The organism is Streptomyces monashensis, from assembly GCF_001866665.1.
GTDB classification, from domain to species: Bacteria; Actinomycetota; Actinomycetes; order Streptomycetales; family Streptomycetaceae; genus Streptomyces; species Streptomyces monashensis.
Map to the genome: position 1 here is coordinate 115,059 of NZ_MLYO01000013.1, position 53,806 is coordinate 168,864.

The following is a 53,806-nucleotide window of genomic DNA, read 5'->3' on the forward strand; positions in this document are numbered from 1 at the left end:
CAGAATCATGAGCAACAGCACCACTGAGATGGAAACGGCCATCGGGAACCTCCTCCGCCACGCCCCTTGAGTGGCGTTTCGGCCGCAAGTGTGGCGTAGCGGAGGGTTGGTCCGGGCGGCTGACATGTCCCCCGATCGAGTGGTGTTACGCCGTGGGACGGGCGTCGAGGAAGGCCTCCAGGCCGGCGAGGTCGTCGGTGTTGAGGTAGTCGACACCGGCGGCCGGCAGTGCGGTCCACAGCGCGTCGCGGCGAGTGGGTCGAGGCAGCGGGATTCGAGGGTGCGGGTCGGGTCCGGCTCGGAGCTGTCGGGACCGATGAGGAGCCGGTCGCCGACGAGGAGGATGTCGGCCTCGACGCCGTTGAAGCGGTGGCCGAGCGCGTCGAAAAGCGGGTGCGGGTGCTCTCCGGAGCAGCCACGCGAAAGAAGCCCGCCCCGGTGGGGCGGGCTTCAGCCGGGTGACGTCAGGGTGCCTGGAGGTCGACCAGCCCGGCCAGCGCCGAGCGATGCGCGCCCGCCGTGCCGTACGCGATCGAGTCCGTCTTGGCCCGCTTGAGGTACAGGTGGATCGGGTGCTCCCAGGTCATCCCGATCCCGGCGTGCAGCTGCAGCGCCTCCTCGGCGGCGTGGACGGCGACGGGGGCGGCGTACGCCTGCGCGACCGCGACCGCGATGTCCGTGTCCTCACCGGAGGCCAGCGCGTCGGCGGCGGCGCGGGCCGCGGCCCGGAGGTTGACCGTCTCCAGCCACAGCTGGGCGAGCCGGTGCTTGAGCGCCTGGAAGCCGCCGACCGGCCGGTTGAACTGCTTGCGCTCCTTGAGATAGCGGACCGTCTCGGTCAACAGCCAGTCGGCGACGCCCAGTTGCTCGGAGGCGAGCAGTCCGGCGGCAGCGCGCAGGGCACGCCGTACGGCGGGTTCCGCGTCGCCGACACGGCGGCCGGGGGCGGCGTCGAGGGTCACCGTGGCGAGCGGCCGGGTCAGGTCCAGGGCGACCTGCGGGGTGACGGTCACGGCGTCGGCGGGCACGGCGTACAGGCCGCCGTCGTCGGCCGGGACCAGCAGCACATCGGCCGCGGCCGCGTCGGCGATGCCGGTCAACTCGCCGTACAGGGTGCCGTTCTCGACGCGTACGGCCTTGGTGGCGGCGCCCGGAGCCGTGTGCAGGGCGACCGCGAGGGCGCCGATGGTGCGGCCGGAGGCCAGCCGCTCCAGCAGGTCCCCGTCGCCGCAGGCGAGCAGGGCCTCGGTGGCCACGACCGCGCTGGCGAGGTAGGGAACGGGCGCCACGGCCCGGCCCAACTCCTCGAGCACGACGGCCACTTCGCGGTGCGAGGCGCCCTGGCCGCCCTGCGCCTCGGGCACCAGGAGGCCGGCCAGGCCCATGCCGTCGGCGAGCAGCTTCCACAGGGCGAGGTCGTGCGGGGCGTCCGACTCGGTGCGGGCGATGACGCCGGCCGGGGCGCAGTGGTCGGTGAGCAGGTCCCGTACGGCGGCCCGCAGCGCCTCTTCCTCCTCGGAGTAGAGGAGATCCTGCTGTGTGCGCTGTGTCGGCTGCGTTGTCATCGGGACAGGTCCTTCCACGCGACGTCCTTGTCGGTGCGCGGCTCGGCGGGCAGGCCGAGGACGCGCTCGGCGACGATGTTCAGCAGGACCTCGCTGGTCCCGCCCTCGATGCTGTTGCCCTTGGCGCGCAGATAGCGGTAGCCGGCGTCGCGGCCGGTGAAGTCGACGAGTTCGGGGCGGCGCATGGTCCAGTCGTCGTACAACAGGCCCTCCTCACCGCGGAGTTCGACCTCCAGGCCGCTGATCTCCTGGTTGAGGCGGGCGAAGCCGAGCTTCATGCCGGCGCCCTCGGGGCCGGGCTGACCGGCGACGAGCTGCTGGCGCAGCCGCTCGGCGGTGAGGCGGGAGACCTCGGCCTCGACCCACAGTTTCAGCAGCCGCTGGTGGAGGTCGTGGGTGCGCAGTTCGGGGCGCTCGCGCCAGGTCTTCGCGACCGGGCCGATCATGCCGCCCTCGCGGGGCAGCTGCATGCCGCCGATGGCCACACGCTCGTTGTTGAGCGTGGTCTGCGCGACCCGCCAGCCGTCACCGACCTCGCCGAGGCGGCGGGAGTCGGGGATGCGGACGTCGGTGAGGAAGACCTCGTTGAACTCGGCCTCGCCGGTGATCTGGCGCAGCGGCCGGACGTCGACGCCCGGGTCGGTCATGTCGCACAGGAAGTAGGTGATGCCCGCGTGCTTGGGCACGTCCGGGTCGGTGCGGGCGATGAGGATGGCCCAGCGGGCGTTGTGCGCGCCGGACGTCCACACCTTCTGCCCGTTGACGACCCAGTCTCCCCCGCTCTCGGCTTCGCTCGAGCGGGAGGTGCCCCCACCTTCCCGTACGGCCCGGGTGCCGAGCGCGGCGAGGTCGGAGCCGGCACCGGGCTCGCTGAACAGCTGGCACCAGACCTCCTCGCCGGTCCACAGCGGCCGCAGATAGCGCTGCTTCTGCTCGTCCGTGCCGTACTTGAGGATGGTCGGCGCGGCCATGCCGAGCCCGATGCCGTTGCGGCGCGCGTCGTTGTCGGGGGCGCCGGCGGCCTCCAGCTCGGCGTCCACGGCGGCCTGGAGATGGCGGGGCGCGCCCAGTCCGCCGAGGCCCTCCGGGTAGTGCACCCAGGCGAGGCCGGCGTCGAAGCGGGCTCGCAGGAACTCCAGCCGGTCGGTGCTCGCGACCGGATACCGGTCCAGCAACTCCCGTGTGCGGCGCACCAGTTCATCGGCGTCGGTCATGCTGCTCCCTCCATCACCACGGCGATCCGGCCGATGGAGCGGCCGTCCGCCACCTTCTGCACGGCCGTGGCGGCCCCGCTCAGCGGCACCCGCTCGCTCACCAGCGGTTTGATCGCGCCGCGGGCGGCCAGCGCGGTCAGTTCCTTGTGGCAGTGCCCGATGAGCCCCGGGTTCTTGGTGGCGTACAGGCCCCAGTGCAGGCCGAGGATCGAGTAGTTCTTCACCAGGGCGTGGTTGAGGGCCGGGCTCGGGATGCCGCCACTGGCGAAGCCGACGACGACGATCCGGCCCTCGAAGGCGACGAGCTTGGCGGACTGGGCGTAGGCCTCGCCGCCGACGGGGTCGTAGATCACGTCGGCGCCCCGGCCGCCGGTGGCCTCCTTCACGGCGGCGATCACGTCCTCGCTGCGGCGGTCGACGACCACGTCACAGCCCAGCTCACGGGCGACGGCGGCCTTGTCCGCGCCGCCGACGACACCGATCACGGTGGCGCCGGCCGCCTTGCCGAGCTGGACGGCGGCGCTGCCGACACCGCCGGCGGCGGCGTGCACGAGCAGGGTCTCGCCCGCCTCCAGGTGCGCCCGGCGGTGCAGGCCGAACCAGCCCGTCTGGTAGCCGATGTGCAGCGCGGCCGCCTCGGCGTCGTCCAGCGCGTCGGGGGCGGGCAGCAGCGCGCGGGCGTCGGCGACGGCGTACTCGGCGAAACCGCCGTACGGCAGCACGGGGTTGGCGATCACCCGGCGGCCGTCCTCGGTCTCGGCGCAGATCTCCACGCCGGGCGTGAACGGCAGCGGCGGCCGTACCTGGTACTGGCCCCGGCACAGCAGGGCGTCCGGGAAGTTGATGTCGGCGGCGCGCACCCGCAGCAGCACCTGGCCGTCGCCGGGCGTGGGCGGCTCCACCTCCGCGAGGCGCATCACCTCGCTCGGCTCGCCGTTCTCGTGCACTTGCCATGCCTGCATGCGGGGCCTCCACGGGACTGCTTCGTCTGACCGGGTCCGAGGGCATACTAAGCGGTCGCTTGCCGATCAGGGAACAGCCGGCCGCCGGGAAGCCGCGTCACCTACATGTCGACCGGATCACTTCCGCGTCGGCCGCGCCCGTACGTGCATCCGCTCCCCCTGTGGCCCGAACAGACTCAGGAACTCCACCGGCCCCTCCCCCGTCGAGCCGAACCAGTGCGGCACCCGGGTGTCGAACTCGGCGGCCTCCCCGGCCGACAGCACCACGTCGTGCTCGCCGAGGACCAGCCGGAGCCGGCCCGACAGAACGTACAGCCACTCGTACCCCTCGTGGGTGCGCGGATCCGGCTCCTGCTTCCGCCGCGGTTCGAGGACCTTGAAGGCCTGGAGCCCGCCGGGCTGGCGGGTCAGCGGCCAGTGCGTGCGCCCGCCCCGGACGATCGGCTCGGCCCGCACCCGCGGATCCCCCACCGGGGGCGCGCCGACCAGTTCGTCCAGCGGCACCTGATGGGCCTGGGCGATCGGCAGCAGCAGTTCCAGGCTGGGCTTGCGCAGGCCGGACTCCAGCCGGGACAGGGTGCTCACGGAGATCCCGGTCGCCTCCGACAGCCCGGCCAGGGTCACCTCGCGCTCCTTGCGCAGGCGCCGCAGCCGGGGGCCCACCCCGGAGAGAACGTCGTCGGTACTCATGCTCGTATTGCAGAATCGGCAAAGGCATTTGTCAATACGGCAGGCCCCGGGTCACGGTCGTGCCATGACCGACAACAGCAGGTACGAAGTGGTCGTCGTCGGAGGCGGGGCCGCCGGGCTGTCCGCCGCGCTGGTCCTCGGCCGGGCCCGGCGCCGCACGCTGGTCGTCGACGCGGGCGAGCCGCGCAACGCGCCGAGCGCGCACATGCAGGGCTATCTGTCCCGCGACGGCATGTCCCCGGCCAACTTCCTGGCGGTGGGGCGCGAGGAGATCGCCCGGTACGGCGTGGAACTGGTCCGGGACCGGGCGACGGACGCCTGCCGGGACGGCGAGGGCTTCACCGTCCGGCTCGCGCGGGGCCGGACGGTGCACGCCCGGCACCTGGTGATCGCCGCCGGCCTGCGGGACGAACTGCCCGGGGTGCCGGGGCTGGCGGAGCGGTTCGGCCGGGACGTGGTGCACTGCCCGTACTGCCACGGCTGGGAGGTCCGCGACCGGCCGACCGGGGTGCTCGCGACCTCCCCGCTGAGCGTGCACCAGGCGCTGATGGTCACCCAGTGGTCCGACGACGTGCGGCTCTTCCTGCACGAGGTCGCCGAGCCGGAGCTGACCGACGTCGACCTGCGCCGGCTGGCCGCCGCCCGGGTGGCGGTCGTCCCCGGCCGGGTGACCGGGCTGGTCGTCGACGACGACCGGCTCACCGGGGTCCGGCTCGTGGACGGCACGGTCCACGACCGTGCGGTGCTCTACGCCGCCCCGCGCGCCGTCCCCCGCAACGACCTGCTGATCACGCTGGGCGCCGAACTGCGCGAGACCCCGTTCGGCAGCTACCCCGTGATCGACGAACGCGGCCTGACCACCGTCCCCGGCCTCTGGGCGGCGGGCAACGCGAGCGGCTTCGCCGAGCAGGTGGTCAACGCGGCGAGCCGGGGGTACCGGGCGGGGGCCGCGATCAACGGGGAACTGCTGATGGCGGACCTGGACGCGACAGTGCGGACGTAGTCGACGCAACGGTGCGGGTGTGGTCGGCGGGTCTCTGCGCCACCATGGCTGCATGCTGCTGGCCCGGCTCGCCCAGGTGTCCCGGGACGTCGCCGCGACGACGGCGCGGTCCCGCAAGACCGAGCTGCTCGCGGAGCTGTTCCGGGAGACAGCGGCGGACGACGTGCCGATCGTCATCCCGTATCTTGCCGGACGGCTGCCGCAGGGCCGGCTCGGCGTCGGCTGGAAGGTGCTGGGCCACCCGGTGCCGCCCGCCGCCGCTCCCACGCTCACGGTCCGCGAGACCGACGCCCGCCTCACCGAGCTGGGCAAGGTCTCCGGGCCGGGCGCGCAGGCGGAACGGGCCCGGATCGTCGGCGCGCTGATGGGCGCGGCCACGGCGGACGAGCAGGGATTCCTGCGCGGGCTGCTCACCGGCGAGGTCCGGCAGGGCGCACTGGACGCGGTCGCGACGGAGGGGCTGGCCCGGGCGACCGGCGCGGATCCGGCCGACGTACGGCGGGCGGTGATGCTGGCGGGGTCCTTGCAGACGGTCGCCCGGGCGTTGCTCGCGGAGGGGCCCGGGGCGCTGGAACGGTTCCGGCTCACCGTCGGCCGGCCGGTGCTGCCGATGCTGGCGCGGAGCGCGTCGTCGGTCGCGGAGGCGGTGCGGGGGCTCGGCGCCTGCGCGGTGGAGGAGAAGCTGGACGGCATCCGGGTGCAGGTCCACCGGGACGGCGACACGGTCCGCGTGCACACCCGCACCCTGGACGACATCACCGACCGGCTGCCCGAAGTGACTTCTGCTGCACGGGAGTTGGCGGGTGAGCGGTTCGTCCTGGACGGCGAGGTGATCTCGTTCGGCCGCGACGGCCGCCCGCGTTCGTTCCAGGAGACCGCGGGGCGCGTCGGCTCCCGGACGGACGTGGCGAAGGCGGCCGGGGCGGTCCCGGTCTCGCCCGTCTGCTTCGACGTCCTGTCGGTCGACGGCCGTGATCTGCTCGATCTGCCGTTCGCCGAGCGGCACGCGGAGCTGGCACGGCTGGTGCCCGAGCCGATGCGGGTGCGCCGCACCCTCGCCGCCGGCCCCGAGGACATCCCGGCGGCGGAACGCTTCCTCGCCGACACCCTGGCCCGGGGACACGAGGGCGTGGTGGTGAAGGCGCTGGACGCGCCGTACAGCGCGGGCCGGCGCGGCGCCGCCTGGCTGAAGGTCAAGCCCGTGCACACCCTCGACCTGGTGGTGCTGGCCGCCGAGTGGGGCCACGGCCGTCGCACCGGCAGACTCTCGAACCTGCACCTGGGCGCGCGCACCGCCGACGGCGGCTTCGCGATGCTGGGCAAGACGTTCAAGGGCATGACGGACGTGATGCTCGCCTGGCAGACGAAGCGGCTGCGCGAACTGGCGGTCGACGACGCCGACGACGGCTGGGTGGTCCGCGTCCGCCCCGAACTCGTCGTGGAGATCGCCTACGACGGCCTCCAGCGCTCCTCCCGCTACCCGGCCGGCGTCACCCTGCGCTTCGCCCGCGTGGTCCGCTACCGCGAGGACAAACGCCCCGAGGAGGCCGATACGGTGGAGGCCCTGCTGGCGGCCCACCCGGAGGTCACACCGTGACGGTGCGTGCGACGAAGCGGAGCGCGGGACTGCTGTTGTTCCGGCACACCGATGAGGGACTTCAGGTGTTGCTCGGCCATATGGGCGGCCCCCTGTGGGCGAAGAAGGACGCGGGAGCGTGGACCGTCCCCAAGGGCGAGTACGAAGGCGACGAGCCCGCGTGGGAGGCGGCCCGGCGCGAGTTCCGGGAGGAGCTGGGGATCGCGCCGCCCGACGGCGAGGCCCTGGCGCTCGGCGAGGTGGTGCAGAGGAACGGCAAGATCGTCACGGCGTGGGCGGTGGCGGCGGACCCGGATCTGTCGGGGTTCAGCCCCGGCAGCTTCGCCCTGGAGTGGCCGCCGAGGTCCGGCCGGGTGCAGGAGTTCCCCGAGCTGGACCGGGTGGAGTGGGTGGGCGTGGACCGCGCCCGCGAGGTGCTCGTCACGGCGCAGGCCGCGTTCCTCGACCGCTTGGCCGAACACACGGGCTGAACCGGACCGTACGCGTTGCGGACGCCGCGCCCGCGCGCGAAGGTCGAGACAAGCCCGCTCCCAGGGAGGTCAGCCATGCCCATCGCCACGGTGAACCCGGCGAACGGCGAGACGCTCAAGGCGTACGAGCCCATGGGCGAGGAGGAGCTGGAACGCCGGCTCCAGCTCGCCGAGGCCACGTTCCGCACGTACCGGACGACCACGTTCGCCGAGCGCGCCCGCCTGCTGCAGCAGGCCGCCGACCTGCTGGACGAGGACCAGCCGGAGATCGGCCGGGTCATGACCCTGGAGATGGGCAAACCCCTCAAGCAGGCGCGCGCGGAGGCCGCGAAGTGCGCGAAGGCGATGCGCTGGTACGCCGAGCGTGCCGAGGCGCTGCTGGCCGACGAGGAGCCCGCCGCGTCGGACGTGACGGACTCGGGGGCGTCGCGGGTGCGGGTGCGCTACCGGCCGCTCGGCCCGGTGCTCGCGGTCATGCCGTGGAACTTCCCCCTGTGGCAGGTCGTGCGGTTCGCCGCGCCCGCGCTGATGGCCGGCAACGTGGGCCTGCTCAAACACGCCTCCAACGTCCCCCAGACGGCCCTGTACCTGGAGGACCTGTTCCACCGGGCGGGATTCAAGGAGGGCTGTTTCCAGACGCTGCTGATCGGGGCGGGCGCGGTGGACGGCGTCCTGCGCGACGAGCGGGTGAAGGCGGCCACGCTGACGGGCAGCGAGCCGGCGGGCCGGGCCGTCGCCGCCACCGCCGGCGAGATGATCAAGAAGACGGTGCTGGAACTGGGCGGCAGCGACCCGTACGTGGTGCTGCCGTCCGCCGACCTCGACCGCGCGGCCGAGGTCGCGGTGACCGCGCGCGTGCAGAACAACGGGCAGTCCTGTATCGCCGCGAAGCGGTTCATCGTGCACGGCGACGTCTACGACGCCTTCGCCGGGAAGTTCGTCGCGGGCATGGAGGCGCTCAGGATCGGCGACCCGATGGCGGAGGACACCGACGTCGGCCCCCTCGCCACCGAGCAGGGTCGCGCCGATCTGGAGGAACTGGTCGACGACGCGCGGCGCAGCGGCGCCGAGGTGCTGTGCGGCGGGCAGCGGCCGGACGGGCCGGGCTGGTACTACCCGCCGACCGTGCTCGCCGGGATCCACCGGGACATGCGCATCCACCGCGAGGAGGCGTTCGGCCCGGTGGCCACGCTGTACCGGGCCGGTGACCTGGACGAGGCACTGCTCATCGCCAACGACTCGCCGTTCGGGCTGAGTTCCAACGTGTGGACGCGGGACGCGGACGAGGTGGAGCGGTGCGCCCGCGATCTGGAGGCCGGTTCCGTGTTCGTCAACGGGATGACCGCCTCTCACCCCGCATTCCCGTTCGGCGGGGAGAAACGCTCGGGGTACGGGCGTGAGCTGTCCGGGCACGGAATCCGGGAGTTCTGCAACATCACCACGGTTTGGCAGGGGGCGTGACGACGGCGGGGCTACCATCCCGTTTGTGAACCGCGAAGTGACTCTGCCGCTGATCGTCGACGACCGCGGGACCCTGCAGGTGGCTGCCGCCGATGTGAGCAAGCTCTTGCGGACCGTGGGCGGGCGCTGGCTGCGACTGGTCGAGGCCGGGGAGCAGTTGGACGAGGACACAGTGGCGGCGCTGACCATCGAGCTGGCGAAACTCGCGGACCGTATCGACGTCGCGTGCATCGCGCACAGCAGCGGGGCGCCGTAGGGATTCTCAGGCAGGTCGCCCGAGCGATTCCCAGAACATGCTCTCGTACGTTTGCAACAGCGTTCCGTACGTGTGCGCGTCGGCCGTGCTCAACGCGCCCTGGTCCAGGCCCGCCTGCACCGCGGCCCTCGCCTGTCCGTCCAGGTCCGGCGCCGGTGCCGCGAAGAAGTCGAAGAAGGCGCAGGCGTCGTCCGTGAAGCCGTAGCGCGTGCGCAGGCCCTCGGCGATGCGGGCGCAGTAGCCGCCCCAGGCCGAGAAGTTGGCGGTCAGGGCGAGGACCGTGTCCGTGGGGGACGCGTTGAGTGCCAGCCAGGAGACGTAGGCGGGGTAGGCCTGGCAGCCCGGCAGCGGGACGTACGCGCGTGCGCGCTCCTGTGTCACGCCGCAGGCCCGGGTGAAGGCCGTCAGATGCGCCGCGGCCAGTTCCTCGCCCGTCGCGAGGGTGGTGAAGTAGGCCGCGGCCGCCGGGTCCGCGCGCTCGGCCAGGTGCTGGAAGGCGCGGCGGTCGGCCGGGATCACCCACCGCTGTTCCAGGGCGAGGCGGGCCAGGGCCTCGCGGGGTGCAGCGCCGCGCTCCACGAGCGGCACGAAGCGGTTGGCCGCCGGGTCCGGGGCCAGTGCCCGGGTGGCCGTCCGGAGCAGCTCTGCGGCCGTGTCCGTCATGGTCTTTCCTCCCTCGCGCGACGTGCGGCTTCGTCTCAGACCCTGACACGGTGTCCCCGGTCTGGAGTAGTCCGGCGCGAGATCGCCGCCCTCACGGGTGATCGTGGGTGGACCACCTCCTGAGGTGAACCACCTTCTGACCGGCGGGCGAAGGCCTTCCGGAAGGCTGAAAGCAGGCGCGGTTCATGGCGACTTTGTGCAGACCGGCAGTGTCGGTTCCGGAACACGTGATCACGATGGAGGAGACGCTGGAGCTGGCGCGCTCCCGTCACGCGGACCACCCACAACTCCCGCTCGCCCTGCGGCTGATCGAGAACACGGGCGTCAAGACCCGGCACATCGTGCAGCCCATCGAGGAGACCCTGAAGCACCCCGGCTTCGAGGAGCGCAACAAGCTCTACGAGGCCGAGGCCAAGGCCAGGGTCCCCGCGGTGATCCAGCGGGCGCTCGACGACGCGGAACTCCTCACCACCGACATCGACGTGATCATCTACGTCTCGTGCACGGGCTTCATGATGCCCTCGCTCACGGCGTGGCTGATCAACGAGATGGACTTCGACCCCACGACGCGGCAGCTCCCCATAGCCCAGCTGGGCTGCGCGGCCGGTGGTGCCGCGATCAACCGGGCCCACGACTTCTGCTCGGCCTACCCCAAGGCCAACGCGCTGATCGTGGCCTGCGAGTTCTGCTCGCTGTGCTACCAGCCCACCGACCTCGGCGTCGGCTCGCTGCTCTCCAACGGCCTGTTCGGCGACGGCATAGCCGCCGCCGTGGTGCGCGGCAGGGGTGGCACCGGCATCGAACTGGAGCGCAACGGCTCGTACCTGATCCCGAAGACCGAAGAGTGGATCATGTACGACGTCCGCGCGACCGGATTCCACTTCCTGCTCGACAAGCGGGTGCCGGCCACCATGGAGCCGCTCGCCCCGGCGCTGCAGGACCTCGCGGGTCTGCACGGCTGGGACGCGTCCGACCTGGACTTCTACATCGTCCACGCCGGTGGGCCGCGCATCCTCGACGACCTGAGCAAGTTCCTCCAGGTCGACCCGCACGCGTTCCGGTTCAGCCGGTCCACGCTCACCGAGTACGGCAACATCGCCTCCGCCGTCGTACTGGACGCGCTGCGCCGGATGTTCGACGAGGGCGGCACCGAGCACCGGGCGCGCGGGCTGCTCGCCGGGTTCGGGCCCGGCATCACCGCGGAAATGGCGCTGGGCCGCTGGCGCGGCTCCGACCGAGAAACGGCATGAGTACGGCATGACGGAAGAGACACTCACCGAGACCCTGCCCCCGATCCGGCACTGGCCGGCGCTCGATCTGACCGGGACGGACTTCGACCCGGTGCTCAGAGAGCTGATGCGCGAGGGACCGGTCACCCGCATCCAGCTGCCCAACGGCGAGGGCTGGGCCTGGCTGGTCACCCGGTACGACGACGTGCGCATGGTGACCAACGACGCCCGCTTCAGCCGCGAGGCGGTCATGGACCAGCCGGTCACCCGGCTGGCCCCGCACTTCATCCCGGACCCGGGCGCGGTCGGCTTCCTCGACCCGCCCGACCACACCCGGCTGCGCCGCTCGGTGGCGGCCGCGTTCACCGCGAAGGGCGTGGAACGGGTCCGGGAGAAGGCGCAGACCATGCTGGACGAGCTGGTCGACGAACTCCTCCAGGACGGGCCGCCCACGGACCTGACGGCGAGCATCCTCAGCCCGTTCCCGATCGCGGTGATCTGCGAGATGATGGGCGTCCCGGCCGCCGACCGGCACGTCATGCACACCTGGACACAGCTCATCCTGTCCTCCGCGCACGGCAAGGAGGTCAGCGAGAAGGCCAAGCGGGAGATGGCCGCGTACTTCTCCGACCTGATCGGGCTGCGCGAGAACAGCACGGCCGAGGACGTCACCTCGCTGCTCGGCGCCGCGGTGGGCCGGCGCGAGGTGACGCTGGGCGAGGCCGTCGGGCTCGCCGTGCTGCTCCAGATCGGCGGCGAGGCGGTCACCAACAACAGCGGACAGATGTTCTATCTGCTGCTGACCCGCCCCGACCTGGTGAACCTGCTGCGCGAGCGCCCGGAGATCCGCCCGCGGGCGATCGACGAGCTCCTGCGCTACATCCCGCACCGCAACGCGGTCGGCCTGTCCCGCATCGCCATGGTGGACGTGGAGATCCGGGGCGTGCGGATCAGCGCGGGCGACCCGGTGTACGTCTCCTACCTGGCCGCGAACCGCGACCCGGATGTCTTCCCGGACCCGGAGACGATCGACTTCTCGCGCAGTCCCAACCCGCATGTCTCCTTCGGCTTCGGCCCGCACTACTGCCCCGGCGGCCAGCTGGCCCGGCTGGAGGAGGAACTGCTGGTGGACACCCTGCTGGACCGGGTGCCGGGCCTGCGCCTGGCCGTACCGCCGGACCAGGTGCCCTTCAAGAAGGGCGCGCTGATCCGGGGTCCCGAGGCCGTTCCGGTGACCTGGTGAGCGCCGGATGACCTGGACCGAGGGACTCTACGTGCCGCCGGGCCACGGCCGTGTCGTCGAGACACCGGCTCAGCGTGTGACGTTCAAGGTCACCGGCATGCATTCGCGGATGGCCTCCACCTTCGAGGTGGAGGTCCCGCCGGGCTTCGACGTGGGTGCGCATGTGCACACCCGCAGCGAGGAGCTGTTCTACGTCCTGGAGGGCGAACTCGACGTCCTCGCCTTCGAGCCCCGCATCCGTACCCCCGACAACTGGAAGGGGTGGGAGTCGAGTTCGGGCAGCCGGGTGGTCCGGGCGACCCCGGGCACGCTGATCGTCGTGCCACCGGGGTGCCCGCACGCGTTCGCCAACCCGACGGACACCCCGGCGAAGATGTTCTTCCAGGCGAGCCCCCCGCCGGATCACGAGCGCTACTTCGAGGAGCTGCTGGAGATCCTCGGCAACGGCGGCCCGCCGGACCAGGAGGCGATCGAGGCGCTGCGGGCCAAGTACGACATCGAGCAGCTCACGCCGCTCCGGCACCGTTAGCGGATGGGCATGCCCGCGAGGGTGCGGGAGATCACCAGCCGCTGGATCTCGCTCGTCCCCTCGAAGATGGTGTAGATGGCGGAGTCCCTGTGCATGCGCTCGACGGGGTACTCCCTGGTGTAGCCGTTGCCGCCGAGGATCTGGATCGCCTGGGCCGTGACCTTCTTGGCCGTCTCGCTGGCGAACAGCTTCGACATGGACCCCTCGGCGGCGGTGAACGGCCTGCCGTTGACCGCCATCCACGACGCCCGCCACACCAGCAGCCGCGCGGCGTCGATCTGCGTCCGCATGTCCGCCAGTTGGAAGGCGACGCCCTGGTTGTCGATGATCGGCCGCCCGAACTGCTCGCGGGTCCTGGCGTAGTCGAGGGCGACCTCGTACGCGGCACGGGCCGTGCCGACCGCCATCGCTCCCACGGCGGGCCGGGACGCCTCGAACGTCGCCATCGCCGCGTTCTTCACCCGCTCCCCGCCGGACTTCGCCTTCTCGCGCGCCCGGGCGAGGCGCTCGTCGAGCTTCTCCTTGCCGCCCAGCAGGCAGGAGCCGGGGACGCGGACGTCGTCGAGGACGACCTCGGCGGTGTGCGAGGCGCGGATGCCGTGCTTCTTGAACTTCTGGCCCTGGGAGAGGCCCTCCGTGCCCGGCGGGACGATGAAGGAGGCGTGGCCCTTCGAGCCCAGCTCCGGGTCGACGCTGGCGACGACGACGTGGACGTTGGCGATGCCGCCGTTGGTCGCCCAGGTCTTCGTGCCGTTGATCACCCACTCGTCCTTGGCCTCGTCGTACACGGCACGCGTGCGCAGGGAGGCGACGTCGGAGCCGGCGTCGGGTTCGGAGGAGCAGAACGCGGCGACCTTGACATCGTTCGGGTCACCGTACATCTGCGGGATCCAGGTGCCGATCTGCTCCTCGGTCCCGTTGGCGAGAACGCCCACGGCGGCGAGGCCGGTGCCCACAATGGAGAGGGCGATGCCCGCGTCGCCCCAGAACAGCTCCTCCATCGCCATCGGGATGCCGAGCCCGGTGGAGTCGAAGTACTGCTGTGCGTAGAAGTCGAGGGAGTAGATGCCGACCTTCGCCGCCTCCTGGATCACCGGCCAGGGAGTCTCCTCGCGCTCGTCCCACTCGGCGGCCGCGGGGCGGATCACGTCGGCGGCGAAGCCATGGAGCCAGTCCCGGACTTCCTTCTGTTCGTCGTTCAGCTCCATGGTGAACTCGGCCATGTCCCCTCCAGCGGCGGCAGTGCATGTTACTTGCGGTAACCCAAGTCTGTTACCCGCCAGTAGGAAAAGTCAACCGCCAAGGGCTCCTCGGCATCCCGTTCGATGTCAGGGGCACAGTCAGTGTTAGTTTGCGCAGGCGTCACCGAATCAGCACGGGTGGGGAGAGCACATGGACACCACACAGCGGACCGAGCAGCAGCGGTCCGCCGACCGCAGACGGCGCGAGCTGCTGGAGGCCGCGGACCGGGTGGTGCTCCGCGACGGCCCGCAGGCGTCGATGAACGCGATCGCGGCGGAGGCCGGCATCACGAAGCCGATCCTGTACCGCCACTTCGGCGACAAGGGCGGGCTCTACGCGGCGCTCGCCAAGCGGCACACCGACGCGCTCCTCGCGTCGCTGCGGGCGGCGCTGGACGCCCCCGCGGACCGGCGCGAGCGGGTCGAGTCCACGCTGGACACCTACCTCGCCGCGATCGAGGCACGCCCCCAGGTGTACCGGTTCCTGATGCACCCGGCCGAGGGGAGCACCGGGACCGACCAGGGCTTCGACGTCGGCAAGCACAGCGCACCGCTGCTGCGCAGGATGGGCGAGGAGCTGGCACAGGTCATCGAGGAGCGGGTCGACCTGGGCCCCGGCAGCCAGCAGCTCGCACGGGTGTGGGGGCACGGGATCGTCGGGATGATGCATGCGGCCGGGGACTGGTGGCTGGGGGAACGACCGTGTTCCCGCGCCGAGTTGGTCCGCTCGCTGGCCGACCTGCTGTGGGGCCGGCTCGCGGCGGCGGGGGACAGGATCGGCGGCCCGGGGTTCTAGGGCCTGCCGGGCCTAGCCGCTCCAGGGGGCCCGGGAGATCTGCCTCAGCAGTCTTCGCCTGCGCCAGCCTTCGACGCGGTCCGCGTACACCCGGCCCTCCAGGTGGTCGCACTCGTGCTGCAGGCACCGGGCGAAGAAACCCGTGCCGTGCACGGTGACCGGCTCCCCCGTCACCGTGCGGCCCTCGACCACCGCGTGGTCGTACCGCTCCGTCCCCGCCTCCAGCCCCGGCAGGGACAGGCAGCCCTCGGGGCCCCGGAGCACGATGCCGTCCGCCTCCACCAGGCGGGGGTTGACCACATGTCCCAAATGCCGCACATCCTCGTCATCCGGACAGTCATAGACGAACACCCGCAAAGGCACCCCGATCTGATTCGCGGCCAGACCCACCCCCTGTGCCGCGTACATCGTGGCGAACAAGTCCTCCACGAGATCGGCCAGTTCCGGGCCGAAGTCCGTGACGTCCCGGCAGGGCTCGCGCAACGCCGCGTCGCCGAGCAGGGTGAGAGGCCGGACTCGCCCGTGGGCGCCCGCAATGGAACCGTGTCGCATGGCCGCAAGGGTACGGTTCGTTCGACCCACGCCCGTCGCGCAGGGATGGGCAGGATTCGGGAGTGCGAACGGATCTCGATAGGCTGAGGTCCACACCACGTTGCCGGATGGCCCCAGGCGCGGCGCGTACGCAAGGAGGATCGAGAACTGATGGCAGGCAACTCGGACCCGCTCACGCCGCGGGCCAAGCTGGCCGTGACGGCGGGCAAGGCGGTCGCTGCGGCATCTCGCGCCGCGGGGCGCGGCAGCGGGTCGGTGATCGGTGGCCGGGTCGCGCTGAAACTCGACCCCGACCTGCTCGCCCGGCTCGCGCAGAACCTGGACGTCGTCCTGGTGTCGGCGACCAACGGCAAGACCACGACGACCCGGCTGATCGCCGAGGCGCTGCGCGCCGCGGGCCCGGTCGTCTCGAACGCGCTCGGCGCCAACATGCCGGCCGGCATCACCTCCGCCCTCGCGGGCGGCTCGGAGGCGAAGTTCGGCGTCATCGAGGTCGACGAGAAGTACCTGGCCGGTGTGGCCCGGGACACCAGCCCGAAGTGCATCGCGCTGCTCAACCTCTCCCGCGACCAGCTCGACCGCGCCGCCGAGACGCGGATGCTGGCCGAGAACTGGCGCGAGGGCCTGTCCGGCTCCAAGGCCGTCATCGTCGCCAACTGCGACGACCCGCTGGTCGTGTGGGCCGCCTCGTCCTCGCCGAACGTGGTCTGGGTCGCCGCCGGGCAGATGTGGAAGGACGACGCCTGGTCCTGCCCGTCCTGCGGTGGCGTGATGCAGCGCCCCGGAGAGGACTGGTACTGCAACGAGTGCGGCTTCCGCCGGCCCCAGCCGACGTGGGCGCTCTCCGGCGACCACGTGCTGGACCCGCACGGGTCCGCCTGGCCGATCCATCTCCAGCTGCCGGGCCGCGCCAACAAGGCGAACGCGGCCAGCTCCGCCGCCGTGGCCGCCGTCTTCGGGGTGCCGCCGCAGGTCGCCCTGGAGCGGATGTACCAGGTGCAGGCCGTGGCCGGGCGGTACGACGTCGTCCAGTTCCTCAGCCGTGATCTGCGGCTGCTGCTGGCCAAGAACCCGGCCGGCTGGCTGGAGACGTTCTCCCTGATCGACCAGCCGCCCGCGCCGGTGATCCTCTCCGTGAACGCCCGCGGCGCCGACGGCACCGACACCTCCTGGCTGTGGGACGTCGACTACACCCGGCTCACCGGCCACCCGATCTTCGTGATCGGCGACCGGAAGCTGGACCTCGCCGTCCGTCTGGAGGTCGCGAACCAGCACTTCCAGGTCTGCGACACGCTCGACCAGGCCGTGCAGGCGTGCCCGCCCGGCCGGATCGAGGTCATCGCGAACTACACCGCGTTCCAGGACCTGCGCCGCCGCGTCGGCAACTGATCTTCCGATCCTCTGATCCGCGAAGGGCGATCACCTCATGAGCGACAACCAACTGCGGCTGGTGTGGATCTACCCGGACCTGCTGAGCACCTACGGCGACCAGGGCAACGCGCTCGTCGTGGAGCGCCGGGCCCGCCAGCGCGGCCTGGACGTGGCCCGTCTCGACGTGCGCAGCGACCAGCCGATCCCGACCTCCGGCGACATCTACCTGATCGGCGGCGGCGAGGACCGCCCGCAGCGGCTCGCGGCCGAGCGACTGCGCCGCGACGGTCATTTGCAGCGGGCGGTGCAGAACGGCGCGATCGTGTTCTCCGTCTGCGCCGGCTACCAGATCCTCGGGCACGAGTTCATCAACGACCTCGGCCAGCGCGAGCCCGGCCTCGGCCTGCTCGACGTGGTCTCGGTGCGCGGCGAGGGCGAGCGGTGCGTCGGCGACGTGCTCGGCGACATCGACCCGCAGCTCGGCCTGCCCCAGCTGACCGGCTTCGAGAACCACCAGGGCGTCACCCACGTCGGCCCGAACGCCCGCCCGTTCGCCCGGGTACAGATCGGCAAGGGCAACGGCACCGGGGACGGCACGGAGGGCGCGTACAACGGGACCGTCTTCGGGACGTACATGCACGGCCCGGTCCTCGCCCGCAACCCGCAGATCGCCGACCTGCTGCTGAAGCTGGCGCTCGACGTCAACGCGCTCCCGCCGATCGACGACCGCTGGTACGAGGCACTCCGGGGCGAGCGCATCGCGGCCGCGCAGCAGCCCGCGTAAGCCGCACGTCAGCGCGCCTTCAGCGTGGTCCGGCAGACTCCGTGACGGGCCCGCCTGACGGCCCGTCCGCTCATATGCGCGGGCGCGTCCAGCAGGCGGACGCCCGCTACGGAGCGACCCCCTCACGCCGGTAGGCTGGCCGGGAATCCGCCGGACGACGTGGTCCGGTCTCCCGGCCCACGTTGAGAAGGTATTTCGGGCTATGCGCATTGGTGTCCTCACGTCAGGCGGCGACTGCCCCGGCCTGAACGCCGTCATCCGGTCCGTCGTGCACCGTGCCGTCGCCGACCACGGCGACGAGGTCATCGGTTTCCGGGACGGTTGGAAAGGCCTCCTGGAGTGCGACTACACGAAGCTCGACCTCGACGCCGTGGGCGGCATCCTCGCCCTCGGCGGCACCATCCTCGGCTCCTCCCGGGTCCGCCCCGAGCATCTGCGCGACGGCGTGGCGCGGGCGAAGGGCCATGTCGAGGAGCTCGGCCTGGACGCGATCATCCCGATCGGCGGTGAGGGCACCCTGAAGGCGGCCCAGCTGCTGTCGGCGGGCGGACTGCCGATCGTGGGCGTGCCCAAGACGATCGACAACGACATCGCCGTCACGGACGTCACCTTCGGCTTCGACACGGCCGTCACCGTGGCCACCGAGGCCCTGGACCGGCTGAAGACCACCGCCGAGTCGCACCAGCGCGTGCTGATCGTGGAGGTCATGGGCCGGCACACCGGCTGGATCGCGCTGCACTCCGGCATGGCGGCCGGCGCCCACGCCGTCGTCGTACCGGAACGGCCCTTCGACATCGACGAGTTGACGCGGAAGGTCGGCGCGCGGTTCGAGGCGGGCAAGCGGTTCGCCATCGTCGTCGCGGCGGAGGGCGCCAAGCCCAGGGCCGGCTCGATGGCGTTCGACGAGGGCGGCAAGGACATCTACGGCCACGAGCGCTTCGCCGGCATCGCCCGGCAGCTGTCGGTCGAGCTGGAGCACCGGCTCGGCAAGGAGGCCCGGCCGGTCATCCTCGGGCACGTCCAGCGCGGCGGCACGCCGACGGCCTACGACCGGGTGCTCGCCACGCGCTTCGGCTGGCACGCGGTGGAAGCCGTGCACCGGGGCGAGTTCGGCCGGATGACCGCCCTGCGCGGGACCGACATCGTGATGGTGTCGCTGGCGGAGGCCGTGGAGACGCTGAAGACGGTGCCGGTGGCGCGGTACGACGAGGCGGAGTGCGTCCTGTAGTCCCACCTCGTTCTGTAGTTCACCCGAGAACAAGCCGCCCCCGGTCACGGTCGTGGCCGGGGGCGGTTCTAGTCTTGGGGCGGACAACTCGTACAACCCCCACGAATCAGGAGCCGCAGGATGGACCACAGCGGGCACGGCATGATGATGGATCTGCCGCCGTTCACGCTGGGACGGGGGCTTCAGTGGTCCACGGACCCGTTCTTCCTCGTCGCCTGCCTGCTCGGGCTCGGACTGTACGGCTGGGGTGTCGCACGGCTGCGGCGGCGCGGGGACCAGTGGTCCGCCGGCCGTACGGTGGCGTACGTCGTCGGGGTGCTGACCGTCGCACTGGTGATGTGCACCAAGCTGAACGACTACGGCATGGTCGTGTTCAGCGTGCACATGGTGCAGCACATGATCATCAGCATGCTGTCGCCGATCCTGATCCTGCTCGGCGCCCCGGTCACGCTGGCGCTGCGCGCGCTGCCCGTGGCCGGCAAGGGCCGCAGGGGGCCGCGCGAGCTGCTGCTGGTGCTGCTGCACAGCCGCTACATGCGGATCATCACGCACCCGGCGTTCACGATCCCGATGTTCATCGCGAGCCTGTACGTGCTGTACTTCACCCCGCTCTTCGACACCCTGATGGAGTCGAGGGCCGGGCACATCGGGATGATGGTGCACTTCTTCGCCGTGGGCGTGGTGTTCTTCTGGCCGATCATGGGCGTGGACCCGGGCCCGCACCGGCCGGGGTACGTGATGCGGATGCTGGAGCTGTTCGCGGGCATGCCGTTCCACGCGTTCTTCGGCATCGCGTTGATGATGGCGTCGGAGCCGATGGTGAGCACCTTCCGGCACCCGGCCGCCTCGCTCGGCATCGACGCGCTGTCCGACCAGAACGCGGCCGGCGGCATCGCCTGGGCGTTCAGCGAGATCCCGTCGGTGCTGGTGCTGATCGCCCTGCTCTTCCAGTGGTACCGCTCGGAACAGCGCCAGGCCAAGCGCATGGACCGCCTCGCGGACCGCGACGGCGACAAGGAACTGGCGGCGTACAACGCCTATCTGGCCTCGCTCAACACCCACAAGAGCTAGCCGGAGGCATCCCGTCCGGTCCCGTCGGGCCGGGTTTCGAGGCACCATGGTCAAGGACGGACCAAGAGAAGGGTGTCGCGATGCCCGGTTCCATGAACGGTTCCACCAAGGCGATGGGGGCTCTCACGGTCGGCGGGCTCGTCGTCGTGACCGCCTACACGGTCGCGCTCGGCAGCAACGGCTGGCTGTGGTTCGGCTGGGTGGTGCTGGGCCTGCTGACACTCGCCATGGTGGTCACCCAGTCCTAGCTCGGCTCCGTGCGGTCGGGCTGATTACAGTGCCCGCATGAACAGCAGGACCGCCTCCTTCGACGACCTCGACCGCCAGATCATCACCGCGCTGATGGCGAACGCCCGGACCAGCTTCGCCGAGATCGGCGCGGGCGTGGGGCTGTCGGCCACCGCGGTCAAGCGGCGCGTGGACCGGTTGCGGGAGACCGGGGTGATCACCGGGTTCACGGCCACGGTGCAGCCGTCCGCGCTGGGCTGGCGCACCGAGGCGTACGTCGAGGTGTACTGCGAGGGCGCGGCGCCGCCCCGGCGGCTGGCGGAGGTCGTCCAGGCCTACCCGGAGATCACCGCGGCCATGACGGTGACCGGTGCCGCGGACGCCCTGCTGCATGTCCGGGCGCGGGACGTGGAGCACTTCGAGGAGGTGCTGGAGCGGATCCGCACCGAGCCGTTCATCCGGAAGACGATCAGTGTGATGGTGCTGTCCCACCTCCTCCCGGAGAGCCCGGAGGCGGGCGCCACCCAGCCGGCCCCGGACGGACCGGAGTGAGTACGGTTATGCGCAGCACTCGTGCGTGAATATCCGCAAGAACGCATCGATACTGCGTATGCACGCAGCTCTTCGCACTTGTCGGCCGTGGATCTCCGTTTCTACCGTTGTGACACCCCCCAGTGACACACAGGAACCGGAGGAGACCCTCTGTGGCCGAAAGCCGTGTGCCGCGCTCCCGGCGCTTCCTCGTCTGCGAACCCAGACACTTCGCCGTCCAGTACGCGATCAATCCCTGGATGCATCCCGACCGGCCAGTCGACGTGGACCTCGCCCAGGAGCAGTGGCAGGAGCTGATCCGCACCTACCGCTCCCTCGGTCACACCGTCGACTCGGTCGAGCCGGTGCCCGGTCTGCCCGACATGGTCTTCGCCGCCAACGCGGCGTGCGTGGTCGGCGGCCGCGTCTTCGGCTCCCTGTTCCACGCACCCGAGCGGCGCCCCGAGTCCCAGCACTACGACACCTGGTTCAAGGCGGCGGGCTACGACGTCTACCGCCCCGAGGCGGTCACCGAGGGCGAGGGCGACCTGGTGTGGACGGGCCGGTACGTGCTGGCCGGCACCGGGTTCCGCACCACCCGCGAGGCGCACCGGGAGGCCCAGGAGTTCCTCGGCCACCCGGTGATCGGCCTGACCCTGGTGGACCCGTACTTCTACCACCTGGACACCGCGCTGTTCGTCCTCGACGACGACAACATCTGCTACTACCCCGAGGCGTTCTCGGCGGGCAGCCGCGAGGTGCTGCGGCGGCTCTACCCGGACGCGGTGCTCGCCACCCGCGACGACGCCCTCGCGTTCGGCCTGAACTCCGTGTCCGACGGCCGCAACGTCTTCATCGCCCCCCAGGCCGAGGCCCTGGCCGAGAACCTCGCCGGCCACGGCTACGTCCCCGTCCCCGTCGACCTGTCGGAGTTCCACAAGGCCGGCGGTGGCATCAAGTGCTGCACCCAGGAGATCCGCTGATGACCGCGCCCACCCGTGTATCCGTGCCGACGCGTACGTCCGCCGACCTGATCCGTGCGGAGGAGCCGGTCGTCGCGCACAACTACCACCCACTGCCCGTGGTCGTCGCCCGGGCCGAGGGCACCTGGGTCGAGGACGTCGAGGGGCGGCGCTACCTCGACATGCTCGCCGGCTACTCGGCGCTGAACTTCGGCCACCGCCACCCGGCGCTGATCGAGGCCGCGCACCGCCAGCTCGACCAGCTCACCCTGACCTCCCGCGCCTTCCACAACGACCGGCTCGCCGAGTTCGCCGAACGGCTCGCGGAGCTGACCGGCCTCGACATGGTGCTGCCGATGAACACCGGCGCGGAGGCCGTGGAGAGCGCCGTCAAGGTGGCCCGCAAGTGGGCCTACGACGTCAAGGGCGTACCGGACGGACAGGCGACGATCGTCGTCGCGGCGGAGAACTTCCACGGCCGTACGACGACCATCGTCAGCTTCTCCACCGACGAGACGGCCCGCAGCGGCTTCGGCCCGTTCACGCCCGGCTTCCGGATCGTGCCGTACGACGACCTCGCCGCGCTGGAGGCGGCCGTCGACGAGACGACGGCCGCGGTGCTGATCGAGCCCGTCCAGGGCGAGGCCGGGGTCGTCATCCCCGCCCCGGGCTATCTCGCCGGGGTGCGCGAGCTGACCCGGCGCGAGGGCTGTCTGTTCATCGCGGACGAGATCCAGTCGGGCCTCGGCCGCACCGGCCGCACCTTCGCCGTCGAGCACGAGGACGTCGTGCCGGACATGCTGTTGCTCGGCAAGGCGCTCGGCGGCGGCATCGTGCCGGTGTCGGCCGTGGTGGCCCGGCGCGAGGTGCTGGGCGTGCTGCACCCCGGCGAGCACGGCTCGACGTTCGGCGGCAACCCGCTCGCGGCGGCGGTCGGCACGGCCGTGATCGACCTGCTGCGGACCGGCGAGTTCCAGCGCCGGGCCGCCGCGCTGGGCGTGGTGCTGCGGGACGGACTGGCCGAGCTGGTCGGCGACGGCGTGGTCGGCTTCCGGGCGCGCGGGCTGTGGGCGGGCGTCGACATCGACCCGACGATCGGCACCGGCCGCGAGATCAGCGAACGGCTGATGCGGGAGGGGATCCTGGTGAAGGACACCCATGGCTCCACGATCCGGCTGGCTCCCCCGCTGACCGTCACGGAGGAGGAGTTGCGCTCCGCGCTGGCGGCGCTGAAGCGGGTCCTGGCCGCGTGACGTCGGCGTGACGTGGACGGGGGCGGCCGTACGCGGTCGCCCCCGGCTCGTTTCGCGACGCCGCATCCGATGCCCGAAGGGTGAAGATTGAGTCATGAAGGGGTAGACCACTCTCAGCGACAGAGAGGTCGGCCGTGGGCATGCACGAGAAGCAGGACGTCGCCCGGCAGCGGTTCGACGTTGCCGATGCCGCGCCCCTCCTGCTCGACGCACAGGGCGTGGTGACGAGCTGGACCCGCGACGCCCAGCGGCTGCTGGAGTACACGGCCACCGAGGTGGTGGGCACCAGGGTGACCGGCCTCCTGTCCGCCGAGGACGCGGCGCGGGTGCCCGAGCTGGGCGAGCGGTGCCGCAGGAACGGCGGCTGGGCGGGGCTGCTGACCGCAGTGCGCAAGGACGGGCGGCCGGTCCGCGTGATGGTCCGGATCACTCCGGCGATGGAACCGGGCGGCGCGCCGCACTGGCTGGTCCTGCTCTGCGACATGTCCGGGGCCCGCGGCTGGGACATGAGCCGTGCGGTCCTGGAGCAGATGGTGACCGACTCCCCCGTCGGCATAGCGATCGTGGACACCGATCTGCGGTGCGTCTGGTCGAACGCCGCGCTGGAACGGTTCGGCGGGGGCTCCCCCGGGGAGCGGCTGGGGCGGCGGCTGGCGGAGATCCAGCCGGGCGTCGACGCCGAGGGCATCGAGGCGCAGATGCGGCGCGTGCTGGGGACCGGCCGCCCGGTGGTCGGGTACGAGCATGTGGGCCGGGTGCGTTCCGCGCCGCTCCGGGAGACGGCGCACATGATGTCGTTCACCCGCCTCGACGACGACCAGGGCCACCCCATGGGCGTGTACTACACCGTCGTCGACATCACCGACCGGCACCGCGCCCGGCAGCGTCTCGCCCTGCTCGACCGGGCCGGTGAGCAGATCGGCCGCACCCTGGACATCGTGCGGACCGCGCAGGAACTGGCCGACGTGGCCGTGCAGGACTTCGCCGACTTCGTCTGCGTGGACCTGCTGGACTCCGTGCTGCGGGGCGCGGAGCCGGAGCCGGAGCCGCCGTACGGCACCGGCGGGGTGCCGCTGCGGCGGGCCGGGCACCAGTCGGTGGACCCGGGGGTCCCGGAGGCCGTCGTCGGGATCGGCCAGGTGGCCGCCTACCTCGTGGGATCACCGCCCGTCCACTGCCTGGCCACGGGCTCCTCCTGGCGCGAGGAGCGGCTCGACCCGCTGGGCGAGGAGTGGGCCGCGGACCTCCCGGGCGGCCACCGGGCGACGTTCCTGGAGCTGGGCCTGCACAGCGTGATGGTCGTGCCGGTCCGCGCGCGCGGTGTCACGCTGGGCGTCACGTCGTTCTTCCGGCGCCGCCGCCAGGAGCCGTTCGACGCGGACGACCTCAGCCTCGCCGAGGACCTGGTGTCCCGGGCGGCGGTCTGCGTGGACAACGCCCGGCGCTACACCCGCGAGCGGGACGCCGCGCTGGTCCTCCAGCGCAGCCTGCTGCCGCGCCGGCTGCCCGAGCAGGACGCCGTGGAGGTGGCCGCCTGCTACCGGCCGGCCGACGAGCTGACCGGCCTCGGCGGCGACTGGTACGACCTGATCCCGCTGTCCGGCGCGCGCGTGGCCCTGGTCGTGGGCGAGGTGCCGGGGCACGGGATCGACGCCGCCGCGGCCATGGGCCGGCTGCGCACCGCCGTACGCACCCTCGCCGCGCTGGATCTGCCGCCCGAGGAGGTCCTCGCGCACCTCGACGTCGTCGCGCGCACGGTCCGCGAGGAGGAGCAGCGGCCCTCGGCCGCGCAGGCCGTCGACGCCCGGGCGGTGGGGCCCGGGTGCGTGTACGTCGTCTACGACCCCGTCGACGGGCAGTGCACGATGGCCGCCGCGGACCATCCCGCGCCCGTCGTCGTGCTGCCCGACTCGACCGTCGTCCGCGTCGACGTCCCGCAGGGCCCGCCGCTCGGGGTGGGCGGCCCGCCCTTCGAGTCGGTCGAGCTGGCCCTGGCCGAGGGCAGCACGCTGGCGCTGCACACCGACGGGCTGCTGGCCCACCGGGACGGCGGCGGGACGGACGACACGGACCGCGACCGGCTGCGCACCGCCCTGGCCCGCCCCGCGTCCTCGCTGGACCGGCGCTGCCGGGCCGTGGTCGACGCCCTGGTGCCGGACCGGCCCCGCGACGACGTGGTCCTGCTGATGGCCCGGACCAGGCTGCTCGGCGCCGGCCGGGTCGCCGACTGGGACCTGCCCGCCGACCCGGCCATGGTCGCGGACGCCCGCAAGGAGGCCGTCCGGCAGCTGGACGAGTGGGGGCTGGAGGAACTCGCCTTCACCACCGAACTGATCGTGAGCGAGCTGGTCACCAACGCCATGCGGCACGCGCAGGGCCCGATCCAGCTGCGGCTGATCAGGAACCGGTCGCTGATCTGCGAGGTCTCCGACGGCGGCGCCACCGCACCTCATCTGCGTCATCCGCGCACCACCGACGAGGGGGGCCGTGGGCTGCTGCTGGTCTCCCAGTTCACCGAGCGCTGGGGAACCCGGTTCGTGCCCGCCGGAAAGGTCATCTGGGCCGAGCAGAACCTGATGGAGCCACCGGCCTGACGTGCGTGGCGCCCGTGTCCGTCGTATGACAGAGGGACACGGACGGACGCGGGACACGGCCGGACGAGGGTCTCGGTGGGAACAGGTGCGATCCGGCGGATGGGCGGCAGCCATGGACGACACGGCCATCGACTACGCGGCGGTGTTCCAGGCGCTGCCCGGCATGGTGGCGCTGCTGACGCCCGAGCTGGTCTACGCGGACGCCAACGCGGAGTTCCTGCGCATGGCCGGGCGCACCCGTGAGCAGGTGGTGGGGCGGCACCTCTTCGACGTCTTCCCGGACAACCCGAACAACGAGGGCGCGTCGGGCATGCGCAACCTGGCCGCCTCGCTGACCCGGGTCGCCGCCACCGGTGAGCGTGATGCCATGGCACTCCAGCGGTACGACGTCGAGGACTCCGAGCGGCCCGGGGAGTGGGAGGAGCGCTACTGGAGCCCGATCAACGCGCCGGTGCTCGACGCGGAGGGAAAGGTGGCACTGCTCGTGCACCGGGTCGAGGAGGTCACCGAGCTGATCCGGGCCCGGGGCGGCCCCACCGGCGGCCGGGCCCGCGTCCTGGAGGCCGAGCTCTACACGCGCGCCCGTGAACTCCAGGAGGTCAACGAACGGCTGCGCCTGGCCCACGCCCGCGAGCGCGAGGTGGCCCTCGCCCTGCAGAAGGCGATGCTGCCCGCCCGCCGGCAGGTCGGCCGCCATCACGCCGCCGTGCGCTACCGCCCCGCGGTCGGCGCGCTGAACGTGTGCGGGGACTGGTACGACATCGTCGACCTGGTGGGCGGCCACCGCATGGCCGTGGCCGTGGGCGACGTGGTCGGGCACGGACTGGAGGCCGCCGGGGTCATGGGCCAGCTGCGCAGCGCGCTCAGCGCGGCCTCCCGGGTCGCCGTGGGACCGGGCGAGGCCCTGAACGTCCTGGGGCGGTACGCGCACGTCGTCGACGGCGCCGAATCGGCGACCGCCGTCTCGACGTTCATCGACTTCGACCACCACACGATCAGCTACAGCAGTGCGGGGCACCCGCCGCCCGTCCTCATCCGCCCCGAAGGCGGGGTGGAGTTCCTCGACCAGGCCACCGACCCGCCGCTCGACGCCCGCCCCGACCCGTTCCCCCGGCCGCAGGCCTGGACGTCGTACACCGAGGGCGCCACGCTCGTCCTCTACACCGACGGACTCGTGGAGCGCCGCGGCGAGGACATCGACACCGGTCTGGCCCGCCTCGCCGACTCCCTCGACCGGCACCGCGACGAGGATCCCGAGCGCCTCGCGGACCACGTGCTGCTGGAGCTGCTGCCTCCGGGGGGCGCCACGGACGACACGGCGTTGGTCATCGTGCGGCTGTGACCGTGCGGTGCGGCCGTGGCGGACCGGGGCGGAGGCCGGTGCCGAGGGATGACGCCCGGCCTCCGCCTTCGCCTGCGTCAGCCCTTGCCGAGAAGCTTGTTCATCTCCTTGATCTCGGCGGTCTGCCCGGTGACGATGGCGTCCGCCAGGGTCCTGGCAGGACCGTAGGCGCCCTTGGTCTTCTCGGTGCCGGCCATCTCCACGGCGCCCTGGTGGTGTTCGACCATCATGGACAGGAACGACGTGTCGAAGTCCGTGCCCCGCTTCTTCTTCAGGGCGGCCATGTCGGCGTCGCTCATCATCCCGGACATGCCGGGCATCCCGGAGTGGTCCGAGTGGTCCATGCCGGCCATGGGCACCTGCTCGCCCCAGGTCCTGAGCCAGCCGGTCATCGTGCTGATCTCGGGGTCCTGCGCCTTCTCGATGCGGGCGGCGAGGTCCTTCACCTGCGCCGAGGAGGCCCGGCCTGCCGCCAGCCGGGCCATCTCCAGGGCCTGCTGGTGGTGCGGGATCATGCCCTGCGCGAAGGCGACGTCCTGGGCGTTGTGGGCGGAGGCGGAGGCGCTCGCGCCAGGGGCCGCGGAGGTGTCGTGCGCGGCGCTGTCGCCGTTGCCGCCGCCACAGGCGGCGAGGACGAGGGCGGCAGCCGCGGCGACGGTGACCTGTGCGGTACGGCGCATGCGGAAACGGGTGGTCATGCGGGATCAACTCCTGTGACTCTCAAGGGATATGGGACACGCGTGAGCACGACCGCGGGCTCCGCCGTGAGGGGCGGGCGCCACGGCCGACGGGTCGTCCTATATCCGCAGCAACTGGAGTTCGGCCAGGGAGGGCGGGGCGCGGGCGCCTGCCGGCTCCGCCACCGCGCGGGGGCGCGGGCGGACATCCGCGGCAGGGGCGGCCACGGGGTCGGGGACCAGGGCCGGCAGCTGAGGCCCGCCGGTCACCGCCCCCGAGGCGCAGGTGGGGTCGGCGTGATGCGGCATGCCGCCACCGCAGTGCCCGTCGTCACCGGCACACGCGTCAGGGGAGGTGAGCGCGACGGCATGGGCGCTCCAGGCACGCGCCACATGCCCCGCACTCCCGCCGGGCCCCAGCGCGTGCATCCCCAGCAGTCCCACCAGTACCAGCAGCACGAGCAGCGCGCGCCGCCGCCGGTGGGGCGGGCGCGGGGGGTGCGGTCCGGTGCTGTGCATCGGAGCCATCGTACGGGGAGGGGGTATACCGGGCACCACAGGCCCCGCCGGACGGATGACGGCACCACCTGCCCCCGGAGGAGGCGGAGAAACGGCGGGCGTGCTGGGTATGAGGGGGTTGCGAGGCGGTTACGTATGACGTACGTATCACTACGGACGTGTGCGGGCCGGCAGCGGGATCATGCCGGGACGACGTCGGTGCCGCCGGGCCCGGCGGAATGAGGGGCGAGCCGTGTTCTACCACCTGCTGAAGTACGTGCTGCTGGGCCCCCTGCTGAGGCTGCTGTTCCGGCCCCGGACCGAGGGCCTGGAGAACGTGCCGGCGTCGGGGCCCGCGATCGTCGCCGGGAACCATCTCTCCTTCTCCGACCACTTCCTGATGCCGGCGATCCTGAGGCGCCGCATCACCTTCCTCGCCAAGGCGGAGTACTTCACCGGACCGGGGCTCAAGGGCCGGCTCACCGCGTTCTTCTTCCGCAGCGCGGGGCAGATCCCGGTGGACCGTTCGGGCAAGGAGGCCGGCCAGGCGGCGATCCGGGAGGGTCTCGGGGTGCTGGGCAAGGGCGAGTTGCTCGGGATCTATCCCGAGGGCACGCGCTCGCACGACGGGCGGCTGTACAAGGGCAAGGTCGGCGTCGCGGTCATGGCGCTGACGGCGGGCGTGCCGGTCGTGCCGTGCGCGATGATCGGCACGTTCGAGGCCCAGCCGCCGGGCAGGGTCGTCCCGCACTTCCACCCCGTCACCATCCGCTTCGGCAAGCCCCTCGACTTCTCCCGCTACGCCGGCATGGAGCGGGAGAGGGCGATCCTGCGGGCCGTCACGGACGAGATCATGTACGCGATCCTGACCCTGTCCGAGCAGGAGTACGTCGACGAGTACGCCGCCGTCGCCAAGACCCGGCAGACCGCGGAGAGGGCCGGGAGGGAACGCAGGTTCCCGCGTGCGCCGCTCAGTTGAGCGACCGGCCGAATCCGCTGAACACGCCTCTGCCGTCGGCAGAACGTCCGCGCCCCGCACCGCCCGCCCGCCTAGGCTCACCGTATGAAGAAGGCTGTGGTGATCGGGGCGGGCGGGCAGATCGGCCGTCCGACGGTGGACGCGCTGGTGCGGGACGGCTGGGAGGTGACGGCCGTATCGCGCAGTGGCGGCCGTGACCTCGCGTGGGACGAGGGGGTACGGACGGTCCGGCTGGACCGCTCCGCCGACACGGCGCCTTCCGCCCTTTCCGCACTGGTCGGCGACGGCTGTGACCTGCTGGTCGACGTGGTGGCCTACGACGCGTCGCACGCCCGGCAGTTGACCTCCCTCACGGACCGCGTCGGCGCGGCCGTGGTGGTCTCCACCGTGTCGGTGTACGAGGACGACTCCGGGCGGAACTTCGACACTCTGCGCGATCCGGAGGGCTTCCCGGCCTTCCCGGTGCCGGTTCCCGAGAGCCTGCGGACGATCGACCCGGGCGACACGTCGTACAGCACCAGGAAGGCGGCGCTGGAGCGTGAACTCCTCGTCGGTGGTGCCGAGTTCCCGGTCACCGTGCTGCGGCCGGCCGCGGTGCACGGGCCGTACAGCCCGCTGCCGCGTGAGCTGTACTTCGTGAAGCGGAACCTCGACGGCAGGCGCAGGCGCGTGGTGGCGTACCGGGGCGAGAGCCTGTTCCATCCGTCGAGCGCCCGGAACATCGCCGAACTGGTGCGGCTGGCGGCGGCGCGGCCCGGCACCCGGGTGCTGAACGCCTGTGACGGCGAGACGCCGACGCCGGCCGAGATCGGCGCGGCGGTCGACGCGGTGATGGGCGTGACGACGCAGACGGACTTCCTCGACGGTCCCCCCGAGGGCTCCGTCGGCAGCACGCCGTGGTCGATCCCGCTGCCGGTCGTCTTCGACATGTCCGCCGCCGAGCGGGAGTTGGGGTACCGGCCGGTGGTGTCGTACGCCGACAGCCTGCCGGAGACGGTGGCGTGGCTGACGGACACGCTCGCCGCACGGGACTGGCGGGAGTCCTTCCCGTTGCTCGCCCAGGCGTACCCGGACCTCTTCGACTACGCGGCCGAGGACGCCTGGTTCGGGGAGCGGGCGGCATGAGTGAGGGGCGGCCGGACGATGGTGCTCCGGCCGCCCCTCGTCACCGTACGGTGCCGGTTACGGCTTGGGCGTGGCGTGCGGGCCGCAGGTCACGTCCGCGCCGTCCAGCTTGCCGTCGAGCAGGTAGGCGTCGACGCGCTGGTTGATGCAGGGGTTCACCAGGCCCGTCACACCGTGGGAACCCGCGTCCTTCTCGGTGATCAGACGGGAGCCCGCGAAGCGCTGGTGCAGGGTGACGGCGCCCTCGTACGGGGTGGCGGCGTCGCGCGTGGACTGCACGATCAGCACCTGCGGCAGGCCCTGGTGGGTCGTGACGTGGACCGGCGTCCGCTGCTTGACCGGCCAGGTGGCACACGGCAGGTTCATCCAGGCGTTGGCCCAGGTCATGAACGGGTAGTCCTGGTTGAGCCGGGTGTTGTCCCGGTCCCACTTCCGCCAGTTGGTGGGCCACTTGGCGTCGGTGCACTCGACGGCCGTGTAGACGGCGTTGCCGTTCTCCGCGCCGATGTTGCCCGCCGTGTCGGACAGGTTCGGGGCGGCCGCGGTGACCAGCGCCTGGGTGTCACCGGCGACGTACTTGCTGAACACCGTCGCGACCGGCACCCACGAGGAGTCGTAGTACGGGGCGTTCTGGAAGAAGGAGATCAGCTCGGCCGGGCCGACGACCCCGCCGATGGGGTTCTTCTTGGCGGTGGCGCGCAGTTCGAGCCACTTGGCCTGGACGGCCGCGCGGGTGGTGCCGAGGTGGAAGGAGGCGTCGTTCTTCGCGACCCAGTCCTCCCAGTCCTTCCAGCGGCCCTCGAAGGCGATGTCCTGGTTCAGGTTGGCCTGGTACCAGATGTTCTCGCGGGCCGGGTTGACCACACTGTCCACGATCATGCGGCGCAGGTGGCCCGGGAAGAGGGTGCCGTAGACGGCGCCGAGGTAGGTGCCGTAGGAGACACCGAGGTAGTTGAGCTTCTTCTCGCCGAGCGCCGCGCGGATGACGTCCAGGTCACGGGCGGTGTTGGGCGTGGTCATCTGCTGGAGCATCGCACGGCCGGTGCGGTCCAGGCAGCCGTCCGCGTACTGGCGGGCCAGCTTGCGCTGGGCCAGCTTGTCCGCCTCGGAGCCGGGCACCGGGTCCATCTTCGGCGCCTTGACGAACTCCTGCGGGTCCTCGCAGGAGATGGGCGCGGAGCGGCCGACGCCGCGCGGGTCGAAACCGACGAAGTCGTAGGCCTTGGCGACGTTCGCCCAGACCGGGTTCTTGTTGGTGACCCGCGTCGGGAAGCGCATCCCGGAACCCCCGGGCCCGCCCGGGTTGTAGACCAGCGCGCCCTGGCGCTCGGCCTTGGTTCCGGTGTTGCCGATGCGGTCGACGGCGAGCTTGATCTGCTTTCCGTACGGGTGCGCGTAGTCGACGGGCACGCTGACCCAGCCGCACTGGATCGGCTTGGCCAGACCCCAAGCGGCAGGGCAGTCCTGCCAGTTGATGCCCGCTCTGGCGGCGCGGGCGGCGGCGACCTCGGCGCCCTTGGCCTCGCGGTCCTGGCTGGGCCGGCCGGCGGCACTGGCCGCGCCCGCGGCGCTGGCGGCGGGTGCCGACACGGCGCCGGCGACCAGGGTGGCGGTGACGAGTGCTCCGGCCGAACCGAGCGCCAGCAGGCGGCTCTTCGGTCTGTTGTCCCTCAAGTGGGCTCCTCCCCCTACATATGCATCGCTGCGAGTCGTCAAGCGGGGATCCTCTCGGCTGTGAGCCGACTGTGAACAGGGGGCGTCCGCCATCTTTACCAATCCGATAACCGGACGATCATGTCCCGTTGACCGGTACACACCTCACGCGGCGAGCAGCGACCGGGCCTCGTCCAGCAGCCCCCTCAGCCGCAGCGCGTCGGGGGCGACGGCGCTGACCAGGGCCGCGGGGCCCGCCAGCGGTATCAGCACGGCGCACTCCCCCAGCGCCTGGGCCTGAACCGGGCGCTCGGCGAACTCCGGTCGTACGACGACGAGTTGGCCGACGGCGCGGTGTCCCGCCAGGACCGCCGGGCCGTCCCAGCCGCCCGGGGCTCCGGGGCCGCAGGACAGCTCCTGGTCCAGCACGGTCCGCCCCGCGACGCGTACGGTCAGCCGACTGGTGAGCCGGCCGGGTTCCTCTCCGGCCCGGCCGAGCACCTGTTCCTCGCGCAGGACGAGCCCGGCTCCGGCGGCGAGTTCGGCGCGGGTGGTGACGTACAGATCGCTGCCGCCCGCCGAGATCAACTGCTCGGGCAGCCAGTGCAGTTCGGCGCCCTCGGCCACGTCGAGCCGGACGTCGTAGCGGGCCTCGTCCCCGGTCTGGCCCGGCAGCGCGATGGTGGCGGCGGCCGACCCGACGTGCAGTCGGGCGCCCTCGGCGACGGACGCCGAGAGCGCCAGGCGGTCGCCGCCGAGCGGACCGCTCATCGCGCCGACGACCATGACCCTGGCCTCGGCGCCGGTGGACCGGACGCGGCGCAGGGCCAGCGGGCCCGCGCCGTCGAGCACGGGCAGGAGCGTGCCGCCGCGGCCGTCGGCCCGGGCGGCGATCCGCGCGTGGGCCCGGACGCCGGTGGTGGTCACACCGTCCACGCGGCGAGCCGTTCCCGGACCCAGGCGGCGACGTCCGCGACCCCGTCCTCGGTGCGCAACGACTGGAAGACGACGGGGAGTTCGGCCCGCTGGGCCTTGGCGTCGGCGGCCATCCGGGTGAGGTCGGAGCCGACGTACGGGGCGAGGTCGGTCTTGTTGACGACGAGCAGGTCGGCGGTGGTGACGCCCGGGCCGCCCTTGCGCGGGATGTCGTCGCCGCCGGCCACGTCGATCACGAAGATCTGCGCGTCCACGAGCCCCTTGGAGAAGGTCGCGGTGAGGTTGTCGCCGCCGGACTCGACGAGGATCAGGTCCAGCGGGCCGACCTCGTCCTCCAGGTCCTCCACGGCTTCGAGGTTGGCGGAGATGTCGTCGCGGATCGCGGTGTGCGGGCAGGCTCCGGTCTCCACGGCGGTGATCCGCTCGGGCGGCAGCACGGCCTCGCGGAGCAGGAACGCGGCGTCCTCGCGGGTGTAGATGTCGTTGGTGACCACGGCGAGGGACAGCTCGTCGCGCAGCGCCCGGCACAGTGCGGCGACGGTCGCGGTCTTCCCGGACCCGACGGGCCCGCCGAGCCCGATGCGCAGCGCGCGGCGCGCGCCGTCGGGCCGGTGCGCGTCCGCGCTGACGGCGGCGGGACCGGAGTGGGTGTGATCGAGGTGCATGGGTACGGCTCCTAGGGACCGGGGGGTCGGGCAGGTGGGCGGGTCATGACGCGAACAGCCGGACCGGCCAGGCCGCGTGCCACTCCGCGCCGACCTCCAGCAGGGGGCCGGACGCCGCGGGCAGCGCGTCGACGCCTTCGGCGGCGGCTCGCCGTGCCGCCGCCACCGCCCGGTCCGCCACGCTGTCCATCGCCGGTGCCAGCCGGGCCAGTACACCGGTCGCGTCGAACGGGTCCAGGCTCAGCAGGCGCACGGTCGCCGTCGCCGGCCCGCTCACGCTCTCGTACGCCGCGCAGTACGCCGCGTCGTCCGGGCCCAGTCCGGCCGCCCGTGCGGCCAGTCCGAGGACGACCGGCTGATGGGCGCCCTTGGGGAACTCCCGGGCCAGCGCGTCGAGTTCGGATGCGGGCCAGCTCGCGCGGGCGGCGCGCAGCAGCTGCCGCCCGAGCCGGCGCGCGGCGGTGCGCAGCGCCGGGGAGGGGGTGCGGGCGTCCGCCGCCGCGTCCAGTTCCCGTACGTCCACGCCGAGCACGGCGGCCGCCGCGAGCGCGCCCGCCACCAGCCCGGCGGTGTGCAGCCGACCCCGGCAGAAGTCCTCCAGGTGCGCGGCGTCGGTGATCCGGCCCGCCCTGACGGCGGCCTCCGCCCCGCCGGAGTGCGCGTGCCCTCCGGCAGGAAAGCGGCCGTCGGCCAGGACCAGCAGTGCAGCCCTGCTCATCAGAAGAGGAAGTAGCGCTGGGCCATGGGCAGTTCGGTCGCAGGGGTCGCCTCGACCAGTTCGCCGTCGATGTGCACGGCGAAGCTGTCGGGGTCGATCCGCACGTCGGGCCGGGCGTCGTTCTCGCGCATGTCGGCCTTGGTGACCTGCCGCGTGGACTCGATCGCGACGAACCGCTTGCCGAGCCGGAGCCGGTCCGGCAGTCCGTCCTCGATCGCCAACGGCGCAACGAAATTGACCGAGTTGGCGGCCGGGGCGCGGCCGATCGCGCCGTACATCGGGCGGGGCAGGATCGGCTGCGGGGTGGGGATGGAGGCGTTGGCGTCGCCCATCTGCGCGTACGCGATCTGCCCGCCCTTGAGCACGAGGAGCGGCTTGACCCCGAAGAACGCGGGCTCCCACAGCACGAGGTCGGCGAGTTTGCCGGTCTCGACGGAGCCGATCTCGGCGGCGAGGCCCTGGGCGAGCGCCGGGTTGATCGTGTACTTGGCGACGTAGCGCCGTACCCGGTGGTTGTCCGCGCGGCCGTCGCCGGGCAGTGCGCCCCGCCGGCGCTTCATGACGTGCGCCGTCTGCCAGGTCCGCAGGATCACCTCGCCGACCCGACCCATGGCCTGCGAGTCGGAGGAGATGATCGAGATCGCGCCGAGGTCGTGCAGCACGTCCTCGGCGCCGATGGTGGACGGCCGGATCCGGGACTCGGCGAACGCCAGGTCCTCGGGGACCGCCGGGTTCAGGTGGTGGCACACCATCAGCATGTCGAGGTGTTCCTCGGCGGTGTTGAGGGTGTACGGCCTGGTCGGGTTGGTGGAGCTGGGCAGCACGTTGGCCTGCGAGACCACGGTCATGATGTCCGGCGCGTGCCCGCCGCCGGCGCCCTCGGTGTGGTACGAGTGGATGCCCCGGCCCGCGATCGCGGCGAGGGTGTCACCGACGAACCCGGCCTCGTTCAAGGTGTCCGTGTGGATGGCGACCTGAATGCCCGTCCGGTCGGCCACGGTGAGCGCGGCGTCGATGACGGCCGGGGTGGAGCCCCAGTCCTCGTGCAGCTTCAGGCCGGCGGCGCCGCCGCGGATCTGGGAGAGCATCGCCTCGTGGCTGACGGTGTTGCCCTTGCCGAGGAAGCCCACGTTGACGGGGTAGGCCTCCATCGCCTCCAGCATCCGGGCCAGGTGCCAGGGACCGGGTGTCACGGTGGTCGCCTTGGAACCCTCGGCCGGACCGGTGCCGCCGCCGACCAGGGTGGTGATGCCGGAGGCCAGCGCCTCGTCGGCGATCTGCGGGCAGATGAAGTGGACGTGCGCGTCGATCGCACCGGCGGTCAGGATCCGCCCGTTGCCCGCGATGATCTCGGTCTCGGGGCCGATGACCAGGTCGGGGTGGACGCCGTCCATGGTGTCGGGGTTGCCGGCCTTGCCGAGCGCGGTGATCCGGCCGTCGCGGATGCCGACGTCGACCTTGACGACGCCCCAGTGGTCCACGACGACGACGCCGGTGATCACGGTGTCGGGGGTGCCGTCGGCGCGGGTGGCCCGGGACTGGCCCATGGACTCGCGGATGACCTTGCCACCGCCGAAGACCGCCTCGTCCCCGGAGGTACCGGGGCCGCCGGAGCGGTCCTCCTCGATCTCGATCAGCAGATCGGTGTCGGCGAGCCGGATCCGGTCACCGGTGGTGGGGCCGAACAGGTCGGCGTAGGCGCCGCGGGAGATCTCAGGCATCGAGGGGGCCTCCGGTCTCGCCGCGCAGCCCCGGGACGATCCGGGCGCCGGCGAGGGGGACGAGTTCGACGTCGACGGGGATGCCGGGCTCGAAGCGCACGGCGGTGCCCGCGGCGATGTTCAGCCGCTTGCCGCGGGCCGCGGCGCGGTCGAACTCCAGGCCCGGGTTGGCCTCGGCGAAGTGGTAGTGGGAGCCGACCTGGACGGGCCGGTCGGCGGCGTTGAGTACGGTCACACGGGTGGTCTCGCGACCCGCGTTGAAGGCGACCGTGCCGTCCGCGAAAAGAACCTCTCCGGGAATCATCGCGGCGCCCCTCAGATGATCGGCTCGTGCACGGTGACGAGCTTGGTGCCGTCCGGGAAGGTGGCCTCCACCTGCACGTCGTGGATCATCTCGGGGATGCCCTCCATGACGTCGTCCCTGGTGAGGATCTTGCGACCGGAGGACATCAACTCGGTGACCGTACGGCCGTCCCGGGCGCCTTCGAGGATGTGCGACGTGATGAGGGCGACGGCCTCGGGGTGGTTGAGCCTGAGCCCGCGGGCCCGGCGCTTCTCGGCCACGTCGGCCGCCACGTGGATGAGCAGCCTCTCTTGCTCATGCGGGGTCAGTTGCACGTCCCACCTCACAGTCCTCGCTCCGGACCAGGCGGGGTCCGGTTGCCGCAGCCACCACGACGGGGACAGGTCTAACACACCGACAAATACCAGGATTGCCAGCAATCCGGGCAGAAAAACCGCTGGTGACGTGGATCGGCAGGTTAGTTCGTGGGAGTTTCAACGACGTTAACCAGACCTTGATCGCCCGATGACCGCGGGATGGCAGGGGCCTTACCCGTTCATCGCACGGGTCAGGAGACGCCGGGCCGCCGGTGCTCGGCGGCCATGCCGGTTCCGCGATGCTCGGCGGCGAGTCCGAACCGCTGTCGCTGTTCGCGCGGAGCGGAACCGCTCTCGCGCAGCCCCGACACGGTGCTGACGACCTGCTCCTCCCCGGCCGGCTCGTCCAGCGCGTCCAGCCGCTCCAGGTCACCGGCCGAGACCAGCGCGACCAGCGGCTTTCCATGCCGCGTCACGACGACGCGCTCACCGCCGTACACCACCCGGTTGATCAGGTCGGCGAGCTCAGCCCTGGCTTGCGTCACCGGAATCTCGTAGGCCATGACCCCATTCTAACGTCACGTACGTCCTGTACATTTTTTACAGATGTCGAGCCGCACCGGCGGCCACGCCACACGAAGGGGTACTCCCATGTCCCGCGCATTCGCCCGTCACGTCCTGCCGGAGTTCACGGAGCGCACCAGCAGCGGAGCGCGCACGCTCGATCCCTACGGCAAGCTCTTCGAGGACCGGATCGTCTTCCTCGGCACCCCGCTCGACGACGTCGCGGCCAATGACGTGATGGCGCAGCTGATGTACCTCGAACACGCGGCCCCCGAGCGGGACATCACGCTCTACATCAACTCCCCCGGCGGCACCTTCCAGGCGCTGACCGCGATCTACGACACGCTGCGCTACGTCAGCTGCGACGTGGCCACGTACTGCCTGGGCCAGGCCGCCTCCTACCCCGCGCTGCTGCTCGCGGCCGGCACCCCGGGCAAGCGGTTTGCGCTGCCCGGGGCGCGCATGGTGCTCGAACAGCCCCAGCTGGCCGAACCGGTGCAGGGGCAGCCCAGCGACCTCCTCATCCAGGCCGAGGAGTTGACGCGGACGCGGGCGCTGACGGAGGAGATGCTCGTGCGGCACACCGGGCGCACGGCGGAGCAGGTGCACGCCGATCTGGAACGGCAGATGGTCCTGGACGCCCCGGCGGCTCTCGCCTACGGTCTGGTGGACGGCATCGTGCCCAGCCGGCGCGGCACGCCCGGCGCACAGGACGCGAGGTGAGCCGCGGATGGTTCCCGAGCTGCCGCCGCTGCCCGCACTCACGCGCGCCGAGGGCGAAGTGATCGACCGGTACCTGGAGGCGGCCGACCTGCTGGGCAGGGTCAACCCGGCCGTCGGCGGGGACACCTACCGAGGCCTGCGTGCGGCCCAGGCGCTGGTGCGCAAGGCCGCAGAGCTGCGCGACGCCCTCGCGTTGATGCACCGGCGGGGCGAGACGGAGCTGCACGGGGACACGCTGGCACGGGCGTTGCGGGTGCTGGACGGTGAACGCCGTACTGCGCGCGTCGCGCTCCCGCCGGACGGAGTCGGCTGATCCGGACGCCGGGGCGACCCGGCGGGGTCGACATGTCGACAGGATTGGTGCGGACGGGGTGTCAAACGGCCCGAACGACGTACCGCCGACCGGTGTATATCCCGATCGTTTTCCGGTGCCCGCGACCCGCGCACGGCGCGCGTCAACAGATCGTGCGTGCTGACGTCTTCCCAGGTCCGGGGCTACGTACGGATTCTGACGGTGTCGCGAACGCCACCCTGTCCACCCGAACGGGTGGGTGGTGAGTAACGCCACAAATCCCCGGTTCCGTTGGGATTTTCCGACTGTCATAGGTGAAGATCCCTGACTGACGACAAGCCCCCGCCGCAGCGGCGGGGCGATCCGGGCGGACGCCGAGTCCTGCCGTCGCCCGGGTGCCCGGTCGACAGGAGTGGATCGGCAGGAGTGGAGGACCCGAGCAAGACGGGTCGCCGGAGCGGACGTTGTCTGTGCGTCACGGGCAGACGGCCGAGGCTCCGAGCAGCCCTTGGGGTGAAGCCGCGGCAACGCGGCCGGGCACCTTCGCCAGCCCGAATCCGACAGGTCATCCTTCACAGGCGGCTGACGAAGGGTTGCGCATGACTGCGCTCAATCGTGTCCCGTCGCTCATGGCCCGGGCCGGTACGGCCTCGGCCCTCACCCTCGCCGCCGTGGGCGGCTCGATCGTGGTCCCGGGGCTCGCCACCGACGCCTCGGCCGCGGCCCTCGCGACCAAGGCGCTCCAGGTCGCGGCCTCCAAGAAGGGCGCCCCGTACCAGTACGGGGCCACCGGGCCACGCCGGTTCGACTGCTCGGGGCTGACGCTCTACTCGTTCAAGAAGGCGGGCAAGACCCTGCCGCGTACCGCCGCCGCGCAGTACAACACGTCGCACCACATCTCGGCCGGCAGCCGCAGGGCCGGTGACCTGGTGTTCTTCCACTACGGCTCGAACGTCTACCACGTCGGCATCTACGCCGGCCACAACAAGATCTGGCACGCGCCGAGGACCGGGGACGTGGTGCGGCTCCAGAAGATCTGGACCAGGAGCGTCTGGTACGGCCGGGTCAGCTGATCCGGCATCAGGCCAGGAGCGGCTCCAGCAGCAGGGCCGCTCCCAGCACCGTCAGTGCCACCCCGGTGGCCGCCTGGAGCCCACGGGCGGCCCGGGGCCGGCGCAGCCACCGGCCCAGCCGGTCCACGAGCACGGCGACCGCCTGGAACCACAGCAGCGCCGGCGTGAAGACGATCAGGGCGAGCAGCAGCGTCCTGGGCAGCGCGTGCTGCCTCGCCGGCACGAACTGCGGCAGCAGGCTGAGGAAGGTCAGCGAGGCCTTGGGGTTGAGGACGATGGTGACGAAGCCCTGCCGCAGCGGGTGCGCGGCCACGCCCGCCAGCTCCTCGGCGGGCCGCGGCAGCGACGCCAGGGCGCGCACCCCGAGGTGGAGCACATAGGCGCCGCCCAGCAGCTGCAGTGCCCGAAAGAGCGCGGGCACGGCCACCAGGACGGCCGCGACGCCGACCACCAGCGTGCCCCGGCAGGGCCTTCAGCGGGTAGCCGACTCGATCACCCGGGCCGCCGACCGGCTCTGCTCGACGAGCTGGAGCAGGCCCGGCACGAGCTGGCCCGGCTGACCGGGCTCACCGGTGGCTCCCTGCTGCTCGGCACGTTGCCGACCGCCGGGGTGCATCTGCTGCCGCCCCCGCTGAGCGCGTTCCGCCGGGCGCATCCGGACGTGACCCTGTCGGTGGCGGACTACGACCCGCCGACGGGGGTCACGGCGGTGGCGGCCGGCGAGGTGGACCTGGCGCTGACCCACGCCCACCACCCGGCGGAGCCGACGCCGGTGCCGTCGTCGGTGCGGCCGGAGCCCGTGCTGACGGGGGAACTGGTGCTGGTCACCGCCCCGGGGCACGCGTTGAGCGGCGTCACCTCCCTACTCCCGCCGGCGGAGCCGGCCGGGCAGCCGCTCATCAGCGTGGCCCCGCGGCATCCGGCCCGGCGGGAGATCGAGGCGTTGCCGGCCCGCTCGGGCGCGACCCCTGCGCTGCTGGTGCCGACGCCCGGGTACACGGTGGTGTGCGCGCCGGCCAGTGCCGGGCTCGGGGTGGCCGTCGTACCGAAGATGGTGGCGCGCACGGCGGCCACGCCGGTCGGGATGCGGCTCATGGAGGCGGGACGGCTGCACCGCACGACCTCGGTGGCCTACCGCCCGGACGAGCCGGCCCCGGCGGCGGACGCGTTCCGGGCGCTGCTGCGGGGAGCGTTTGGCAGACCGGGGCGCTGACGCCCCTTCAGGACGGCGTCGGCACCGCCCACGGCAGTTCGATGGACACCGTCTTGCCGCCCTCCCTCGTGGGCCGGATGCGGAGCCTGCCGCCGCACTCGGCGGTGAGCCAGCGGATGATGACCATGCCGCGGCCGTTGTCCTGCTGCACGGCGGCGGGCAGTCTCTTCGGGAAGCGGGGATGACTGTCCGTGACGCCGATGCGCAGTTGTTCGTCACGGTCCAGCGCGATGTCGACCGTGAAGGTGGGTGACTGGCCGAAGGTGTGCTGTACCGCGTTGGTGGCGAGTTCGGAGACGATGAGCCGGACGGTGTCGGCCGCTTCGGTGTCCGACGGCAGACCCCACTCCACGAGGGTGCCGACGACGTAGGAGCGGGCGGCGGAGACCGAGGCGGGATCGCTCGGCAGAGTGACGGATGCTTCCAGGTGGTCTGCCATGGCGACGTCGTCCCTTTCCCGCGGGATCGCACCGACAAGGAGCGGTTGGTTCGAGTACGGTCCCGGACTGGTGCTTCTTCGTCAGACTGCCATCACCGAAGCGGTCACGGGGAGCGATCCACCAAGATATGCATATATCTGTCGCCCGAAGCGGTGAACTCTACGACGGAATACCGTATTTGGGCGGTCCGGAAGGAGTAAGGAGGAGCCCATGCAGAACGGGCCGGCGGTACGGCGTCGCAAACTGGGCGCCGAACTGCGCATGCTGCGTACCGGCGCTGGGCTCACGAGCGGTGACGCGGCCCGGCTGGTCGGCTGGCACCAGTCGAAGGTGAGCCGGATCGAGACCGGTGCCAGCGGGGTGAAACCAGCCGATGTGCGCTCGCTGCTCGACGCCTACGGGGTGCGGGACGGGCATCTGCGCGAGTTGCTGCTGATGCTGGCGGGCTCCGACGGGGCGGGCGACCGGCACCGCTGGTGGCACGCCTACCGCGGGGTGCTGCCGCCGACGTACCGGGATTTCATCAGTCTGGAGTCGCAGGCGAGCGCGATGCGCACTCTGGAGACCACGGTCGTGCCGGGGCTGCTCCAGACACCCGAGTACGCCCGTGCGGTGACCCGGGCGGCCGTGCCCGACCTGGACGAGCAACGGCTGGACACGCTGGTGGAGGTGCGGCTGGCCCGGCAGGACGTGCTGCGCTCCGACCCGCCGCTGGAGCTGTGCGCGGTGCTGGACGAGGCGGTGCTGCGGCGCGAGGTCGGCGGCCCCGGGGTGATGGCCCGCCAGCTCGAGCGGCTCACGGAGGCCGCCCGGCTGCCCCAAGTGCGGCTGCAGGTACTGCCGTTCGGCGCCGGAGCCCATGTGGGACTCACCGGACCTTTCGTTATCTTCTCATTTCCGAGCACTTCTGATCTGGACGTGGTTGTTCTCGACCAATTGACGAGTAGCCTCTACCTCGAACGGAAAGAAGACCTCAAGGCTTACTCGGAGGCCTTCGACACCCTTCGGATCCACGCCCTTTCCCCCGAGGACTCGTTGGATTACATCGCCGGGATAGGTGACGGCGCGTAAGGAGGCACGCCCCCCATGTCAGCACCGCCTCGGAACGTCCCTGCCAGTACCGACCTGCACGACGTGCGCTGGCTGCGCAGCAGCTACAGCACGGGAGCCAACAACTGCGTGGAGACGGCCCGGCCGCGCTCCGGCCCCTGGGCCGGAGCACTCGCCGTGCGGGACTCGAAGAGCCCGGCCGGACCCGCGCTGCTCTTCTCCGCCGGCAGCTGGGCCGGGTTCCTCGCCACTCTCTGATCAGAGCCGATCGCACGGAGCCAGTCAGGTAGTCAGCCAGGCAGTCAGCCACGCGTGAGGCACGGCCGTGTCACGCCGACTCATGGCCGCGTTTCGCCGATCACCCGTACAGCGCGTTCGATCTCCGCCCCGGACAGGTCCGCCCGCGCGGTCAGTCGCAGCCGCGAGATGCCGTCGGGCACGGAAGGAGGACGGAAGCAGCCCACGGCCAGCCCTGCCGTACGGCAGTCGGCCGCCCAGCGCACCGCCTGCTCCGGGGACGGAGCCCGCACGGAGACCACCGCGGCGTCCGGACGCACCGCGTCCAGACCCGCGGCGGTCAGTCGTGCGTGCAACTCCGCGGCCACGTCGCGGGCGCGCGCCGCCCGATCCGGCTCACGCACGAGCAGCCGCAGGGCCGCCAGCGCCGCACCGGCCGCCGCCGGGGCCAGCCCCGTGTCGAAGATGAACGTCCGCGCCGCGTTGACCAGATGGTCGATCACCCGCGCCGGTCCCAGCACCACCCCGCCCTGACTGCCCAGCGACTTGGACAGGGTGGCCGTGACCACCACGTCCGCCGCGCCCGCGAGCCCCGCCGCGTACGGCGCGCCCCGGCCGCCGTCGCCCAGCACCCCGAGCCCGTGCGCGTCGTCCACGACCAGTCCGGCCCCGTGCTCGCGGCAGGCCGCGGCCAGCTCGGCCAGGGGTGCCGCGTCGCCGTCCACGGAGAACACCGTGTCGGAGACGACGATCGCCGCACCCTCGTGCGTGCTCAGCGCCTTGCGCACCGCCTCGGGGTCGGCGTGCCCGACGACCTGCCGGGTGCCCCGGGCGAGCCGGCAGCCGTCGATGAGCGAGGCGTGGTTGCCCGCGTCGGAGACGATCAGCGAGCCGTGCGGGCCGAGCGCCGTGACCGCGGCCAGGTTCGCGGCGTACCCGGAGGAGAAGACCAGGGCCGCCTCGAAGCCGCAGAAGGCGGCCAGCTCTCGTTCCAGCCGGGTGTGCAGCTCGGTGGTGCCGGTGACCAGCCGGGAACCGGTGGAGCCGCCGCCCCAGGTCCGGGCCGCCCCGGCCGCGCCCTCGACGACCTCGCGATGGTGGGCGAGGCCCAGGTAGTCGTTGCTCGCCAGGTCCAGCAGGGGCGAGTCGGCGGGGCGCGGGCGCAGGGTGCGGACGAGTCCGGCGCGGCGGCGCGCCTCGGCCTGGTCGTCGATCCAGCCGAACGCCATGGGTCCTCCGGGGCTTTTGTAGGTAGCGGACAGACACTAGCGGCACGACCAGCAGCCCAGGGTGTGGCAATACCCACACGGGGTTTTATCAAGCAAGGAGAACGTCCAGCTCAGAGGCTATATCACACCCTAGACTGAAGATCGTCTCTCACTGCACGGACCGGCCGCGCGCCCAGGCGGCGCCGACGCGAATCAGAGGCTGCTGCCGCGCGACCGCACAGCGAAGCGCCTGTAACCGACGCGCCGAAGACGGTGGTGAAGGTCCGCAGTGCCCCTGGGGTGCGGTCCAGGGCCCAGGCCGCGGTTGAAGTGCTGGTGGTCAGGAAGCGGCAGGGCTCGGGGCCGATCACGAACAGCTCTGCCCGGCGGCCGGAGGTGTCGGCGGCGAGCATCACGAGGTCGTTGAAGGTTTGACGCTTGCGCATGGCGTCCGCGCCGCGCCAACGAGCGAGCTTGAACTCCGCGATGCGCTGGTCTGTCTCCAGGTCGTACGGGCGGCTCGGGTCGTTGCCGGCGCCGAGGGAGGGGCAGACGGTGATGCGTTCTTCATCCCCGAGTTGGTGACCAGCAGGTTGCGCCACCGAACCCCGGACACCGGCGCATAGTCGGGCCTGGGCACCACGGTAGGGGCGGGCGGCGGTCGGAGCCTGGACGCCCGCGCGACGGGGGCTGGAGCTCGTACAGATCGTCACCGGCCACCCATTCCCGAGTCGTGCCCGTGACGTGCGGCCCGAGCGTCTGCAGGGCCGCCTCGAACGTCGCGGCGACCGACTCGCTGACCCCGGCCGCGTCACCGGGAGAGAGCCTGGCGGTCAACCGGTCCTTGTGCCCGGTGGTCGCGAACGTGGCATCCGCCGCCTCCTGGCCCTGGTCCGGCTGCGGCGCCTCAAGAGCAGGCACCGGAACGTCCAGGAATCGGGCCAGGCCGGACAGTGTGGCCGCACGGTCGGCGACATGCCGCTCGTACGGGATGACCAGCCGAGGCCGAGCCTCGTTGGCCGGGCCGTGCAACGATCTGGCCAGCAGCAGCGCCTTGACCGCGATCAGCCGCCCCAAGGCAGTGAACGGGTCCGGGCCGTCGTCCGGCAGCAGTGCCGCGAACGACGCACGCCAGCGCGGGGCACGGGCCGGCGCCGACACCTGCGCGTACCGGTCGTCGTACCGCCAGCGCTCCCACAGCCCCCCGCGCGCGAACGACGACGCGATCCCGACGGGGGCCCGGGTCAGGACGATGGCCGGCGACCGAGGCAGGAGCCCGAGCACCGTGTCGACCGCGAAGAACAGGTTCGTCTCCTTCACCAGGTGCCGGCCGGGTCCGTGCAGGTCGCACAGCGCACACCAGCTGGTGCCAGCCCAGCCCGCTCAGCCCGGCCTCGTGCAGGCTCGGCGGGACGCGGTCGGCGGGCGACAGCGGATGCTCCCGGCTCAACTGCTGCCGGAAGGGCTCGTTGTGCTGCGGCATCGTCTGACGCAGCGAGTCGGACAGCCAGTGCCTGACATGGTTGGCGATCTCGACGCCGCCGAGTGTGAAGTAGTCGAGCAGCGCCATGGGCCACCTTCCGGGGAAGGGTGCGGCTCTTCCGTAGGGAGGGGGTGAGCTGGGAGTTCGGCGCTGGGGCTGTGGTCTTGGGAATGCTGCTTCTACGGTGTGGTCACGACCTGGGGGGGCGGCGATGGGTTCGTTGTTCGAGGAACTGGACGCGCGGGAGGCAGCATCCCGTGCACGGATCGAGGAACTGCGGCGGCAGGTCGCCGAGTTGACACAGGCGATCGAGCATGAGGAAGCGACGCTGTCGCGTCTTGTGATCACTCGGGAGACGGTCACGGAGATCCTCGGCCCGGCCCAAGCCCGGCGGCCGACCGCGCACCGTGCGCTCCATCCGAGCCCTGGTCCTGCGCCTGGCCGCCGAAAACCCGGCATGGGGGTACCGGCGCCTGCACGGAGAGCTGCTCGTCCTCGGCGTCAAGGTGGCCGCCTCCACGGTCCGGGAAATCCTCAAGGACGCCGGCATCCCCCCCATCGCCCGAGCGCACCTCCACCACCTGGGCGAACTTCCTGCGCTCCCCGGCCGATGCACTCCTCGCGTGCGACTTCTTCGAGACCATCACCCTGTCCGGAGCCCGCCTGTACGTACTCGCGGTGATCGAGCACACGAACCGGCGGATCCGGATCCTGGGCGCCACCGAGCGTCCGACCGCGTCCTGGGTGACCCAGGCCGCGAAGAATCCGGTCATGGACCTCGAGGACGCCGGCAACCGCGCCCGCTATCTGATCAGGGATCGGGACGGGAAACTCCCCGCGCTGTTCGACGCCGTCCTGCAGGACGCGGGCATCGAGGCCGTGCTCACCGGGGTCCGCGCCCCCCGCATGAACTCCATCATGGAAAGGTGGGTACAGACCTGCCGACGCAAGCTGCTGGACCGCACGCTCATCTGGAACCCGCGCCACCTGCTCCACACATTGCGCGAGTTCGAGCACTTCTACAACGAGCACCGACCGCACCAGGCCCTCGCCAACGCGCGGCCGCTACACCCACTCCCCCAACCGATCACCCACCCCGAGGACATCGCCCACCTCGACATACGAAAACGTGAACATCTGGGCGGCATCCTCCACGAGTACCGACATGCCGCCTGACCTCTACGGATGAGGTATTCGGCAAGCGCAGCATCGGAACTGCGACATGCCCCGCCGACCTCGCAAACATGCACGGCACTCGGAACCGAAGCTCAACAGCAACGCTGCGCCTACCCAAACACTCATCCGTCCTGGTGGGGGCTGGTGTACGGGTGGTGTCGAGCGCGGGCGCTTGGGCGGGTGCTCTGGGCACCTGGTGAGTGCCCCGGCAGGATGATCTGTCGGGCTGCTTTGACTTGCCTGTCCGGGTGTGGCGAACGTGTTCACCCTGCTGCGGCTGCTGCCGGTGAGCAACCAGGACACGGACGCGGAGATCCTCGCGCTGCGTCATCAGATCACCGTGCTGGAACGCCGGCCCGGCCGGGATCGGGTGCGGTTCGCCCCGCGTGACCGGGTGTTCCTGGCCGCGCCACTGCGCCGGCTCCCGCGCGGTGTGCTGCGCCGGGCACGGCTGCCGGTGCGCCCGGACACTGTGCTGCACTGGCACCGTGACCCGGTCTCGCGCCGCCGCGTGGCCCGTTCCCGGACGGGGCGTGCGGGTCGGCCGCGTACCGTGCGCGCGATCCGCGTTCTCGTGCCGCGTCCGGCGCGGGAGAATCCCGGCCGGGGCTACCGGCGCAATCCACGGCGAGCTGCTGGTTCTGGGCGTGCAGGTCGCCGCCTCCACGGTGTGGGAGATCCTGCAGGAGGCGGGGACCGACCCTGCACCCGAGCGGGGTTCCAGCACCTGGACGGACTTTCTGCGCTCCCAGGCCGATGCCCTGCCGGCATGTGACTTCTTCGAAGCGGTCACCCTGTCCGGGGCGCGGCTGTACGTGTTCGCGGTGATCGGGCACGCCGGCCGGCGCATCCGCATCCTGGGCACGACGGCGCACCCCACCGCCTCCTGGGTGGCACAGGCCGCCAGGAACCTCGTCATGGATCTCGAGAATGCCCGCTGCCGGGCCCGGTTCATGATCCGCGACCGCGACGGGAAGTACCCCGCCCGGTTCGACACCGTCCCGTCGACCTGCCGCACCTGACCTCTGCGCTGGGCCTCGACCCCCACGACATCCCTCCCGAGCTGGCGGACCTGATCCCGGATATCGAGGAAGTCGCAGTCCACTGCCGCTTCACTTCCTGCGGCACCCAGATGGCGATTGCCGCTAAGACGGAGCACGTTGAGTTCGCCGTTGCCCTTCTCACCGCATAACGGTCCGGCAAGCGACGGGCCCGGAGCCGCGGCAGGAGCAGGTGAGCTCGCCTCGGCGGGCTCAGCCCCTATGCTGCGGCTGGGCGAGTCCTGCCGGGTCGATCTCGAAGGGGAACGGCTCGTCGATGCGGGTAACGGTGCCCGGTAGGGCGATCGCCGTTTCGACGTACCGGCCGCCGTCCAGCTCGCTGACGATCAGGCGCGGGGCTGGGTCGAACTCCAGGCGCCAGTAGTGCGGGATCGCAGCCTCCGCGTACAGCAAGGGCTTGAGCTTGCGGTCCATGGTCTTGTTGCCGGGCGAGACGAGCTCGACGACCAGCTGAACCGCGTCGGCGTCGAGGCTGACGCCGTCCTCGGCGGTCGCGCCCGCGTCGGCGACGACGATGTCCGGCACTACCAGCCCGGACGGCAGGATCACGTTGATGGCCTCCAGCACTTCGACCGGGGCGCCGGCAGCCTCGGAGGCCGCGTCCAGGGCGACGTGGAGCCGGAAGCTCGCACGCTGATGGCGCAGGCCGGGGGCGGGGGACATCACGAGCGACTCCCCCAGCAGCTCGTAGCGGACGGTCCGGTCTTCGGGCAGGGCCAGGACGTCCTCGACGCTCCAGGGCCCGTGGTGCGTAAAGCTGGCAACGCTCATCCCTTCACCTCCATCACGTACTGACAGTCTGGCCTACTCCGACAGCCAGTGTCTTCCTCCCCGCCCCGTGCATTCCCGTGCTGCCATGGGCCCGGCTCTCGGTGAGCGAGCTCTCGGCCCACCGAGATGCACTCCCGAGATCGGCTACGGAAGAGCCGAACGCCTTGAGGAGCCTGGCCGCCATGACCGGCTCCATCCCGTCAAGCGCGGCCTCGATCGCCACCGCCTGGACCTCTTCCTCGGTGTCGGCGGCACTTCAGCCGGCAGGTCGTCGAGAGGCATCACCAGGCCGAGCCGAAGCGGCCATCACACGCAGCACCGACGTCGAGCACCGCGAGAGGCGACACGGCCGTCGCTGGCACGGACGCGAAGGAATGCTGGGTGAAAGGTCAGCCCGCCGGGGAAGCACCGACCATTATCGCGCGGTCCCGACCCTGACTTACGCCGCGCAGAGCCAGAGCCTTCACGGTTCGTCTCACCGGCTGGGCGTGGATGCGGTGGCGCAGAGGGGGCGCTGGCGAGCTGGAACGACAACCGATTCGGCTGGACCAGGACTCTGCCGTAGAGTTCAGCGTGCCGTCGCGGGGTGGAGCAGCTCGGTAGCTCGCTGGGCTCATAACCCAGAGGTCGCAGGTTCAAATCCTGTCCCCGCTACTTGATGTGAGGGGCCGGTGGATTCTTCCACCGGCCCCTCACTGTGTACGCAGTCGCCTCGGATCCACCCCTGCGATCGGACGGACCGCTCCTGTCGGACTGTGCGTGTCAGACCGTCGGGCAGCCGGCCGCCTTGAGGCCGTTGTTGAGCCCGGTCATCGAGCAGGGGCAAGGCATCGCCACCCGTCACGAGAAGACCGCAACCATCCACCCGGCCGAACTTCACATTGCAGGCATTTCACCCTGGTCCGCTCGGCGATCCAAACGAAGGTTCGGAGAGAAATTTGTGAGATGCCCGCCCTCGGTGAACAGTAAAAACAGCCTCTGACCTGGGACTTTCAGTGGATCACTAGAATCCGGTCCCTAGTCTATGTAACTGTCCACCTGGTCCACCGTGGTCCGTGGCGACAGCAGATATGCAGGTCAGAGGCTCTCGCGTGCTTCCGTGTGCTCTCGTGTGTGAGAGATACGTGAGACGAGGTGAGACGAAGAGCTATCTGGTCGCACTGAATCCTGGCGGGTCTCCGGTGCGGTGGAACGCCCCGTTCGACCGGCCCCGCACGGAGCTTCGACCGGGCGGGGGCCTGGCAACCGCGCCGCCCGCCGGGCGATACTGGCGGCATGACCGTGCGGTCTCCCTCGTTTCCGGTGCCGAACGCGTTCGAGCTGTTGTGTGAGCAGTACGTGAAGCGGCTGCCCGCTCAGCTGGAGGACCTGACCGGTCCGGCCCACGGCACCGTCGACCTGCCGCTGCATGTGGCCTGGTCGGGCCGCCGCTCCTACACGCTGGAGCAGCCTCGCTCTCGGATGGGCCTGTACCGCACCGTTCTGGCCGAAGGACAGCGCCAGGACCTGATCGACTTCTTGAACCGCGATCTGCTCATCGAGCAGTGGCCCGTGCTGCGCACGCTGATCAGCCGCCCGATCAGGGACGTGTGGGAAGCCGCTTTCCCCGAGCTCACCACCGCGACGGTCGCGACAGCCGCGTGAACCTGACAGGTCTGCACCGCCGGCTCCTGGCCGACGTCCTCGCTATCGGCACGCCCTACCCGCTGGTGATCACCGGCGGGTACGCCGTCCAAGCCAATGGCTTGGACGACCGGCTCTCCCAGGATCTGGACGTGGCCACCGAGAACCCGGCTCCTGTCGACGAGATCATCCGCACAGTCGGCGACGGCCTGGCCGAGCGTGGCTGGGGCGTCCAGCACATCGAGTCGAGTCCGCTCTCGGGCCGGCTCATCGCCACCGACCTCACCACGGGCGAGGAGTGCGAGGTCGACGTCCTCAAGGAGGCGTTCTGGGCCCCACCCATGGCCACGGAGTACGGTCCAGTTCTCGCCCTGGACGACGTGATCGGCACCAAGGTCCGCGCACTCGCCGACCGCGGCGCGGTCCGCGACCTCATCGACGTCCACGCCGCGACCCGGCATCCCACCACTGCCGACCTTGAAAACCTCGGCCGCCGCCACGCCCGCTTCGAGTTCAGCCTCCACGACCTGCACGACCGCCTCGCCGGCGCCGAGTGGTGGGACGACCAGGACTTCACCGACTACGGCCTGAGTCCTGAGCAGGTAGAGGACCTGCGTACATGGGCGCCGACCTGGGCCGACGACCTCGCCACCCGACTCCACGCCGACCAAGACCTCGACGAGGACTGACCCGCTGCTCAGCGGCGTCGGTCTGGGCTAGGTGTGTCATGTCATGACGTTGGTGCCATCAGCTCGATACTTAACGACCATTCCCGACCATCGATATCTGCCCAGGAGTCCAGGAGCGGGAGGAACCCTGATGGTGCGGCTACCTCACGATCGGTCCAGTAGAGCAGGCACTCACCGTCACGATCCCACGCCGGGGAGACGCAGTCAGCTGTAACTGTTGCAAGCACCGCATCACCGTACTGAGCAGCACGACAACAGGGTCTGCTGCACGATCGGGTGACAACCTGTCACCCGACCCTGCAGCAGACCCGCCCACCACAACAGCGTGATGACGGGAGTGATCAACAAGCTACCCAGGCAAAGCATGGCAAGGGCACCCGCCGGCAGGCCAGTGACCACCTGCGTCACGAGCCACATCAGGTTGCGGCGGGCAGCGCGCGGGCGCGGCTCGACCGACTGTCCAGGAGGATCGTGGGAGGCCCCACGCGGATCACCCGAGATAGCCAGGCGACCCCGCAGCACTACAGGCAGCTGCACCTTTCGTCCCGCGGCCAGCGGTAGCGACCCGCAAACCCACGCTTACCCAGCGTGGCGGCATGACATCCACAAGCCCGAGCTCTACGACCGGCCCGATCGGCAGCGCCCTGCTCGGCGGCAAACTGCTGCCCCGGGCACGGCTGACCGAGAGGCAGGACACCGTCCCGGTCAACCAGGACATCCAGGCGTTCTGGCCACACGGACGCTACGGCCTCGGCCTAGTCGAACGGCCTCTGTCCTGCGGCGGAAGCTACTGGAGTCACGAAGGCGGCAACGGTGGCTACATCACCCTGAACGGCGCCACCGATAACGGCAGCCGCACCGTCACCGTCTCCATGTCCACAGCTTTGGGCGACTCGCCCGACAACACACTCCGACAGGAGCAAGCCGCCAGCAACCTCGTCGGCCACGCGCTGTGCGACACCCCCGGCAACAGGCAGGGCACGTAAAGGCCTTCCCCAGCATCCGGAATTCCAGCCAGAACTACGAAATTCCCCATGCCTACGGTTACGTAATTCCCCGGGCGCCCCACAGATCAGTTGGCATGTTCCGTAGAACCACGACGCCTCACAGCTGATCACGGAGACGCTAAGGTCGGCCTGCACTCGGCGCGGCCGACCGTCGACCCCATGGCTTGAAGACGGACAGGATGACGTTGGCGAGATACAGCAGGAGCGCGACGGCCGGGACGATCACCATGTTGTAGCGGATGAATCCAAGATCCATGGCTGAGATGGGGCCCACGGGATGCCGGGCCACCGCATCCACCGCGTCGTGCAATCTGGCAGTGAGCGCGAAAATCGAAGCCGCCGTCGCCGCCAGGGTCAACCAGAACTTGACGCTGACCCAGTAGTACCGGAACAGGCCCCACTGCGTGCCGAGCGCCAGCACCACACCGCTGACCAATGTGAGCAGGCTCAGCGGGATGATCAGAACGTCCCCCGACATCCCCATCGCCCGGTAGGCGGTCCGCAGGGTGTTGGCATTATTCGTCGCAAGCGCCGTCGTGCCCAGAGTGAGCAGGCAGAGCATCAAGGCCAACCAGCCGACAGAGACGACCACATGCACAACGACCACGCTCTTACGGGCCTTCTGAGGCAACCAGTGGCCTGAACGCCGTTGCACTCCATCGCCGGCGGGCGCCGTCACCGTCGACGATTCAACGGAGGGGGGCATACACACCTCGATCAGGTCGGGGGCACAGGCACGCGGCCAGACTCTCCCTTCCGACCGTCCAGGGCATCTGCCGACGGAAGTAACTCCCGCTGCTCCGAGGCGAGTACGGTCGACGCTCCGAGCAGTTCAGCGGATGGATCTATACGCCACCGGGAGTACGCCCACGGCCTTCCTCGGCGGGACGCCCGACAGGAGCCGCTCTGTGATGGTGAAGACGCCAGGGCCGGGACTTCCGCTCGGCCGCCTCCACTTACCTCAGGAGGGTCGCCTCCGTGACCACCGCCACGCTCACCCGCACGAGAGCCCAGCGCCGGGACCTTGGCGCTCTGACCGGCGTGCTGTACGTCCTGTTCTTCGTGGCCAGTCTCGTCATCGCCGGGGCGCTGGGCCCGTCCGGCACGGTAACGCCGTACTCCAGCGACGCCGAAGTACAGGCGTATCGGCTGAAGGATCCAGCCAGGCTGGAGGATCTCTTCCGCATTCTCGGCCTGATGCAGGGGCTGTCCGCCCTCGCTCTGCTGGCGTTCGTCCCCTGTCTGGCCGCGTTCGTCCGCAGGCACGGCAGCGACGCCCGGGCGGGCGTAGTCCGCTCGCTGGCCACCGTCGCCGGAGCCCTCCTCCTGCTCTCCGCGAGCACTAGCTGGTTCTGGCCCAGATCAGCGCCAAGGCGGAGTCGTCCACGTATCGGGCCGTCTCGGACCTGTCCTTCATCACCGGTGCCGGACCGGCCATCGCAAGCCTTGGCGTAGCGGTCTTCCTGGTCGCCGCGACGGGACGCGGCAGCCACGCCTTGCCCACCTGGGTCACGTGGAGCGGCATGGTGATCGGGGTGGCCAGCGTATTGTCGATGAGCTCGCTCGTCGCCGAAGGCGGCTCGGTCTTCATCCCGGTCGGTCGCTTCCTCGGCTTCGTCTGGTTGGTCGTGCTCAGCGTGTTGCTGTGGTGGCGCAGCGGGCGAACGGATGATCTCACCGATTCCATCGCGCCGCGCCATCTGTGAGGCCGAGGGCGAGCAGGAGCGAGGAAACCGGATCAGTGGTCACCGCCAGCGACCGTCGTCCGCAAGGGGAAACGTGACGGTCCGTGTCGCCGCGGAGGGGGTGGTCATCGAGGCGTCGGCCTGCGGTTGGACGCCATCTTGTCCGGACTGTGGTTGTCCAGGGCGTCGCATCCACTCTCGCTATACACGCCGACTGGCTGGACGCCCGGTGGTGGGACGCCGATTGGTGACCGTCGGCTGACCATTGGCGATGGCGATCGTGGCACGTCTTCCATTTCCGAACCGCGCGGGCAGATCCCGCCACGGTACGCCAGTCCGCCGCGGCTTTGCCGTCATCGACTCGAACCTGAGCGCGGACGACCATCCTCAAATACTGGTCCCGGCCTACTCATCGAGGAGCCCACCCGCCCTCGCCTCGGTGGTCGACGAGCCGCATACGGACCGGCTCTGCGAGGCGCTGGCCGGAGGGCGCGTGGGCGACCGTGTTCGTGGGCTTGGCGGGCGGTGGGTTCGACGCCGAAACTGGTGGCGACGCCAGCGATGAGGACCTGGGTGACGCCGAGCCCGTCGAGATGGTCGGCGAGGTCGGTGCTGTGGAACGCTCCCCAGGTGTATGTGGTGACGGTCTTGTCGCCGGACTGCTGGTTGAGTGCGGGGAGCAGGTCGGTGAAGCCGTCGGGCAGGTCGCGGGCGTCGTCGCCTTGCTCGGTGCGGCCGGGGGCGGTGCCGGCGACGTTGACCAGCACAACCGGCAGTCCCTTGGCACGGAAGGCGTCGGCCAGCGCCGCGGTGTTCGCGACGATGTCGCCGAGCGGGTGCACGGTCGGCAGGCCGGTCAGCCCTGCTTGCAGGTCGACGACGATGAGTGCGGTGGTGGGGTCAAGGACGGTGACAGGCACTGGGCTCTCCGAGATTTGCTGGATTCCGTGAGGCAGGTGCTGTACGTGGCCGCTGTCAGCGTCAGGGTCGCGGGGACGGCGAGCGATCGGCGACACTCATGATGATCAGGGCGGCACTGATGCCGACCATGATCCAGGCGATCTGGTGGAGGCCGTGGTCGGTGACGTGCGTGTGGAACACGAT

At 71.3% G+C, this 53,806-nt stretch carries 57 protein-coding genes, 1 tRNA gene and 3 pseudogenes (1 of these 61 running past the window's edge); 35 read left to right on the top strand and 26 right to left on the bottom strand.

Annotation, left to right across the window (positions count from 1 at the left end):
- The 5 genes from BIV23_RS06955 to BIV23_RS06975 form a co-directional block, all read right to left on the bottom strand.
- A protein-coding gene (locus tag BIV23_RS06955) for a hypothetical protein (RefSeq protein WP_071374410.1) crosses the window boundary here: on the bottom strand, positions 1-42 show its 5' portion. It extends 153 nt beyond the left edge of the window; 42 of the gene's 195 nt are visible here — the first part of the coding sequence; the start codon lies at positions 40-42; its stop codon lies off the left edge, out of view.
- A gap of 422 nt (positions 43-464) precedes the next feature.
- On the bottom strand, positions 465-1,565 hold the full coding sequence (locus BIV23_RS06960; protein WP_071379853.1) for an acyl-CoA dehydrogenase family protein: 1,101 nt from the start codon (positions 1,563-1,565) through the stop codon (positions 465-467).
- Positions 1,562-2,779: an acyl-CoA dehydrogenase family protein gene (locus BIV23_RS06965; RefSeq protein ID WP_071379854.1), complete on the bottom strand. Its 1,218-nt coding sequence runs from the start codon at positions 2,777-2,779 to the stop codon at positions 1,562-1,564. The genes BIV23_RS06960 and BIV23_RS06965 overlap by 4 nt, the downstream gene beginning before the upstream one ends.
- Complete coding sequence (locus tag BIV23_RS06970; RefSeq protein ID WP_071379855.1) at positions 2,776-3,741, bottom strand: NADPH:quinone oxidoreductase family protein; 966 nt, start codon at positions 3,739-3,741, stop codon at positions 2,776-2,778. Before BIV23_RS06970 ends, BIV23_RS06965 begins: the two co-directional genes overlap by 4 nt.
- Positions 3,742-3,858: 117 nt before the next feature.
- Entirely contained in the window at positions 3,859-4,431 is a 573-nt protein-coding gene (locus BIV23_RS06975; protein WP_071379856.1) for a helix-turn-helix domain-containing protein, read from the bottom strand.
- 64 nt (positions 4,432-4,495) lie between these two features.
- Here BIV23_RS06975 and BIV23_RS06980 point away from each other — a divergent pair, with 64 nt between their 5' ends.
- From BIV23_RS06980 to BIV23_RS07000, 5 genes are all read left to right on the top strand, one after another.
- A complete protein-coding gene (locus BIV23_RS06980) occupies positions 4,496-5,434 on the top strand; it encodes an NAD(P)/FAD-dependent oxidoreductase (protein ID WP_071379857.1) in 939 nt (312 codons plus the stop codon).
- A gap of 52 nt (positions 5,435-5,486) precedes the next feature.
- Positions 5,487-7,031, top strand: a complete 1,545-nt coding sequence (locus BIV23_RS06985) for an ATP-dependent DNA ligase (protein ID WP_071379858.1) — start codon at positions 5,487-5,489, stop codon at positions 7,029-7,031.
- On the top strand, positions 7,028-7,501 hold the full coding sequence (locus tag BIV23_RS06990) for an NUDIX hydrolase (RefSeq protein WP_071379859.1): 474 nt from the start codon (positions 7,028-7,030) through the stop codon (positions 7,499-7,501). Before BIV23_RS06985 ends, BIV23_RS06990 begins: the two co-directional genes overlap by 4 nt.
- A 75-nt stretch (positions 7,502-7,576) precedes the next feature.
- Positions 7,577-8,962, top strand: coding sequence for an NADP-dependent succinic semialdehyde dehydrogenase (locus BIV23_RS06995; RefSeq protein ID WP_071379860.1), 1,386 nt, complete (start codon positions 7,577-7,579; stop codon positions 8,960-8,962).
- 25 nt (positions 8,963-8,987) lie between these two features.
- Positions 8,988-9,218: a DUF6213 family protein gene (locus BIV23_RS07000; protein ID WP_071374401.1), complete on the top strand. Its 231-nt coding sequence runs from the start codon at positions 8,988-8,990 to the stop codon at positions 9,216-9,218.
- Positions 9,219-9,224: 6 nt separating this feature from the next.
- Here BIV23_RS07000 and BIV23_RS07005 read toward each other — a convergent pair whose 3' ends face one another.
- Positions 9,225-9,881: a thiaminase II/PqqC family protein gene (locus tag BIV23_RS07005; RefSeq protein ID WP_071379862.1), complete on the bottom strand. Its 657-nt coding sequence runs from the start codon at positions 9,879-9,881 to the stop codon at positions 9,225-9,227.
- Between the two features lie 185 nt (positions 9,882-10,066).
- Between BIV23_RS07005 and BIV23_RS07010 the strand changes: the two genes are divergently transcribed.
- From BIV23_RS07010 to BIV23_RS07020, 3 genes are read left to right on the top strand one after another with little or no spacing between them, the layout of a single operon-like run.
- Complete coding sequence (locus BIV23_RS07010) at positions 10,067-11,131, top strand: type III polyketide synthase (protein WP_071379863.1); 1,065 nt, start codon at positions 10,067-10,069, stop codon at positions 11,129-11,131.
- 7 nt (positions 11,132-11,138) lie between these two features.
- Positions 11,139-12,353 (top strand): cytochrome P450, encoded by a 1,215-nt coding sequence (locus BIV23_RS07015; RefSeq protein ID WP_071379864.1) that lies wholly within the window; start codon positions 11,139-11,141, stop codon positions 12,351-12,353.
- Positions 12,354-12,360: 7 nt separating this feature from the next.
- On the top strand, positions 12,361-12,882 hold the full coding sequence (locus BIV23_RS07020; RefSeq protein WP_071379865.1) for a cupin domain-containing protein: 522 nt from the start codon (positions 12,361-12,363) through the stop codon (positions 12,880-12,882).
- Here the strand turns inward: BIV23_RS07020 and BIV23_RS07025 are convergent.
- Positions 12,879-14,105 carry an acyl-CoA dehydrogenase family protein gene (locus BIV23_RS07025; protein ID WP_071379866.1) on the bottom strand — a complete coding sequence of 409 codons (1,227 nt, stop codon included), beginning with the start codon at positions 14,103-14,105 and terminating at the stop codon, positions 12,879-12,881. The genes BIV23_RS07020 and BIV23_RS07025 overlap by 4 nt on opposite strands.
- A gap of 169 nt (positions 14,106-14,274) precedes the next feature.
- On the opposite strand from BIV23_RS07025, the gene BIV23_RS07030 reads away from it, so the two are divergent.
- Positions 14,275-14,919 carry a TetR/AcrR family transcriptional regulator gene (locus tag BIV23_RS07030; protein WP_071379867.1) on the top strand — a complete coding sequence of 215 codons (645 nt, stop codon included), beginning with the start codon at positions 14,275-14,277 and terminating at the stop codon, positions 14,917-14,919.
- Positions 14,920-14,931: 12 nt separating this feature from the next.
- Here BIV23_RS07030 and def read toward each other — a convergent pair whose 3' ends face one another.
- Positions 14,932-15,471, bottom strand: a complete 540-nt coding sequence (gene def / locus BIV23_RS07035; protein WP_071379868.1) for a peptide deformylase — start codon at positions 15,469-15,471, stop codon at positions 14,932-14,934.
- A 150-nt stretch (positions 15,472-15,621) separates the two neighbouring features.
- Between def and BIV23_RS07040 the strand changes: the two genes are divergently transcribed.
- The 10 genes from BIV23_RS07040 to BIV23_RS07080 all read left to right on the top strand — a co-directional run bounded on the left by BIV23_RS07040 (position 15,622) and on the right by BIV23_RS07080 (position 26,835).
- Positions 15,622-16,860: a MurT ligase domain-containing protein gene (locus BIV23_RS07040; protein WP_071379869.1), complete on the top strand. Its 1,239-nt coding sequence runs from the start codon at positions 15,622-15,624 to the stop codon at positions 16,858-16,860.
- Positions 16,861-16,897: 37 nt separating this feature from the next.
- Positions 16,898-17,626 carry a type 1 glutamine amidotransferase gene (locus BIV23_RS07045; RefSeq protein WP_071374392.1) on the top strand — a complete coding sequence of 243 codons (729 nt, stop codon included), beginning with the start codon at positions 16,898-16,900 and terminating at the stop codon, positions 17,624-17,626.
- Between the two features lie 202 nt (positions 17,627-17,828).
- Positions 17,829-18,854 (top strand): 6-phosphofructokinase, encoded by a 1,026-nt coding sequence (locus BIV23_RS07050; RefSeq protein WP_071379870.1) that lies wholly within the window; start codon positions 17,829-17,831, stop codon positions 18,852-18,854.
- A 120-nt stretch (positions 18,855-18,974) separates the two neighbouring features.
- Positions 18,975-19,925, top strand: coding sequence for a cytochrome c oxidase assembly protein (locus BIV23_RS07055; protein WP_071379871.1), 951 nt, complete (start codon positions 18,975-18,977; stop codon positions 19,923-19,925).
- Positions 19,926-20,005: 80 nt separating this feature from the next.
- Positions 20,006-20,173, top strand: coding sequence for a hypothetical protein (locus BIV23_RS48370; protein WP_107471099.1), 168 nt, complete (start codon positions 20,006-20,008; stop codon positions 20,171-20,173).
- A 37-nt stretch (positions 20,174-20,210) separates the two neighbouring features.
- Positions 20,211-20,705 carry an Lrp/AsnC family transcriptional regulator gene (locus tag BIV23_RS07060; RefSeq protein ID WP_071379872.1) on the top strand — a complete coding sequence of 165 codons (495 nt, stop codon included), beginning with the start codon at positions 20,211-20,213 and terminating at the stop codon, positions 20,703-20,705.
- Between the two features lie 152 nt (positions 20,706-20,857).
- On the top strand, positions 20,858-21,667 hold the full coding sequence (gene ddaH / locus BIV23_RS07065) for a dimethylargininase (RefSeq protein ID WP_071379873.1): 810 nt from the start codon (positions 20,858-20,860) through the stop codon (positions 21,665-21,667).
- Complete coding sequence (rocD, locus tag BIV23_RS07070; RefSeq protein WP_071379874.1) at positions 21,667-22,899, top strand: ornithine--oxo-acid transaminase; 1,233 nt, start codon at positions 21,667-21,669, stop codon at positions 22,897-22,899. The genes ddaH and rocD overlap by 1 nt, the downstream gene beginning before the upstream one ends.
- A 140-nt stretch (positions 22,900-23,039) precedes the next feature.
- The gene (locus BIV23_RS07075) at positions 23,040-25,493 is read left to right on the top strand and encodes a SpoIIE family protein phosphatase (protein WP_425443467.1); all 2,454 of its coding nucleotides are present in this window, start codon (positions 23,040-23,042) and stop codon (positions 25,491-25,493) included.
- A gap of 112 nt (positions 25,494-25,605) precedes the next feature.
- Positions 25,606-26,835: a PP2C family protein-serine/threonine phosphatase gene (locus tag BIV23_RS07080; protein WP_071379876.1), complete on the top strand. Its 1,230-nt coding sequence runs from the start codon at positions 25,606-25,608 to the stop codon at positions 26,833-26,835.
- 77 nt (positions 26,836-26,912) lie between these two features.
- Here BIV23_RS07080 and BIV23_RS07085 read toward each other — a convergent pair whose 3' ends face one another.
- Positions 26,913-27,533 (bottom strand): DUF305 domain-containing protein, encoded by a 621-nt coding sequence (locus BIV23_RS07085; protein WP_071379877.1) that lies wholly within the window; start codon positions 27,531-27,533, stop codon positions 26,913-26,915.
- A gap of 99 nt (positions 27,534-27,632) precedes the next feature.
- Positions 27,633-28,031 carry a DUF6153 family protein gene (locus tag BIV23_RS07090; RefSeq protein ID WP_071379878.1) on the bottom strand — a complete coding sequence of 133 codons (399 nt, stop codon included), beginning with the start codon at positions 28,029-28,031 and terminating at the stop codon, positions 27,633-27,635.
- Positions 28,032-28,263: 232 nt separating this feature from the next.
- Here BIV23_RS07090 and BIV23_RS07095 point away from each other — a divergent pair, with 232 nt between their 5' ends.
- Together BIV23_RS07095 and BIV23_RS07100 are read left to right on the top strand one after the other, a co-directional pair.
- A complete protein-coding gene (locus tag BIV23_RS07095; RefSeq protein WP_071379879.1) occupies positions 28,264-28,989 on the top strand; it encodes a lysophospholipid acyltransferase family protein in 726 nt (241 codons plus the stop codon).
- A 96-nt stretch (positions 28,990-29,085) separates the two neighbouring features.
- On the top strand, positions 29,086-30,114 hold the full coding sequence (locus BIV23_RS07100) for an NAD-dependent epimerase/dehydratase family protein (RefSeq protein WP_071379880.1): 1,029 nt from the start codon (positions 29,086-29,088) through the stop codon (positions 30,112-30,114).
- Between the two features lie 57 nt (positions 30,115-30,171).
- Here BIV23_RS07100 and BIV23_RS07105 read toward each other — a convergent pair whose 3' ends face one another.
- From BIV23_RS07105 to BIV23_RS07140, 8 genes are all read right to left on the bottom strand, one after another.
- The gene (locus BIV23_RS07105; protein ID WP_245790406.1) at positions 30,172-31,788 is read right to left on the bottom strand and encodes an alpha/beta hydrolase; all 1,617 of its coding nucleotides are present in this window, start codon (positions 31,786-31,788) and stop codon (positions 30,172-30,174) included.
- A 144-nt stretch (positions 31,789-31,932) separates the two neighbouring features.
- A complete protein-coding gene (locus BIV23_RS07110) occupies positions 31,933-32,703 on the bottom strand; it encodes an urease accessory protein UreD (RefSeq protein ID WP_177239756.1) in 771 nt (256 codons plus the stop codon).
- A complete protein-coding gene (gene ureG, locus BIV23_RS07115; protein ID WP_071379881.1) occupies positions 32,691-33,368 on the bottom strand; it encodes an urease accessory protein UreG in 678 nt (225 codons plus the stop codon). Before ureG ends, BIV23_RS07110 begins: the two co-directional genes overlap by 13 nt.
- 43 nt (positions 33,369-33,411) lie before the next feature.
- A complete protein-coding gene (locus BIV23_RS07120; RefSeq protein ID WP_071379882.1) occupies positions 33,412-34,086 on the bottom strand; it encodes an urease accessory protein UreF in 675 nt (224 codons plus the stop codon).
- Positions 34,086-35,807 (bottom strand): urease subunit alpha, encoded by a 1,722-nt coding sequence (locus tag BIV23_RS07125; protein WP_071379883.1) that lies wholly within the window; start codon positions 35,805-35,807, stop codon positions 34,086-34,088. Before BIV23_RS07125 ends, BIV23_RS07120 begins: the two co-directional genes overlap by 1 nt.
- Entirely contained in the window at positions 35,800-36,111 is a 312-nt protein-coding gene (locus tag BIV23_RS07130; RefSeq protein ID WP_071379884.1) for an urease subunit beta, read from the bottom strand. Before BIV23_RS07130 ends, BIV23_RS07125 begins: the two co-directional genes overlap by 8 nt.
- 11 nt (positions 36,112-36,122) lie before the next feature.
- Positions 36,123-36,425 carry an urease subunit gamma gene (locus tag BIV23_RS07135; protein ID WP_071374378.1) on the bottom strand — a complete coding sequence of 101 codons (303 nt, stop codon included), beginning with the start codon at positions 36,423-36,425 and terminating at the stop codon, positions 36,123-36,125.
- 233 nt (positions 36,426-36,658) lie between these two features.
- Entirely contained in the window at positions 36,659-36,970 is a 312-nt protein-coding gene (locus BIV23_RS07140; RefSeq protein WP_071379885.1) for a type II toxin-antitoxin system Phd/YefM family antitoxin, read from the bottom strand.
- A gap of 88 nt (positions 36,971-37,058) precedes the next feature.
- Here BIV23_RS07140 and BIV23_RS07145 point away from each other — a divergent pair, with 88 nt between their 5' ends.
- The 3 genes from BIV23_RS07145 (at position 37,059) to BIV23_RS07155 (ending at position 39,059) form a co-directional block, all read left to right on the top strand.
- Positions 37,059-37,694: an ATP-dependent Clp protease proteolytic subunit gene (locus BIV23_RS07145; protein WP_071379886.1), complete on the top strand. Its 636-nt coding sequence runs from the start codon at positions 37,059-37,061 to the stop codon at positions 37,692-37,694.
- Positions 37,695-37,701: 7 nt separating this feature from the next.
- Positions 37,702-38,007 carry a hypothetical protein gene (locus tag BIV23_RS07150; protein WP_071379887.1) on the top strand — a complete coding sequence of 102 codons (306 nt, stop codon included), beginning with the start codon at positions 37,702-37,704 and terminating at the stop codon, positions 38,005-38,007.
- 578 nt (positions 38,008-38,585) lie between these two features.
- A complete protein-coding gene (locus tag BIV23_RS07155; protein ID WP_071379888.1) occupies positions 38,586-39,059 on the top strand; it encodes a C40 family peptidase in 474 nt (157 codons plus the stop codon).
- A gap of 7 nt (positions 39,060-39,066) precedes the next feature.
- On the opposite strand, the pseudogene BIV23_RS07160 reads toward BIV23_RS07155, so the two are convergent.
- Positions 39,067-39,510, bottom strand: a pseudogene (locus BIV23_RS07160) (LysE family translocator); the annotation flags it as partial.
- Between BIV23_RS07160 and BIV23_RS07165 the strand changes: the two are divergent.
- Complete coding sequence (locus BIV23_RS07165; RefSeq protein ID WP_079172996.1) at positions 39,427-40,272, top strand: LysR family transcriptional regulator substrate-binding protein; 846 nt, start codon at positions 39,427-39,429, stop codon at positions 40,270-40,272. The pseudogene BIV23_RS07160 and the gene BIV23_RS07165 sit on opposite strands and share 84 nt — an antisense overlap.
- A gap of 7 nt (positions 40,273-40,279) precedes the next feature.
- Here BIV23_RS07165 and BIV23_RS07170 read toward each other — a convergent pair whose 3' ends face one another.
- The gene (locus BIV23_RS07170; RefSeq protein WP_071379890.1) at positions 40,280-40,711 is read right to left on the bottom strand and encodes an ATP-binding protein; all 432 of its coding nucleotides are present in this window, start codon (positions 40,709-40,711) and stop codon (positions 40,280-40,282) included.
- A 211-nt stretch (positions 40,712-40,922) separates the two neighbouring features.
- On the opposite strand from BIV23_RS07170, the gene BIV23_RS07175 reads away from it, so the two are divergent.
- Both BIV23_RS07175 and BIV23_RS07180 read left to right on the top strand, forming a co-directional pair.
- Positions 40,923-41,783 carry a helix-turn-helix domain-containing protein gene (locus BIV23_RS07175; RefSeq protein WP_071379891.1) on the top strand — a complete coding sequence of 287 codons (861 nt, stop codon included), beginning with the start codon at positions 40,923-40,925 and terminating at the stop codon, positions 41,781-41,783.
- Positions 41,784-41,798: 15 nt separating this feature from the next.
- Entirely contained in the window at positions 41,799-42,020 is a 222-nt protein-coding gene (locus BIV23_RS07180; RefSeq protein WP_071379892.1) for a DUF397 domain-containing protein, read from the top strand.
- A gap of 80 nt (positions 42,021-42,100) precedes the next feature.
- On the opposite strand, the gene BIV23_RS07185 is transcribed toward BIV23_RS07180, so the two are convergent.
- From BIV23_RS07185 to BIV23_RS07195, 3 genes are all read right to left on the bottom strand, one after another.
- A complete protein-coding gene (locus BIV23_RS07185; RefSeq protein WP_071379893.1) occupies positions 42,101-43,228 on the bottom strand; it encodes an 8-amino-7-oxononanoate synthase in 1,128 nt (375 codons plus the stop codon).
- 122 nt (positions 43,229-43,350) lie between these two features.
- A complete protein-coding gene (locus tag BIV23_RS07190; protein WP_245790408.1) occupies positions 43,351-43,809 on the bottom strand; it encodes a hypothetical protein in 459 nt (152 codons plus the stop codon).
- Complete coding sequence (locus BIV23_RS07195) at positions 43,775-44,527, bottom strand: hypothetical protein (RefSeq protein WP_071379894.1); 753 nt, start codon at positions 44,525-44,527, stop codon at positions 43,775-43,777. The genes BIV23_RS07190 and BIV23_RS07195 overlap by 35 nt, the downstream gene beginning before the upstream one ends.
- Positions 44,528-45,064: 537 nt before the next feature.
- Here BIV23_RS07195 and BIV23_RS53865 point away from each other — a divergent pair.
- A pseudogene (locus tag BIV23_RS53865) lies at positions 45,065-45,866 on the top strand (integrase core domain-containing protein); the annotation flags it as partial.
- Between the two features lie 268 nt (positions 45,867-46,134).
- A pseudogene (locus tag BIV23_RS07205) lies at positions 46,135-46,867 on the top strand (integrase); the annotation flags it as partial.
- Positions 46,868-47,119: 252 nt separating this feature from the next.
- On the opposite strand, the gene BIV23_RS07210 reads toward BIV23_RS07205, so the two are convergent.
- Positions 47,120-47,698: a Uma2 family endonuclease gene (locus BIV23_RS07210; RefSeq protein WP_071379895.1), complete on the bottom strand. Its 579-nt coding sequence runs from the start codon at positions 47,696-47,698 to the stop codon at positions 47,120-47,122.
- A gap of 580 nt (positions 47,699-48,278) precedes the next feature.
- On the opposite strand from BIV23_RS07210, the gene BIV23_RS07220 reads away from it, so the two are divergent.
- From BIV23_RS07220 to BIV23_RS07240, 4 genes are all read left to right on the top strand, one after another.
- A tRNA-Met gene (locus tag BIV23_RS07220) sits at positions 48,279-48,352 on the top strand.
- A 621-nt stretch (positions 48,353-48,973) separates the two neighbouring features.
- Positions 48,974-49,342: a hypothetical protein gene (locus BIV23_RS07225; RefSeq protein WP_071379897.1), complete on the top strand. Its 369-nt coding sequence runs from the start codon at positions 48,974-48,976 to the stop codon at positions 49,340-49,342.
- Positions 49,339-50,010, top strand: a complete 672-nt coding sequence (locus BIV23_RS07230; RefSeq protein ID WP_071379898.1) for a nucleotidyl transferase AbiEii/AbiGii toxin family protein — start codon at positions 49,339-49,341, stop codon at positions 50,008-50,010. The genes BIV23_RS07225 and BIV23_RS07230 overlap by 4 nt, the downstream gene beginning before the upstream one ends.
- A 596-nt stretch (positions 50,011-50,606) precedes the next feature.
- On the top strand, positions 50,607-50,996 hold the full coding sequence (locus tag BIV23_RS07240) for a hypothetical protein (protein WP_071379900.1): 390 nt from the start codon (positions 50,607-50,609) through the stop codon (positions 50,994-50,996).
- Between the two features lie 139 nt (positions 50,997-51,135).
- On the opposite strand, the gene BIV23_RS07245 is transcribed toward BIV23_RS07240, so the two are convergent.
- Complete coding sequence (locus BIV23_RS07245) at positions 51,136-51,615, bottom strand: DUF2269 domain-containing protein (RefSeq protein WP_245790410.1); 480 nt, start codon at positions 51,613-51,615, stop codon at positions 51,136-51,138.
- 380 nt (positions 51,616-51,995) lie between these two features.
- Here BIV23_RS07245 and BIV23_RS07250 point away from each other — a divergent pair, with 380 nt between their 5' ends.
- Both BIV23_RS07250 and BIV23_RS07255 read left to right on the top strand, forming a co-directional pair.
- A complete protein-coding gene (locus BIV23_RS07250) occupies positions 51,996-52,472 on the top strand; it encodes a hypothetical protein (protein WP_071379902.1) in 477 nt (158 codons plus the stop codon).
- 68 nt (positions 52,473-52,540) lie between these two features.
- Positions 52,541-52,723, top strand: coding sequence for a hypothetical protein (locus BIV23_RS07255; protein WP_071379903.1), 183 nt, complete (start codon positions 52,541-52,543; stop codon positions 52,721-52,723).
- 332 nt (positions 52,724-53,055) lie between these two features.
- Here the strand turns inward: BIV23_RS07255 and BIV23_RS45770 are convergent, their stop codons facing one another.
- Positions 53,056-53,622 (bottom strand): cysteine hydrolase family protein, encoded by a 567-nt coding sequence (locus BIV23_RS45770; RefSeq protein ID WP_079172994.1) that lies wholly within the window; start codon positions 53,620-53,622, stop codon positions 53,056-53,058.
- Positions 53,623-53,806: the final 184 nt, after the last annotated feature.

What these genes read in the sequence shown, in the direction of transcription:
- BIV23_RS06960 (WP_071379853.1), bottom strand. Translation starts at nt 1,565, where the DNA reads ATGACAACGCAGCCGACACAGCGCACACAGCAGGATCTCCTCTACTCC.
- BIV23_RS06965 (WP_071379854.1), bottom strand. Translation starts at nt 2,779, where the DNA reads ATGACCGACGCCGATGAACTGGTGCGCCGCACACGGGAGTTGCTGGAC.
- BIV23_RS06970 (WP_071379855.1), bottom strand. Translation starts at nt 3,741, where the DNA reads ATGCAGGCATGGCAAGTGCACGAGAACGGCGAGCCGAGCGAGGTGATG.
- BIV23_RS06975 (WP_071379856.1), bottom strand. Translation starts at nt 4,431, where the DNA reads ATGAGTACCGACGACGTTCTCTCCGGGGTGGGCCCCCGGCTGCGGCGC.
- BIV23_RS06980 (WP_071379857.1), top strand. Translation starts at nt 4,496, where the DNA reads ATGACCGACAACAGCAGGTACGAAGTGGTCGTCGTCGGAGGCGGGGCC.
- BIV23_RS06985 (WP_071379858.1), top strand. Translation starts at nt 5,487, where the DNA reads ATGCTGCTGGCCCGGCTCGCCCAGGTGTCCCGGGACGTCGCCGCGACG.
- BIV23_RS06995 (WP_071379860.1), top strand. Translation starts at nt 7,577, where the DNA reads ATGCCCATCGCCACGGTGAACCCGGCGAACGGCGAGACGCTCAAGGCG.
- BIV23_RS07005 (WP_071379862.1), bottom strand. Translation starts at nt 9,881, where the DNA reads ATGACGGACACGGCCGCAGAGCTGCTCCGGACGGCCACCCGGGCACTG.
- BIV23_RS07010 (WP_071379863.1), top strand. Translation starts at nt 10,067, where the DNA reads ATGGCGACTTTGTGCAGACCGGCAGTGTCGGTTCCGGAACACGTGATC.
- BIV23_RS07015 (WP_071379864.1), top strand. Translation starts at nt 11,139, where the DNA reads ATGACGGAAGAGACACTCACCGAGACCCTGCCCCCGATCCGGCACTGG.
- BIV23_RS07020 (WP_071379865.1), top strand. Translation starts at nt 12,361, where the DNA reads ATGACCTGGACCGAGGGACTCTACGTGCCGCCGGGCCACGGCCGTGTC.
- BIV23_RS07025 (WP_071379866.1), bottom strand. Translation starts at nt 14,105, where the DNA reads ATGGCCGAGTTCACCATGGAGCTGAACGACGAACAGAAGGAAGTCCGG.
- BIV23_RS07030 (WP_071379867.1), top strand. Translation starts at nt 14,275, where the DNA reads ATGGACACCACACAGCGGACCGAGCAGCAGCGGTCCGCCGACCGCAGA.
- def (WP_071379868.1), bottom strand. Translation starts at nt 15,471, where the DNA reads ATGCGACACGGTTCCATTGCGGGCGCCCACGGGCGAGTCCGGCCTCTC.
- BIV23_RS07040 (WP_071379869.1), top strand. Translation starts at nt 15,622, where the DNA reads ATGGCAGGCAACTCGGACCCGCTCACGCCGCGGGCCAAGCTGGCCGTG.
- BIV23_RS07045 (WP_071374392.1), top strand. Translation starts at nt 16,898, where the DNA reads ATGAGCGACAACCAACTGCGGCTGGTGTGGATCTACCCGGACCTGCTG.
- BIV23_RS07050 (WP_071379870.1), top strand. Translation starts at nt 17,829, where the DNA reads ATGCGCATTGGTGTCCTCACGTCAGGCGGCGACTGCCCCGGCCTGAAC.
- BIV23_RS07055 (WP_071379871.1), top strand. Translation starts at nt 18,975, where the DNA reads ATGGACCACAGCGGGCACGGCATGATGATGGATCTGCCGCCGTTCACG.
- BIV23_RS48370 (WP_107471099.1), top strand. Translation starts at nt 20,006, where the DNA reads ATGCCCGGTTCCATGAACGGTTCCACCAAGGCGATGGGGGCTCTCACG.
- BIV23_RS07060 (WP_071379872.1), top strand. Translation starts at nt 20,211, where the DNA reads ATGAACAGCAGGACCGCCTCCTTCGACGACCTCGACCGCCAGATCATC.
- rocD (WP_071379874.1), top strand. Translation starts at nt 21,667, where the DNA reads ATGACCGCGCCCACCCGTGTATCCGTGCCGACGCGTACGTCCGCCGAC.
- BIV23_RS07075 (WP_425443467.1), top strand. Translation starts at nt 23,040, where the DNA reads ATGCACGAGAAGCAGGACGTCGCCCGGCAGCGGTTCGACGTTGCCGAT.
- BIV23_RS07080 (WP_071379876.1), top strand. Translation starts at nt 25,606, where the DNA reads ATGGACGACACGGCCATCGACTACGCGGCGGTGTTCCAGGCGCTGCCC.
- BIV23_RS07085 (WP_071379877.1), bottom strand. Translation starts at nt 27,533, where the DNA reads ATGACCACCCGTTTCCGCATGCGCCGTACCGCACAGGTCACCGTCGCC.
- BIV23_RS07090 (WP_071379878.1), bottom strand. Translation starts at nt 28,031, where the DNA reads ATGCACAGCACCGGACCGCACCCCCCGCGCCCGCCCCACCGGCGGCGG.
- ureG (WP_071379881.1), bottom strand. Translation starts at nt 33,368, where the DNA reads ATGCACCTCGATCACACCCACTCCGGTCCCGCCGCCGTCAGCGCGGAC.
- BIV23_RS07120 (WP_071379882.1), bottom strand. Translation starts at nt 34,086, where the DNA reads ATGAGCAGGGCTGCACTGCTGGTCCTGGCCGACGGCCGCTTTCCTGCC.
- BIV23_RS07125 (WP_071379883.1), bottom strand. Translation starts at nt 35,807, where the DNA reads ATGCCTGAGATCTCCCGCGGCGCCTACGCCGACCTGTTCGGCCCCACC.
- BIV23_RS07130 (WP_071379884.1), bottom strand. Translation starts at nt 36,111, where the DNA reads ATGATTCCCGGAGAGGTTCTTTTCGCGGACGGCACGGTCGCCTTCAAC.
- BIV23_RS07140 (WP_071379885.1), bottom strand. Translation starts at nt 36,970, where the DNA reads ATGGCCTACGAGATTCCGGTGACGCAAGCCAGGGCTGAGCTCGCCGAC.
- BIV23_RS07145 (WP_071379886.1), top strand. Translation starts at nt 37,059, where the DNA reads ATGTCCCGCGCATTCGCCCGTCACGTCCTGCCGGAGTTCACGGAGCGC.
- BIV23_RS07150 (WP_071379887.1), top strand. Translation starts at nt 37,702, where the DNA reads ATGGTTCCCGAGCTGCCGCCGCTGCCCGCACTCACGCGCGCCGAGGGC.
- BIV23_RS07155 (WP_071379888.1), top strand. Translation starts at nt 38,586, where the DNA reads ATGACTGCGCTCAATCGTGTCCCGTCGCTCATGGCCCGGGCCGGTACG.
- BIV23_RS07170 (WP_071379890.1), bottom strand. Translation starts at nt 40,711, where the DNA reads ATGGCAGACCACCTGGAAGCATCCGTCACTCTGCCGAGCGATCCCGCC.
- BIV23_RS07175 (WP_071379891.1), top strand. Translation starts at nt 40,923, where the DNA reads ATGCAGAACGGGCCGGCGGTACGGCGTCGCAAACTGGGCGCCGAACTG.
- BIV23_RS07180 (WP_071379892.1), top strand. Translation starts at nt 41,799, where the DNA reads ATGTCAGCACCGCCTCGGAACGTCCCTGCCAGTACCGACCTGCACGAC.
- BIV23_RS07185 (WP_071379893.1), bottom strand. Translation starts at nt 43,228, where the DNA reads ATGGCGTTCGGCTGGATCGACGACCAGGCCGAGGCGCGCCGCCGCGCC.
- BIV23_RS07210 (WP_071379895.1), bottom strand. Translation starts at nt 47,698, where the DNA reads ATGAGCGTTGCCAGCTTTACGCACCACGGGCCCTGGAGCGTCGAGGAC.
- BIV23_RS07225 (WP_071379897.1), top strand. Translation starts at nt 48,974, where the DNA reads ATGACCGTGCGGTCTCCCTCGTTTCCGGTGCCGAACGCGTTCGAGCTG.
- BIV23_RS07240 (WP_071379900.1), top strand. Translation starts at nt 50,607, where the DNA reads ATGACATCCACAAGCCCGAGCTCTACGACCGGCCCGATCGGCAGCGCC.
- BIV23_RS07255 (WP_071379903.1), top strand. Translation starts at nt 52,541, where the DNA reads ATGGTGATCGGGGTGGCCAGCGTATTGTCGATGAGCTCGCTCGTCGCC.